The sequence below is a fragment of the Cellulomonas fengjieae genome (genome assembly GCF_018388465.1).
In the GTDB taxonomy this organism is placed as follows: domain Bacteria; phylum Actinomycetota; class Actinomycetes; order Actinomycetales; family Cellulomonadaceae; genus Cellulomonas; species Cellulomonas fengjieae.
The window spans coordinates 1,603,559-1,659,955 of sequence record NZ_CP074404.1; the positions used below are offsets into that span (position 1 = coordinate 1,603,559).

Here is a 56,397-nt window from a genome sequence, read left to right on the forward strand (position 1 = left end):
CCTCGGGCGACCGTCCCTCCTACGGTGACCGTCCCGGTCGTCCCTCGGGCGACCGTCCCTCCTACGGTGACCGTTCCGGTCGTCCCTCCGGTGACCGCCCCTCCTACGGTGACCGTCCCGGTCGCCCGTCGGGTGACCGTCCCTCGTACGGTGAGCGTTCCGGTGGTCGTCCCTCGGGTGACCGTCCCTCGTACGGTGACCGTTCCGGTCGTCCCTCCGGTGACCGCCCCTCCTACGGTGACCGTCCCGGTCGCCCGTCGGGTGACCGCCCCTCGTACGGTGACCGTTCCGGTGGTGGTCGTCCCTCCGGTGACCGTCCCTCCTACGGGGATCGCTCCGGTGGTCGTCCTTCGGGTGACCGTCCCTCGTACGGTGAGCGTTCCGGTGGTCGTCCCTCGGGTGACCGCCCCTCCTACGGTGACCGTTCCGGTGGTCGTCCCTCTGGAGACCGCCCCTCCTACGGTGACCGTCCCGGTCGCCCGTCGGGTGACCGCCCGTCCTTCGGTGACCGGTCCGGTGGTGGTCGTCCCTCGGGTGACCGTCCGTCGTACGGTGACCGGTCCGGTGGTGGTCGTCCCTCCGGTGACCGGCCCGCCTACGGTGACCGTTCCGGTGGTCGCCCGACCGGTGACCGTCCGTCTTATGGCGACCGCTCCGGCCGCCCTTCGGGCGAGCGCCCGACCGGTGACCGTCCGTCCCATGGCGACCGCCCGGAGCGCAGCGCGTCCCGCCCGCCCGCCGGCGGCCACCGCGGTGACCGACCGGCCACGGGTGACCGTCGGCCCCCGGCCGGCCGCCCGACAAGCGACGATCGTTCCGCTCCGCGTGGCGGGTACGGCACCGGTGCGGACCGCCGCGACGATGATGACCGCCGCCTGACGCGCCCGCCGCAGGACGAGCGCGTGGTCGCACCGGACGTCCCCGACGACGTCGTGTTCAGCGAGCTGGACAAGTCGGTCCGCGGGCGGCTGCGCACGCTGAGCAAGGACAACGCCGACGGCGTCGGACGGCACCTCGTCATGGTGGGTCGACTCCTCGACACCGAGCCCGAGCTCGCGTACGAGCACGCCCAGGCAGCGGTCCGCCGTGCGGGTCGCGTCGACGTGGTCCGGGAGGCCGCCGGTCTGGCGGCGTACCGCACGGGTCGGTACGCCGAGGCGCTGCGCGAGCTGCGCACCGTGCGACGGCTCAACGGTTCCTCCGAGCACCTGGCGATCATGGCGGACTGCGAGCGAGGACTCGGCAGGCCTGAGCGGGCACTGTCCCTCGCGCAGGAGCCCGAGGCGCAGACCCTCGACGCCGACGCGGTGGTCGAGCTGGCGATGGTCGTCAGCGGGGCGCGGCTGGACCTCGGTCAGGCAGACGCGGCTGTGGCGGCTCTGGCCACTCCGGCGGTGCGTGCCGCCAAGGGCCTGCTCGCCGTCCGCGTGGCCCAGGCCCGTGCGACCGCGCTCGAGGCGGCCGGGCGGTCGGCGGACGCCGCCGCCGAGCTCGCGCCGTATACGCAGGACCAGCTCGACGAGGCCGCCGGCGACGTCGAGGTCGAGGACGAGGTGGTCTCGTTCGACCTGAGCGAGTTCGACGAGGACGGTGAGTACGACGAGGAGGCACCGGAGACGCCCTCCGATACCGTCATCGCCGCCGACGAGAACCGTGAGACCGATGACGATGCAGACGACGACGAGCAGGCCCAGCCTGCCGACGTCGCCGACACGTCGGAGGTCGACGGCGAGGAGCCGGCCGACGTCATCGACGGGCCCGCGTCGAGCGAGCCCGGTTCGGACCAGGCGGAGGGCGGTCGGTGACGGGCGGTCTCGTCGGGTCGGTGACGCCGCTCGCTGACCGGTTCGACCTCGCCCTCGTCGACCTGGATGGTGTCGCCTACCGCGGGCACGAGCCGATCGACGGTGCCGCCGAAGGGCTGACGGCGGCTCGCTCCCGCGGGATGCGGCTGGTGTTCGTGACCAACAACGCGTCGCGCGAGCCGGAGTCCGTCGCGGAGCAGCTCACCGAGCTGGGCATCGCCGCGCAGGCGTCGGAGGTCATGACGGCGGCGCAGGCGGCCGCGCAGCTGCTGCTGACCCGGTTGCCGCGCGGCTCGAAGGTGCTCGTCGTGGGCGGCGCGGGGCTGGTGACGGCCGTGCGGTCGGCCGGGTTCGAGGTCGTGCACTCGGCGGACGACGAACCCGCGGCGGTCGCGCAGGGATTCGCTCCCGAGGTGGGCTGGCCGCAGCTGGCCGAGGCGGCATATGCCGTCGGCCGTGGGGCGTGGCACGTGGCGTCGAACCTCGACCTCAGCCTGCCGACGGCGCGTGGGTTCGCACCCGGCAACGGTTCGCTCGTCGGCGCCGTGCGGGCGGCGACCGGTGTCGTGCCGGACAGCGCGGGCAAGCCCTCGCCGACCATGTACGACATGGCCGTGGAGCGGGCGGGCGCGCGCGAGACGCTCGTCGTCGGAGACCGGCTGGACACGGACCTGGCCGGCGCGCGCGCCGGTGGGTACGTCGGACTGCACGTGCTCACGGGCGTCAGCTCGGCGCGTGACGACGTCCTGGCCACGCCGGGGGAGCGTCCGCACCTCATCGGCGCCGACCTGCGCTCCCTGCTCGTCGCGCACCCGGAGCCCCTGCGGGGTCCGGAGGGCTGGTGGACGGTGCGGGACGCGTCGGCGCGGGTGCTCGACGGCCGGCTCGAGCTCGGACGCACCGCGACGAGCTCCGTCGAGGACGAGGTGGACGTCGTCCGCGCGGCGTGCGCTGCCGCGTGGGCCGCGGTCGACGACGGGATCGAGCTGGACCCGACCTCGGTGCCCGAGCTGGCGACAGGGCTCCAGCACGACTGAGCACGTCGGGACTGTGTGTGCCGACAGGATGCCGTGGGAAGCGCCGGGTACCGTGGGCGCGTCCCGCGGCACGTACGGACCGCGACCACGTCAGGAGGCGCAGTGACCGAGATCGCAACGCCCGGATCGACGTCGGACGACGCCGTCGACGAGGCGCTGTCCGCGTTGGCGGGCCTCGAGGAGCAACCGCTGCGCAACCACGTCGCGGTGTTCGAGGCCGTGCACGGATCCCTGCAGGACCGGCTCGCGGATGCGGAGGGCTGACCCGCGGTGACCACACGCCTGGACACGGAGCTCGTGCGTCGCGGTCTGGCCCGCTCCCGCCGGCACGCCGGGGAGCTGATCGCGGCCGGTCGCGTCAGCGTCGACGGCTCGGCCGTCTCGCGCAGCGCCGTGCAGGTGACGGAGGATCGCAGGGTCCAGGTCGACGCGGACGACGCAGACCCGGGGTACGCCTCGCGGGCCGGCCACAAGCTGGCAGGGGCGCTCGACGCGCTCGGCGCGGACGGGCCCGCGGTCGCGGGACGACACTGCCTCGACGCGGGCGCGAGCACGGGTGGCTTCACCGACGTGCTCCTGCGCCGGGGTGCGGCCGGGGTCGTGGCCGTCGACGTCGGTCACGACCAGCTGGTGGACGTGCTGCGAGCGGACCCGCGCGTCGAGGTCCGCGAGGGCGTCAATGTCCGGACGCTCGCCGCGGGCGACGTCGTGCCCGCGCCCGAGCTCGTGGTGGCCGACCTCTCGTTCATCTCCCTCACGCTCGTGCTGCCCGCGCTCGTCGACGTGGCGCGGCCTGACGCCGACCTCCTGGTGATGGTCAAGCCGCAGTTCGAGGTGGGGCGTGAGCGCCTCGGTTCGGGCGGTGTCGTCCGGCAGCCCGACCTGTGGGTCGACGCCGTGGCCGGTGTCGCCCGTACAGCGGCCGAGCTTGGGCTCGCCGTGCGCGGGGTCGTGCGCAGCCCGCTGCCCGGCCCGAGCGGGAACGTCGAGTTCTTCCTGTGGCTCCGTCGGTCCGACGGTGCCGGCCCGGTCGAGGTGCCCGTGGACCTCATCGGCGCCGTCGTCCGTGCCCGCGCGGAGGGGGACCGATGACCCGAAGAGCGCTCGTCGTCACGCACGGTGGACGCGAGGAGGCCGTCGCCGCGACCCATGAGGCCGTGCGCGAGCTCGAACGCGCCGGCGTCGAGGCGGTGCTGGCGGCCGAGGACGCCGTCGCGACGGACCTGCCCACCTTCGACCTCGCCGTGGTGCTGGGCGGCGATGGGACGATCCTGCGGGCCGCCGAGCTCACGCGGGGGACCTCGGTGCCCATGCTGGGGGTCAACCTGGGGCACGTCGGCTTCCTGGCGGAGAGCGAGCGCGAGGACGTCGCCGAGGCGGTACGGCGGTTGACGGCGGGGGAGTTCGACGTCGAGGAGCGCGGCACGCTCGACGTGCACGTCATGCGCCCGGACGGCAGCACCGGGGTCGGGTGGGCGCTCAACGAGGCGGCGCTCGAGAAGGTCGACCGGTCCCGCATGCTCGAGGTGCTCCTCGAGGTCGACGGGCACCCGCTGTCGTCGTTCGGCTGCGACGGGATCGTGGCCGCCACGGCCACGGGTTCCACCGCGCACGCGTTCTCGGCCGGCGGGCCGGTGGTGTGGCCCGACGTCGACGGCATGATCCTCGTGCCCCTGTCCGCGCACGCCCTGTTCGCACGACCCCTGGTGGTCGGACCGCGCAGCAGGCTCGCGGTCGAGGTGCTCGACCGGTCTCCTGCCCCGGGCCTGGTGACGCTCGACGGGCGGCGGCGCCTCGAGGTCCCCAAGGGCTCGCGGGTCGAGGTCACCCGCAGCGACATCCCCGTGCGACTCGCGCGGCTCACCCCCGCGCCGTTCACGACGAGGCTCGTGAACAAGTTCGGGCTGCCGGTGGACGGCTGGCGCGGGCGGCCGAGCGCGCCCCGGCCGGGCCGACCCACCGATGCGGAGGCGACCCCGTGATCGAGGAGATCCGCATCGAGAACCTCGGCGTCATCGGTCGCGCGCACGTCGATCTCGGGCCGGGGCTCACCGTGATCACGGGTGAGACCGGCGCGGGCAAGACGATGGTGCTGACCGCGCTGAACCTCCTGCTCGGCGGCAAGGCCGACCCGGCGACCGTCCGCGTCGGCGCGACATCGGCGGCGGTCGAGGGACGGGTCGTGCTCGACCCGGGCGCCCCGGCCCTCGCGCGGGCCGCGGAGGCGGGAGCCGACCTGGACGACGACGGCAGCCTGGTGCTCGTGCGCACCGTCGGTGCCGGGACGGACAGCACCACCGGGCGATCGCGCGCCTTCGTCGGCGGCCGCTCGGTGCCGCAGGCGCTGCTCGCCGAGCTCGCGGACGAGCTGGTCACCGTGCACGGCCAGGCGGACCAGGCGCGGCTGCGCTCGCCCGCCGTGCAGCGCGAGGCGCTCGACGAGTTCGTCGGCGCCGCCCACCACGAGGTGCTCGCGCGCTACCGCGCCGCGTGGGCGGAGCGCGCGCGGGTGGACGGTGAGCTCACGGAGCTCGTCGACCGCGCGCTGGACCGCACGCGCGAGGCGGAGCTGCTGCGTCTCGGGCTGGCCGAGGTGGAGCGGGTGGACCCGCAGCCGGACGAGGACGTCACGCTGGCAGAGGAGGTCGACCGGCTCTCGCACGCCGAGGACCTGCGCACCGCCGCGTCGGGAGCGCACGCGGCGCTGGTCGGTGACGACGTCGCCGACGAGGGTGCGGCGGCCGTCGGCACGATCGAGCTCGCCCGCCGGCTGCTCGAGCACGAGGGTGCCCACGACCCGGCGCTCGCCGCCCTGGCCACGCGCGTGGCCGAGGCGGGCTACCTGCTGGCCGACGTGTCCACGGACCTCGCGGCCTACCTCGAGGACCTGCAGGCCGACCCGTTGCGGCTCGAGGCCGCCCAGCGCCGCCGAGCGGAGCTGGGCAGCCTGACCCGCAGCTACGGGTCGACCGTCGGTGAGGTGCTCGTCTGGGCCGACACGGCGGCTCGACGGCTCATGGACCTCGACGGTGGGGACGAGCGGATCGAGGAGCTGCGGGAGGCCCGGGCGCGGCTCGACGGTGAGCTGTCCACCCTGGCGAGCGAGCTGACCGCCGGACGCCTCGGCGGGGCCGAACGACTGTCTGCCGTCGTCTCCGACGAGCTGTCCGGGTTGGCCATGGGGGGCGCGGAGCTGCTCGTGCGCGTCGAGCCCGCGGCGGAGCTCACGGCGCACGGCGCGGACCGGGTCGAGATGCTCCTGGTGCCGCACGCCGGAGCGCCCGCGCGACCGCTCGGCAAGGGCGCGTCGGGTGGTGAGCTGTCCCGCGTGATGCTGGCGATCGAGGTCGCGCTCGCGACCGCTCCCGGCGCGACGCGGCCGGGCACGTTCGTCTTCGACGAGGTTGACGCGGGCGTGGGTGGCCGGGCGGCGATCGAGGTCGGCCGGCGCCTGTCGGCGCTCGCGCAGGGCAGCCAGGTGCTCGTGGTGACGCACCTCGCGCAGGTCGCGGCGTTCGCCGACCGGCACCTGGTGGTCACCAAGTCGACCGCCGACGGCGTGGACGTGGTCACCGAGTCGGACGTGCGATTGGTCACGCGGGACGAGCGGGTACGCGAGCTCGCCCGCATGCTCTCTGGTCAGGAGGACTCGGACGCCGCGCGGACGCATGCCGCAGAGCTGCTCGAGCTCTCGTCCGTGGGACGATGAGCGGCGATGAGAGCCTCACTGCGCAAGCGCACCGCCCTGCCCGAAGCCGGCGACCTCGCCGGCCCGGCACGCGTCGACCCCCGGACCAAGGCGTTGACCAAGCGCCTGCGACCGGGTGACATCGCGGTCATCGACCACCTGGACCTGGACCGGGTCTCCGCCGAGGCCCTCGTCGCCTGCCGGCCGGCCGCCGTGCTCAACGCGGCACGGTCGACGTCGGGCCGGTACCCGAACCTCGGCCCGGAGATCCTCATCGAGGCCGGCATCCCGCTGGTCGACGACCTGGGTGCCGACGTCATGGCGGTGACGGAGGGCCACCGGCTCCGGATCGTGGACGGCGCCGTGTACGAGGGGGGCACGCTCGTCGCCGAGGGTGTGCTGCAGACCGCCGACTCCGTGGCCGCCGCGATGGAGGAGGCGCGCGCGGGCCTCTCCGTGCAGCTGGAGTCGTTCGCGGCGAACACCATGGACTACCTGCGCCGGGAGCGCGACCTGCTCCTCGACGGGATCGGTGTGCCCGACATCTCGACCGAGATCGACGGCCGGCACGTGCTCATCGTGGTCCGCGGCTACCACTACAAGGAAGACCTGGTCACTCTCCGCCCGTACATCCGCGAGTACCGGCCGGTGCTCATCGGCGTGGACGGGGGAGCGGACGCGATCCTCGACGCCGGCTGGAAGCCGGACCTCATCGTCGGCGACATGGACTCGGTGTCCGACCGCGCGCTGAAGTGCGGCGCGGAGGTGGTGGTGCACGCCTACCGCGACGGACGCGCGCCCGGGCTCGCCCGCGTGGAGCAGCTGGACGTCGACCACGTCGTCTTCCCCGCGACCGGCACCAGCGAGGACGTCGCGATGCTGCTCGCGGACGACAAGGGCGCGGAGCTCATCGTCGCCGTCGGGACGCACGCCACCCTCGTCGAGTTCCTCGACAAGGGCCGATCCGGTATGGCGAGCACGTTCCTGACGCGCCTGCGGGTCGGCAGCAAGCTGGTCGACGCCAAGGGCGTCTCGCGCCTCTACCGGAACCGCATCTCGAACCTCCAGCTCGCCTTCCTGGTCCTCGCCGGCCTGCTCGCCCTGGGCGTGGCGCTCGCGTCGACCGCCGCGGGGCAGACCTTGTTCGGCCTGTCGGGCGCCCGTCTCGACGACATCACGTCGTGGATCAGCGGTCTGTTCGGATGACCGCGGCCCGCACCCTGCACCTGGTCCCGGCTCTCGCCGGTGACGTACCTGACGGAGACCTCGCACTGTGATCGACTTCCGCTACCACATCGTCTCGCTCATCTCGGTCTTCCTGGCCCTCGCCGTCGGGATCGCGCTGGGCGCAGGTCCGCTCAAGGAGACGATCGGCGACACCCTGACCGGTCAGGTCGAGCAGCTGCGCACCGAGAAGGACACCCTGCGTGCCGAGCTCGACACGACGTCGGGCGACCTGCAGGACACCGAGACCTACATCGACGCCGCCGGCCCGCAGCTGCTGGACGGCACGCTCACGGACCGTCGGGTCGCCGTCGTCGCGCTCGGTGAGGTCGACGAGTCGATCCGCACGGCGATCGACGACCGGCTGGCGCAGGCCGGTGCGAGCGTGACCGCCCGCGTGACCCTGACCGAGACGTGGGTGGACCCGGATGCGCGCACGTTCCGCCAGGCCCTCGTGGGCCAGCTCCTGACCTACCTGGACCCGGTCCCGTCGGACGACGCCGGCGTCGAGGAGGAGCTGGCGTCCGCGCTGGTGCAGGCGCTCGTCACGTCGGACCCGGCCAACCCGGACGTGCTGTCCGACGACGCGTCTGTGCTCCTCGAGCTGCTGTCGTCGAGCGAGAGCGACAGCCCGCTCGTGGCCGTCGCCGAGGAGGTCACGATGCCCGCGGACGCGGTCGTCGTGATCGCCGTGCCGTTCGAGGAGCAGGTCGACGGCGCGACACCGAGCCCGGATCCCTCCGAGTCCGTCCAGGCGGCGCAGCTCGCGGTGCTGAGCGCAGCCCAGACCCTCTCGTCCGGCGCGGTGCTCGCCGACGGCGCGCGTGGCGACGGCAGCCTGACCGACGCGGTGCTCGCGGACCCGGAGCTGGCGGCGACGCTCGCGACGGTCTCCGGCGTCGACCTCGTCACCGGCCAGATCAACGTGCCGCTGGCCCTCGCGGACCGGATCGCCGGCACCACCGGCCACTACGGCTTCGGGGAGGGCGAGACGCCGCTGCCCGCGCCCGTCGAGCTGGCGCCGGTCGACCGCACGCCCCGCGTGCCCGAGAACGCGGACGCGGACGCCGTCACGGGGACCGAGGGATGACGATCGGGCTGCCCCGCCGGGCGGCGGCCGTGGCCGTGGCGGGCGCCATCACCGGGGCGGTGCGCGGGGTCCTGGACGCCCGGGCGCCCGGGGGGCACGCCCGCTGGACCAGGACCAACCACCGGGGCGAGCCCATCAGCCTGCTCGGGGGGCCGGCAGCCGCCGCGGGCCTGCTGGTCGGCGGCCTCGTCGGGGCCGGTTCGGCGTCGAGCCGGGTGGCGCTGACGGTCGCGACCGCGTCCGGTGCCGCGTTCGGCCTCGTGGACGACCTGGGAGAGGACGCCACGGCACGGCGCAAGGGGCTGCGCGGGCACCTGGGAGCCCTCGCGCGCGGCGAGCTCACGACGGGTGGGTTGAAGGTGCTCGGGATCGGAGCGGGTGCGCTGGTCGCGGCGGCCGCCGCCACGCCCGTGCACCGACCCGACGGCTCCCGTCGGGCGACGGCCGGTTGGCTGGCGGACGTCGTGGCCTCGGGCGCGCTCATCGCCTCCAGCGCGAACCTGCTGAACCTGCTGGACCTGCGGCCCGGCCGCGCGCTCAAGGCGGCGACGGCGGTCGCGGCACCCCTCGCGGTCGGGTGCGGCGCCGGCTCCGGTGCGGCGTCGGCCGTTCTCGGCGTCGTCGGTGCAGCAATCGAGCAGGACCTCGCCGAGGCCGACATGCTCGGCGACGGCGGCGCCAACGCGCTCGGCGCGACCCTCGGCACCGCGGTGGTGCTCGGCGCACCACGCCCGGTCCGGCTCGCGTCCCTCGCCGTCGTCCTGGCCCTGACGTTCGCCAGCGAGAAGGTGAGCTTCACGCGGGTCATCGAGCGCACCCCCGTGCTCCGCACGGTCGACTCCTGGGGCCGCCGGCCCGTCGACCCACCGGTGGACCGGTCCGCGTGAGTCCGGCGGCGCGGCGCACGCTTGCCGGTCTCGGCGGCGCCGCCGCGATGATCGCGGCGGTCACCGTCCTGAGCCGGGTGCTCGGGTTCGGGCGGTACCTGGTCCAGGCGTTCGCGTTCGGGGACGGGACCATCGGCGGCGTCTACAACGCCGGGAACACCCTGCCGAACGTGCTGTTCGAGGTGGCCGCCGGCGGCGCGCTCGCCGGGGCCCTCGTCCCGCTGCTCGCCCTGCCCGTGTCCCGCGCCCTCCGCAAGGACGTCGACGCGATCTCCTCTGCGGCGCTCGGCTGGACGCTGCTGGTGCTGATCCCGCTCGGCGGCGCGCTCGCCGCCTGCAGCGGCCCGATCGCCGCGGTGTGGCCGCGGATCGACCACTCGCAGCGCGACCTGCTGCAGTACTTCATCGCGGTGTTCGCGGTCCAGGTGCCGATGTACGGCGTCGCGGTGCTGCTCTACGCGGTCCTGCAGGCGCACAAGAAGTTCTTCTGGCCCGCGTTCGCCCCCGTGCTGTCGTCGGTGGTGGTCATCGCCACCTACCTGGTCTACGCCGCCCTCGCCGACGGTGAGCGCAACGACGCGACGGCGCTGCCCGAGGGCGCGCTGGCGGTGCTCGCGTGGGGGACGACCGTCGGCGTGGCCGCGATGTGCTTCCCGATGTTCGTCCCCGTGCGCCGGCTCGGCGTCCGGCTCCGGCCGACGCTGCGGTTCCCGGCCGGGGTGGGGCGCCGGCTCGCCGCGCTCGCATTCGCCGGCGTCGGCTCGCTCGTCGCCCAGCAGGTGGCGGTCCTCGTCGCCCTGGTGGTCTCGAGCGCGCGCGGCAACCCCGCCACCTTCTCCGTCTACCTGTGGTCCCAGCAGGTCTACCTCCTGCCGTACGCGGTGCTCGTGGTCCCGCTGGCCACCTCGACGTTCCCCCGTCTCGCCGCCCGAGCCGCCGCCGGTGAGCGCGACGCCTACGCCCGCATGGCATCCGGGACCACCCGGGTGGTCCTCGTGGCCGCCGCGGTCGGCGCAGCCGCGGTCGTCGCGGTGGCGCCTGCGGTGGCGGACATCTTCGTGGCCGTCGCGAACGGGGCACCGGGGGTCGGTGCGATGGCGTCGACGATCACCTGGCTGATGCCCGGGCTGGCCGGGTTCGCGCTGATGTTCCACGCCTCCCGCGCGCTCTACGCGATGGAGCGCGGCCGGTCGGCCATCGCCGCCAACGTGGCCGGGTGGGGGACCGCAGCGGTCGCGACTCCCGTGCTCGCAGCCCTGTACGCCCCCGCGGGCGACGACCCTTCGGCCACGCTTGTCGCTCTCGCGCAGGCCAGCTCGCTCGGCATGCTGATCGGCGGCGTCGTGGCCGTGCTGCTGCTGCGCCGCGCGGCGGGACGGGGCGCGACGACCGGGCTCGCCCGCACGGCGCTCGTCCTGGCCGCCGGTGCCGGCGTGGGTGCCGCCGCGGGACGGTGGGTGGTGGACGCGGTGGCGGACATGGCGGGGCACGGTGTCCTCACGGCGGTCGGCGCGGCAGCGGGCGGTGGCCTCGTCGCCGTCCTGCTCGTCGGCGGCGCCGTGCTCGCCGGCGACCGAGGCACCCTGCGGGACTTCCGGACGATCGAAGCCGCGCCCGCGCCTGCCGACGCCCCGCCCGTGCCCGACCCGGCGCACCAGAACGGAGGGTCGTGAGCCCGACGTGTCCTGACTCACCCGTCTCACTTCAGCGCCATCCGGCGTCTATCCGGTAGGTTGGAATCCCGTGACAGAGCGCGCGCATCGACTCTCCGGGCGGTCGGAATCCACGACCCGGCACATCTTCGTCACCGGGGGTGTCGCGTCCTCCCTCGGTAAGGGTCTGACGGCGAGCAGCCTCGGCCGACTCCTTCGCTCCCGTGGCCTTCGCGTCACGATGCAGAAGCTCGACCCGTACCTCAACGTGGACCCGGGCACCATGAACCCGTTCCAGCACGGCGAGGTCTTCGTCACCGAGGACGGGGCCGAGACCGACCTGGACGTCGGGCACTACGAGCGGTTCCTGGACGTGAACCTCGTCGGCTCGGCCAACGTGACCACCGGCCAGGTGTACTCGCAGGTCATCGCGAAGGAGCGACGCGGCGAGTACCTCGGGGACACGGTCCAGGTCATCCCGCACATCACCGACGAGATCAAGACGCGCATGCGTCAGCAGGCGGCCGCGGACATCGACGTGATCATCACGGAGATCGGCGGCACGGTCGGCGACATCGAGTCGCAGCCGTTCCTCGAGGCGGCCCGCCAGGTGCGCCACGACCTCGGGCGGGACAACTGCTTCTTCCTGCACGTCTCGCTCGTGCCGTACATCGGCCCGTCGGGCGAGCTGAAGACCAAGCCGACGCAGCACTCCGTCGCCGCCCTGCGCAGCATCGGCATCCAGCCCGACGCGATCGTCCTGCGCGCGGACCGCGACGTCCCCGAGTCCACCAAGCGCAAGATCGCGCTCTTCTGCGACGTGGACGTCGAGGGTGTCGTCACCGCCAAGGACGCGCCGAGCATCTACGACATCCCGCGCGTGCTGCACTCCGAGGGGCTCGACGCCTACGTGGTGCAGCGGCTCGGGCTCCCGTTCCGGGACGTGGACTGGAAGGGCTGGGACGAGCTGCTGCACCGCGTGCACCAGCCCACCCACCGGGTCGAGGTCGCGCTCGTCGGCAAGTACATCGACCTGCCCGACGCGTACCTGTCCGTCACGGAGGCGCTGCGTGCCGGCGGCTTCCACCACGACACCAAGGTCGTCATCCGCTGGGTCACGTCGGACGACTGCCAGACCCCCGAAGGTGCCCGGCTCGCGCTCGAAGGGGTGGACGCCGTGCTGGTGCCCGGCGGCTTCGGCGTGCGCGGCATCGAGGGCAAGCTCGGCGCCCTGCGCTGGGCGCGCGAGAACCTCGTGCCGACGCTCGGCATCTGCCTGGGCCTGCAGTGCATGGTCATCGAGTACTCGCGCACCATCCTCGGCCTCGAGGGGGCGTCGTCGTCGGAGTTCGACGACGACCCCGCGCACCCGGTCATCGCGACGATGGCCGAGCAGCTGGCGTTCGTCGACGGCAAGGGTGACCTGGGCGGCACCATGCGCCTGGGCGCCTACGAGGCGGTGCTCACACCGGGATCGGTGGTCGCGGAGGCCTACGGCGCGACGCGCGTCGTGGAGCGGCACCGCCACCGCTACGAGGTGAACAACGCCTACCGCGACAAGCTCGAGGCCGCCGGCCTGGTGATCTCCGGGGTCTCACCCGACACCTCGCTGGTCGAGTTCGTGGAGCTGCCGCGGGACGTGCACCCGTACTTCGTGGCCACGCAGGCCCACCCCGAGTTCAAGTCACGCCCGACCCGGGCGCACCCGCTGTTCGCCGGGCTCATCGAGGCTGCCCTGGCGCAGCGCGGCGACGAGTCCTGATGGGGGAGCCGCTGGCCGACCTCGTGGCGCCGCGACCCGTCGTGTCGCACGAGGTCCTCCACGGGGGCAAGATCTTCGACCTGGTCGGCGACGTGGTGGACCTCGGGGACACCCAGGTGCTCCGCGAGTACGTGGCGCACCCGGGTGCCGTCGCGGTCATCGCGCTCGACGACGACGACCGCGTGCTGCTGCTCTCGCAGTACCGGCACCCCGTGCGCTCGGTCCTGTGGGAGCCGCCGGCCGGCCTGCGGGACGTGCCGGACGAGGAGCTGGTCCGGGCGGCGGCCCGCGAGCTGGCGGAGGAGGCCGACCTCGTGGCGGCCTCGTGGTGGCGGCTCGTCGACTTCTACACGAGCCCCGGCGGATCGGACGAGCGGATCCAGGTGTTCCTCGCGCGTGGCCTGCGGCCCGTCGAAGGGGCGGACCTCTACACGCGGACGGACGAGGAAGCGACGATGGTGCCGGTGTGGGTGCCGCTCGACGAGGCCGTGGACGCGGCACTGTCCGGGCGCCTGCGCAGCCCGACCGCCGTCACCGGCGTGCTCGCCGCCGCAGCTGCCCGCGCCCGCGGGTGGTCGACTCTCGAGCCCGTCACCGTCTGACGACCGCGCCGCGCTCTGCCTGACCGTGCCGCCCTCCTCTACGGGAGGGCGGCACGGTCGTCAGCGGCTGGTCGAGCGGCGGTACTGGAAGTTGGCCAGCGGGACGAACACGATGATGAAGATCGCCGACCAGATCAACGTGTAGAGCACCGAGTGCTGCAGCGGCCACGAGTCGGGCGTCGGCACGCCCTCCGGGATGTTGCCGAACAGCTCGCGCGACGCCTGGGTGACGGCCGAGACCGGGTTCCACTCGGCGAACGTCTGCAGCGGTGCCGGGAGCGTCTCCAGCGGGACGAACGTGTTGGCCACGAACGTGAGCGGGAAGATCACGATGAACGTGGCGTTGTTGAACACCTCGACGCTGGGCACGAGCATCCCGAGCCACGCCATGATCCACGAGACGGCGTAGGCGAAGACCAGCAGCAGGATGAAGCCGAGCGCCGCCTCCGCGGGTGAGCTGTGGATCCCCCAGCCGACGAGCAGACCGGTCAGGGACATGACGACCAGGACGAGGACGTTGTTGGCGACGTCGGAGATGGTGCGGCCAGTGAGCACCGCGGAGGGGGCCATCGGCAGTGACCGGAACCGGTCGATGATCCCCTTCTTGACGTCCTCCGCCAGCCCGGCGCCGGTGATCGTGGCGCCGAAGATGACGGTCTGCGCGAAGATCCCCGCCATGAGGAACTCCCGGTACGCCGCGGGGTCCGCCCCGCCCGGCACGGCGATCGCCCCGCCGAACACGTAGGCGAACAGCAGGACGAACATGATCGGCGACAGCGTGGTGAAGACCAGGAGGTCGGGCACGCGCTTGATCTTGATGATGTTGCGCTTGGCGACCACGTAGGCGTCGGCGAGCACGGCGGGGGCGGCCATCAGGCACCGGTGGTGGACTCGTCGGGGGCCGCGTGCCGGCCCGGGCCGGTGGGGGTCGCGGCGGGGGTGTCGGGCGGCGCAGGGTTCCCCGGTCCTCGTCGGCTGTCGTCCTGCCGCTCCTCCTCGGCGGGCCGGCCCGTCAGGGAGAGGAACACGTCGTCCAGGGTGGGGCGGCGCAAGCCGACGTCGTCGATGAGGATCAGCGCGTCGTCGAGCACACGGAGCGCCTCGGTGAGCACCTGAGCGCCCCCGCTGATCGGCATGAGCATCGTGCGGCGGCCCTCGTCGAGGGTGGCCTTGCCGACGCCGAGTGGCTCGAGCAGGTCCCGCCCCCGCGTCAGCGTGCCGGGGTCGCGCACCGTGAGCTCGAGGCGTTCGCCGCCGACCTGGAGCTTGAGCTGGTCGGCGGTGCCCTGCGCGATGATGCGGCCGTGGTCGATGACCACGATGTCGTCGGCCAGCAGGTCCGCCTCCTCCAGGTACTGCGTGGTGAGCAGCAGCGTCGTCCCCCGGGCGACGAGGTTCTGGATCACCTCCCACATCTCGGTGCGACCGCGCGGGTCGAGGCCCGTCGTCGGCTCGTCGAGGAAGATGATCGGCGGGTCCGCGACCAGCGCTCCTGCGAGGTCCAGCCGGCGGCGCATGCCGCCGGAGTAGGTCCTCGAGGGACGGTCTGCGGCGTCCTCGAGCCGGAAGGACGCGAGGAGCTCACGCGCCCGGGCGCGGGAGCGTTTGGCGCCGAGGTGGTACAGCCGGCCGATCATGTCGAGGTTCTCGAACCCCGTGAGGTACTCGTCGACCGCGGCGTACTGCCCGGACAGGCCGATCCGGCGACGGACGTCGCGCGGCCTGGCCAGGACGTCCACGCCGGCGACCGTCGCCGAGCCGTGGTCGGGCCTCAGGAGGGTGGTGAGGATGCGGACGATGGTCGTCTTGCCCGCACCGTTGGGGCCGAGCAGGCCGAGCACCGAGCCGGTCGGCACGGTGAGATCGACCCCGTCGAGGGCCGTGACGGTCTTGTAGCGCTTGACGAGTCCCTGGGCGGTGATCGCGTCTGCCATGGTCCGAGGCTAGGAGCCCCCTCCGACACCCAACAGCCCATATCCGGACGAACTGCTCAGGAGTCGCGCGTGCGCAGGCTCCCGACGAAGAACGTCACGGCCGCCGCGAGCAGCGCCGCACCGAGCATGTGCAGGTTGACCAGCGCGATCGGCAGACCGGTGTTCAGCTGGACGTAGCCGACCGCGCCCTGGGCGAGCGTGACGGCCAGCAGCATCAGGCCGGTGGTCCAGGGGCGGCCGGTCACGCCGCGGCGACGCAGCAGGACCAGCACGACGACGAGCACCGCGACGAACGCCCACACCGACGCGGCGTGCAGCTTCGACATGGTCCACGGATCCACCTGGAACCGGTAGCCCACCTCCTCGTCGCCCGAGTGCGGGCCCGCACCGGTGACGACGACGCCGAGCACCAGGACGAGGGCCGTCAGGGCACAGAGCACGCGGACCAGGACGCGCGTCGTGCGGTCCACCAGCGGGACGGCCGGGCCGTCCCCCTCCCGCGTCCGCACCACGAGCCAGGCGGAGAACGCGACGAGCGCCATCGAGATGAGCAGGTGGCTGCCGACGATCGCGGGGTGCAGGTCGACCAGCACCGTGATGCCGCCGATGACGGCCTGGATCACGACGCCCACCACGGGGACGAGCCCGAGCCGGCGGTAGGACCACGGGCGGCGCCGGTCGAGGACGACGAGCACGGCGACGGCGGCGGCGATGGCCACCAGGACGATGCTCACCGTCCGGTTGCCGAACTCGATGAACGGGTGGATCGACGTCGCCTCGTGGAACTCCGGCGTGAACCGCCCCGGCTCGCACTGCGGCCACGTCGAGCAGCCGAGGCCGGAGCCGGTGAGCCGCACGGCGCCACCGGTCACGATGATGAGGATCTGCCCGACGAGGTTGGCCACGACGGCCGTCCAGGTCCAGCGGTCACGGACCGGGTCGAGGGTCGACGGGGTGGCGAGGGCGGGGGACGAGCTCACGACAACCAGCCTACGGTCCGCCCGGCGCGACTCGGACCGCCCGTCAGTGCCAGCGGAACAGCCGGCTCGCGCCCCAGCCGAGCGCGGCCGTCCAGCCGACGAGGACCACCACCGACCAGGGTGGCAGCGGGCCGTGCAGCAGCGTCTGGCGCATCGCCTCGCCGAGCGCGCCGGAGGGGAGCAGCAGGGCGACGTGAGCCATCGGCCCGGGCAGCTGCTCCGCCGGGATGACGATCCCCCCGGCGACGGCCAGCACGAGCAGCAGCAGGTTGGCGAGGGCGAGCACGGCCTCCGCGCGCAGCGTCCCGGCGACCAGCAGGGCGAGCGACGTGAACGCCGCGGTGCCCAGGACGACCGCGGCCAGGGCCAGGGGGATCCCCGCAGGGTCGGGACGCCAGCCGAGCAGCACGGCGGTCAGCCCGATCACGACGACCTGCACCAGCTCGACGACGAGGACCCCCAGCACCTTGCCCGCGAGGAGCCCACCGCGCCCCAGCGGGGTCGTGGACAGCAGGCGCAGGACGCCGTTGCGCCGGTCGAACGAGGACGCGATGGCCTGCGACGTGAACGACGTCGTCATGACGGCCAGGGCCAGCACCCCCGGGGTGAGGAAGTCGATCCGGCTGGCGCCCCCGGTGTCCAGGTCGATCGCGGTGGCCTTGGTCAGCCCGACGAGCACGAGCACCGGGACGATGATCGTGACCAGCAGCTGCTCGCCGTTGCGCAGGATCGCGCGTGCCTCGAACGAGGTCTGCGCGAGGACGCGGGTCATGGTGGGGGCGGCGGCGCTCATCGCAGGTTCCGTCCGGTCAGGTCGAGGAAGACGTCCTCGAGGGTGCGCCGTCCGACGGTCAGCCGGGTGGCCAGCGCGCCTCGCGCGGCGAGCCAGGACGTGACCGCGGCGACCGCTGCGGGATCAACGGCCCCGGTGATGGTGTAGCAGCCGTCGCGCGGCTCCGTGACGACGAACTCCGTCCCCAGCGCGGCACCGAGGGCGAGCCCCGGCACGGTCTCGAGCCGCAGCGTGCGGTCCTGGGCCGACGAGACGAGCGACGGCACCGACCCCTGCGCGATCACGCGGCCGTGGTCGACGATCGCGACGTGGTCGGCGAGGTCCTCCGCCTCGTCCATGAGGTGCGTCGTGAGCAGGACGGCGACGCCCTCGTCGCGCAGCTCGCGCACGAGGTCCCACACGGCGTGCCGGGTCTGCGGGTCCATGCCCGCGCTGGGCTCGTCGAGGAACACGACCTCGGGCCGGCCGACGATCGCCGCCGCGAGCGCCAGCCGCTGACGCTGTCCTCCGGACAGGCGCCGGACGGTGGTCCGCGCGAACGACGCGAGCCCGAGGCGCTCGGTGAGCTCGCCGAGGTCGCGCGGGTCGGCGTACATCCGGGCGACGTGCGCGAGCATCTCGTGTGCTCGTACGCCGGTCGGCAGACCGCCGTCCTGGAGCATGACGCCGACGCGCGGACGGAGCTCGCCGGCCTGGGTCAGGGGGTCGAGGCCCAGCACGCGGACCGTGCCGGCATCCGGCTCACGCAGCCCCTCGCAGCACTCGACCGTCGTGGTCTTGCCTGCACCGTTGGGACCGAGGACCGCGGTGACCTGCCCGTGGTGGGCCACGAGGTCCAGACCGTCGACCACGGCGCGACCGCTGTAGCGCTTGACGAGCCGTGAGATCTCGAGCGCGGGGGAGTCGGGCACGAGAGGGAAGTCTAGGGCGCAGCCGTAGCGGGGCCGGTGTGAGGCAGCCGACGCCAGCAAAGGCTCTCCTTGCTTGCAGGGATGGATATTGGCAACAAGGATGTTGTCAATATCGCGGCACCTGCCCTCGCACGGTCGGGCGCGCCGCCCGGACCCGTCGGAGGTGAGCATGGACGTCACGCTGCCCGCGGCCGACGACCGCACCGCCACCGACGCGACGCACGTCGACCCCGATGCGGGCACCCGTCAGCGGGTGCTGCAGATCGTCGCCTCCGCCGGCCCCGTGTCCGCCGCCGAGCTCGCCGCCCAGCTGGACCTGGCGCCCGCGGGCATCCGGCGTCACCTCGGCGTCCTCGAGGCCACCGACCAGATCGCCGTGCACGACGGCGCTGCCGGTCTGCGCCGACCGCAGGGTCGGGGGCGTCCCGCGCGCCGGTACGTCGTCACCAGCCGCGGCCAGGCCGCGCTGACCCACAACTACTCCGAGCTCGCCACGCAGGCGCTGCGCTTCCTCGCCGAGACCGCCGGCCAGCAGGCCGTGCAGGGCTTCGCGGAGCAGCGGGTGCGCGCGCTGGAGGAGCGGCACGTCGCGGCCGTCGCGGCCGCGGGCGACGACGTCGCCGAGCGCGTTCGTGTGCTGGCCGACGGGCTGACCGCCGACGGGTACGCCGCCTCCGCCCGGCCCGTGCCCGGTGGGCTGGCGCTGCAGCTCTGCCAGGGGCACTGCCCCGTGCAGGAAGTCGCCCACGAGTTCCCGCAGCTCTGCGAGGCCGAGGCCCGTGCGTTCTCGCGCCTCCTCGGTGTGCACGTGCAGCGCCTGGCGACGCTGGCCGGCGGAGGCCACGTCTGCACCACCAGCATCCCTTTGACCATCGCACCCACCCCGTCGACCAGCGCCACCCCTCGTACCCCTGCCCACCCCGTGCTCTCCGTGGAAGGACATTCAGCATGAGTGCACAGACCGACAGCACTGCGGCCGCTGCGCCGCAGATGACCCAGGACGAGGCCATCGCCTCGATCGGGAACTACAACTACGGCTGGCACGACGCCGACACCGCCGGGGCCGTCGCGACCCGCGGGCTGTCGGAGGCCAAGGTCCGGGAGATCTCCGCGCTCAAGAACGAGCCCGAGTGGATGCTCAAGACGCGCCTGAAGTCGCTGCGCCTGTTCGACAAGAAGCCCATGCCCTGGTGGGGCTCCGACCTGTCGGGCATCGACTTCGACAACATCAAGTACTTCGTGCGGTCCACGGAGAAGCAGGCCACCAGCTGGGAGGACCTGCCCGAGGACATCAAGAGCACGTACGACCGCCTGGGCATCCCGGAGGCGGAGAAGCAGCGCCTCGTCGCCGGCGTCGCCGCGCAGTACGAGTCCGAGGTCGTCTACCACCAGATCCAGGAGTCGCTCGAGGAGCAGGGCGTGATCTTCCTCGACACCGACACCGCGCTGCGTGAGCACCCGGAGATCTTCGAGCAGTACTTCGGCTCGGTCATCCCTCCCGGCGACAACAAGTTCGCCGCGCTGAACACGGCGGTCTGGTCGGGCGGCTCGTTCGTCTACGTCCCGCCGGGCGTGCACGTCGAGATCCCGCTGCAGGCCTACTTCCGGATCAACACCGAGAACATGGGCCAGTTCGAGCGGACGCTGATCATCGCCGACGAGGGCTCGTACGTGCACTACGTCGAGGGCTGCACCGCCCCGGTGTACTCGAGCGACTCGCTGCACTCCGCGGTCGTCGAGATCATCGTCAAGAAGAACGCCCGCGTGCGGTACACGACCATCCAGAACTGGTCGAACAACGTCTACAACCTCGTGACCAAGCGGGCGACCGCGGCCGAGGGCGCCACCATGGAGTGGGTCGACGGCAACATCGGCTCCAAGGTGACCATGAAGTACCCGGCCATCTACCTGCTGGGCGAGCACGCGCGCGGCGAGACGCTGTCCATCGCGTTCGCCGGTGCGGGCCAGCACCAGGACGCCGGCGCCAAGATGGTGCACGCCGCGCCGCACACCTCCAGCTCGATCGTCTCCAAGTCGGTCGCGCGCGGCGGTGGTCGCACGTCCTACCGCGGGCTGGTGCAGGTGCTCGAGGGCGCCCACCACTCCGCGTCGAACGTGCTCTGCGACGCCCTCCTGGTCGACCAGATCTCGCGCTCCGACACGTACCCCTACGTGGACGTGCGCGAGGACGACGTGTCGATGGGCCACGAGGCGACCGTGTCGCGCGTGAGCGAGGACCAGCTGTTCTACCTGATGTCCCGAGGCATGGCCGAGACCGAGGCCATGGCGATGATCGTGCGCGGGTTCGTCGAGCCCATCGCGCGTGAGCTGCCCATGGAGTACGCCCTCGAGCTGAACCGCCTCATCGAGCTGCAGATGGAAGGGGCCGTCGGCTGATGACGACCACTACGACGCCTACGTCCGGTCCGTTGTCGACGGACCACTCGCGGGCCACCGCCGACGGCCACAGCCACGGGGTCGGCCCGCTCCCCGAGGCGTCCCGCGCCTCCCGCCCGACGTCCTTCGACGTCACCGACTTCCCCGTGCCGAACGGGCGCGAGGAGGAGTGGCGCTTCGCCCCCGTCGCCCGGCTCGCGCCGTTGTTCGCCGCGGACACCGACGGTGTGCTCAACGGGCACGGGGTGCTCACGACCGTCGTCGAGTCGCCCGAGGTGCAGGTCGAGATCGTCGAGCGTGACGACGAGCGGCTCGGGACGGCGGGCCGGCCGGGTGACCGGACGGCAGCGGTTGCCTGGGCCTCGTTCCCGCGCGCCACGATCGTCACCATCCCGCAGGAGGTCGTCGCCACCGAGGTGACGTCCATCCGCATCGAGGGCGTCGAGGGTGCGGGCATGCACGAGGCGCCGCTCGAGCCCACCGCGACGCACCTGCTCGTGCACGCCAAGCCGCTCTCGCAGTCGGTCGTGATCATCGACCACATCGGCCACGCGTCGCTCACCGAGACGGTCGAGATCGTCGCCGACGAGGGCGCGCACCTGACCGTGGTCACCGTGCACGACTGGGCCGAGGGCTCGGTCCACGCGTCGTCGCACCGCGTGCGGATCGGCCGTGACGCCACGGTCAAGCACATCGCGGTGACGCTCGGCGGCGACGTCGTGCGCATCACGCCGGACGCCGAGTTCGTGGGCGAGGGCGGCACGGTCAAGATGCTCGGCCTCTACTTCGCCGACGCCGGCCAGCACCAGGAGCAGCGCCTCTTCGTCGACCACGCCGTGCCCAACTGCGTCTCGCGCGTCACGTACAAGGGCGCCCTGCAGGGCGAGGGCGCGCACACGGTGTGGGTCGGCGACGTGCTCATCCGTGCCGCTGCCGAGGGCACCGACACGTACGAGCTCAACCGCAACCTCGTGCTGTCCGACGGCGCGCGCGCGGACTCCGTGCCCAACCTCGAGATCGAGACGGGCCTCATCGAGGGTGCCGGCCACGCCAGCGCGACCGGCCGGTTCGACGACGAGCAGCTCTTCTACCTGCGCGCTCGCGGCATCCCCGAGACCGACGCCCGCCGCCTGGTGGTGCGCGGCTTCTTCGCGGAGCTCATCCACGAGATCGGCGTGCCCGCGATCGAGGAGCGCCTCATCGGCGCCATCGAGCGCGAGCTGGAGAAGTCGATGAGCGTGCTCGACGCCATGTCCGACGGGCACGTCGAGGGCTCCGAGGTGTCCCTCACGACGGAGCGTGCATGAGCGCGCAGCTGGCCTGCTACGAGGAGGACGTGCCCGTCGAGGGCACGCTCCGGGTCGAGCTGGAGGCCGAGCACGGCACGGTCGAGGTCGCGCTGGTCCGCGACTCCGACGGTGAGCTGCACGCCATCAGCGACATCTGCTCGCACGGCGCCGTCTCGCTGTCCGAAGGGGAGGTGGAGGGCTGCACGATCGAGTGCTGGCTCCACGGCTCCCGCTTCGACCTGCGCACCGGCAAGCCCACGGGCCCGCCCGCGGTCCGGCCCGTCCCCGTCTACCCCGTGACCGTCGACGGCCAGCGCGTGCTGGTCGACGTCGACGCCCCGCTCTAGAAGTCTGGAAGGAACAGCATGTCCACCCTGGAGATCCACGACCTGCACGTCAGCGTCGAGACGAAGGAGGGCCCCAAGCCCATCCTCCGCGGCGTCGACCTGACCGTCGCCAGCGGCGAGACGCACGCCATCATGGGCCCGAACGGCTCCGGCAAGTCGACCCTGGCGTACTCCCTCGCCGGCCACCCGAAGTACCAGGTGACCTCCGGCACCGTCACGCTCGACGGTGTCGACGTGCTGGCCATGTCGGTCGACGAGCGCGCCCGCGCCGGCCTCTTCCTCGCCATGCAGTACCCGGTCGAGGTCCCGGGTGTCAGCGTGTCGAACTTCCTGCGCACCGCCAAGACCGCGATCGACGGCACCGCCCCGCCGCTGCGCAGCTGGGTCAAGGACGTCCGCACCGCCATGGACAACCTGCGGATGGACCCGACCTTCGCGGAGCGCTCGGTCAACGAGGGCTTCTCCGGCGGCGAGAAGAAGCGCCACGAGATCCTCCAGATGGAGCTGCTCAAGCCCGCGTTCGCGATCCTCGACGAGACCGACTCCGGCCTGGACGTCGACGCGCTGCGCGTCGTGTCGGAGGGCGTCAACCGGGTCAAGGCCAGCGGCGACGTCGGTGTCCTGCTCATCACGCACTACACGCGGATCCTGCGCTACATCACGCCGGACTTCGTGCACGTGTTCGTGGACGGCAAGGTCGCCGAGGAGGGCGGGCCCGAGCTGGCCGAGCGCCTCGAGAACGAGGGCTACGACCGCTTCCTGACGAGCGCCACGGTCCTCTGAGGGCCCCTGAAGACCCCGGAGGCACCGTGACCAGCACCCTCGACGAGGCGGCCCGGACGCTCGACGCGTCCGAGCTCGCCGCCGTGCGCGCCGACTTCCCGCTGCTCGCGCGCACGATGCGCGGCGGGCGTCCGCTGGTGTACCTCGACTCGGGGGCCACCTCCCAGAAGCCCGAGGTCGTCCTCGACGCCGAGCAGGACTTCTACGGGCAGCGCAACGCCGCCGTGCACCGCGGCGCGCACCAGCTCGCCGAGGAGGCCACCGAGGCGTTCGAGGACGCGCGGGACCGCGTCGCCTCGTTCGTCGGGGTGTCGCCGGGGTCGCTGGTCTGGACGTCGAACGCGACCGCGGGGATCAACCTGGTCGCGTACGCGATGTCCAACGCGTCCCTGGGGCGCGGGGGAGCGGCGGCACGGCAGCTCGCGCTCGGCCCGGGGGACGAGATCGTGGTCACCGAGGCCGAGCACCACGCGAACCTCGTGCCGTGGCAGGAGCTCGCGCTGCGCACGGGCGCAACGCTGCGCTGGATCGGCGTCGACGACGACGGGCGCCTGCGGCTCGACGAGCTCGACACCGTGGTCACCGACCGGACGAAGGTGCTGGCGTTCACGCACGCGTCGAACGTGACGGGAGCGATCACCCCGGTCGCACCGTTCGTCGAGCGTGCCCGTGCGGTCGGTGCGCTGACGGTGCTCGACGCCTGCCAGTCGGTCCCGCACCTGCCCGTGAACCTCACCGCGCTGGGTGTCGACTTCGCGGTCTTCTCGGGCCACAAGATGCTCGGACCGACCGGTGTCGGCGCGCTGTACGGGCGGCGGGAGCTGCTCGAGGCCATGCCTCCGGTGGCCACCGGAGGGTCCATGGTCGAGGTCGTGACCATGGAGTCGACGACGTACGCGCCGCCGCCGCAGCGGTTCGAGGCCGGCACGCAGATGGTCGCGCAGACCATCGGCCTGGGCGCGGCCGCCTCCTACCTGCAGGAGCTCGGCATGGACGCGGTCGCCGCGCACGAGGCGCACCTCGCCGGGCTGCTGCTCGACGCGGTGGCCACCGTCCCGGGCGTGCGGGTCATCGGTCCGACCGACACGCGCGACCGCCTGGCGACGGTCTCGTTCGTCGTCGACGGCGTGCACGCGCACGATGTCGGCCAGGTGCTGGACGACGCGGGCGTGGCGGTGCGGGTGGGCCACCACTGCGCGCAGCCGCTGCACCGACGGTTCGGCGTGGCGTCGACCTCGCGGGCCAGCGCCGCGGTCTACACGACCGACGAGGAGATCGAGGTGTTCCGGGAAGCACTGACGGGGGTCCGGGCGTTCTTCGGTCTGGAGGCGTCATGAGCACGGGATCGATGGAACAGCTGTACCAGCAGGTCATCCTCGACCACGCGAAGTTCCCGCACGGCAAGGGACTCGGCGTGGCCGGTGACGCGGACCTGCACACCGGCGAGTCGCACCAGGTGAACCCGACCTGCGGCGACGAGGTGACCCTGCAGGTGGACGTCTCGGACGACGGGATCGTCCGGGCGGTGCGCTGGGACGGGCAGGGCTGCAGCATCTCGCAGGCCTCGGTCTCGGTGCTGCACGACCTGGTGGTCGGCAACCCCCTGGCCACGGTGGACCAGATCGGCGGCACGTTCCGCGCGCTCATGCAGACGCGCGGGGCCGGGCTCGACGACGACGCCGAGGACACCCTCGGCGATGCGACCGCCTTCACGGGCGTCGCCAAGTACCCCGCGCGGATCAAGTGCGCCCTGCTCGGCTGGGCGGCGCTGACCGACGCACTCATCAAGACCGGCGCACGGGAGAACTCATGAGCACGGAGACACCCTCGACCAGCCCTTCTCCGACCACGGTGGCCGACGTCGAGGAGGCCCTGCGCGATGTCATCGACCCCGAGCTCGGCATCAACGTCGTCGACCTCGGCCTGATCTACGGCGTGGTCATCGACCAGACGAACACCGCGGTGATCGACATGACGCTCACGTCCGCGGCCTGCCCGCTGACCGACGTCATCGAGGACCAGTCGGCGCAGGCCCTCGACGGGATCGTCGACGGCTTCCGGATCAACTGGGTCTGGATGCCGCCGTGGGGCCCGGAGAAGATCACGCCCGACGGCCGCGAGCAGATGCGGGCCCTCGGCTTCAACATCTGAGCACGCTCGCTCGAACGGCCCCGGTCAGCACGCTGACCGGGGCCGTTGGCGTCGCCGCGCCCGGAAGGCGCCCTGCACGGACGTCGTCGGTCCGCGCAGCGGTGCTCAGAGCGACGGGTCGTGGATCACGGCGGTGAACAGCGGCAAGCCGGTGGCGGTGTCGGTCAGGAGAAGGACGAAGGGCCGGTCCAGGACGACCTCGTCCAGCGCGGACAGCGACGACGACTCCGTGACGACGACGGCGGTGGCCGCAGCCGCTTCGGTGCCCCGCTCGTCGACCACCAGGTACGTCTTCTGCACGACGCGGGTGATCTCCAGGCCGGCACTGCCCAACCCCGCGAAGTCGCCGTGCGCGGGCAGGCCGAGGTCCAGCAGCGTGTCACGCAGGTCGTGGCTCTGCTCGACGTGCAGCGCGGGCAGCGCGACGGCGGTGGGTGCGGCGGGGGCGTCCGAGAGCGCGTCGAGCACGGCGCTGGTGACCCCGCACGGGTCCGTCCCGGCGGGCGGCAGCACCGCGACGGCCGCGAGGGTCCCGTCCCGGTACGGCAGCTCGACGGACACCCACCCGTCCGCGGTACGAGCCGTCCCCGTGGCGCCCCGCATCATGTCGACGTCCCGTGCGCCGTCCGGGGTCGCGAAGGCTTCGCGGTCCGTGGACGCGAACGGGCTCAGCCATGAGGCATCCAGGTGCAGGGCGTTGGTCAGCACCGCGGATGTCGTCGGCGACAACGGCCGGTCGATGACCTCCGGGATGCGCCCGGCCGTGTCGCGCCCCACCTGGGCGTTGATCCGTTCGGTCGCGCCGTCCGGGTCACCGGCGACGTCCAGCCGCTCGACCCCTGCGTCGAAGGCGGTCGCCAGGTCGTCCAGGTACGCGGGCGTCGGTCGGGTGTGCGTGGCGGTCCACAGCCGGTTGCTCAGCCGCAGGGAGTCCGGTGCCTCGTCGGCGGTCGGGTCCGTGCCCGCCGGCGCGGCGAGCGACGCCAGCGCCCGCGTGTGCTGCTGGACGGCGGCGATGAGGTCCGGGGACCATGACGGCAGGTGGAGCAGGTCGGCCATCCGGTCGGCAGTCTCACCACCGGCGGCGGGGTACAGCAGCCCGAGCGCCTCAGCGGCCGAGGTCGGCGAGAGCGCGAGATTCTCCTGGGGGCGGTCCGTGCAGACCGCGTGCAGCAGGTCCATCCCGAACGCCGTCTGGGCCGCGGCGACGTCCGTTGCGGTGAGCGCACCCGGCCGAACGACCTGCACCTCGCCTCGGTGGCCGGTCGCCGCGTCCGGACCACCCGGGCTGCCCGCGCACCCCGCCGTGACCAGGAGCGCACCGGCGATCACGGCGATGGCGGTACGTCGCGCCACGGGAGCTCCTGGGGCCGGTGGTGGCCCACCGCGGCCGCGGTGCACCCTCACCCCGGTATGTGTCGGCGCACCCGTCGCCCTTGCACCGTCACGGGTGCGCGCGCGTCAGAGCTGGTCGGTGGCGAACGTGTCGCAGGCAGCGAGGCTGCCCTGCTCGTAGCCAGTGGTGAACCAACGCTGGCGCTGCTCGCTCGACCCGTGCGTCCACGAGTCGGGGTTCACGCCGCCCGCCGACTGCTCCTGGATGTTGTCGTCGCCGACCGCAGCCGCCGCACCGAGCGCGTTCTGGAGCTGCTGCTGGGTGATCGGCTCGAGGTAGGCGACGCCGGTCTCCGGGTCGACGGTGGTGGCGGCGTTGCCGGCCCACATCCCGGCGTAGCAGTCGGCCTGGAGCTCGACGCGCACGGAGTCCGAGTCGGCACCGGAGCCCTGCCGGTCCGCGCTGTCCATCACGCCGGTGATCTGCTGGAGGTGGTGGCCGTACTCGTGGGCGATCACGTACTGCTGTGCGAGCGGGCCGTCCTGCGCGCCGAGCTGCTCGAGCTGGTCGAAGAAGGAGACGTCCACGTAGATGGCCGCGTCCGGCGGGCAGTAGAAGGGACCGGTGGAGCTCGACGCGTTCCCGCAGCCGGTGGAGATGGCGTCGGTGAACGAGTACGCGACCGGCTGGCTGAACTGACCGCCGGCGGCGGGGATCGTCGCTCCCCAGAACGTGTCGAGGGAGTCGAGGGTCGCGCTGTAGCGGCACTCGCGGTCGGTGTTGGCCTGTTCGACGGTGCACGCGCCGACGGTCTCCGACGGCTGCGCCCCCGGATCCTGCGCGGCGCCGCCGGTCATCCCCGAGAGGTCCACCCCCGTGAACATGTAGATGACGAGCGCGAGGAGGCCGACGGCACCACCACCGACCGCCACCTTGCCGCCCCCGCCGCCCTTGCGGACGCGGCCGCCGCCGAAGTTGCCACCCTCCTGAAATGTCACCGGGGAACCGTAGCGGCGACCGCGGGTCCGCGCGCGGCGAGTGTCAGTCCTCGCCGAGCCCGCGCGCGGCCAGTGCGTCACCGGTCGTCCGCGCGTGGCCCACCATCCGCACCGCGGCAGGCACCAGCAGGGCGCGCGGCTCGCGGTCGAGCCCGCGTGCACGTGCGGCGTCCCGCGTCTCCAGCGACATCCGGGCCAGGACGGGGATCGTGCGCAGGACCAGCCCGGCGGCGAGCGCGAACGTCTCGGGGGACAGGCCGACGTGGCGCAGCGGCCGGGCCAGGCGGGACAGGACGTCGAGCAGCGTGTCGGAGCGGGTCGTCGCGGTCACGACGGCACCGAGCAGCACCAGGGCGACGAGGTCCGTCGCCACCTCGACCGCGGTGGCCCAGCCGCGCGCCCACCACTGGTAGGCGCCGATGAGCGCCGCCGTGAGCAGCGCCGGGACCAGGCCGCGGGTGGTGCGGTGCCACGGCAGGCGCGCCACCAGCTGCGCCAGGAGCGCGGCGCCGAGGAACACGAGCGCGCTGACGGGGCCACGCACGGCGACGACGGCGATCGCGAAGGCGGCGAGCGCGGCCAGCTTGAGGCCGGCGGGTGCGCGGTGGACCGCGCTGGACCCAGGGTGGTACAGGCCCAGGGGACCGGCCCACGGAGCGCGGATCGGCCCGCTCACGCGCCGACCTGCATCAGCGACCGGTAGTGCGCGACGGCGGGGACGGGATCTCCGTCGAACACGACGCTCCCGTCGTCGACGACGAGCACCCGGTCGGCGTCCAGCGCGGCGTCGAGATCGTGCGTGACGACGACCACCTGCTGGTCCAGCTCCGCGAGCAGGCGGTCCACGACGGCCCGCCACCGCAGGTCGAGCAGCGTCGTCGGCTCGTCGCAGACCAGCACGGCCGGCTCGGTGGCCAGCACGGACGCGAGCGCCAGGAGCTGGCGCTGGCCGCCGGAGAGGGCGTGCACGGGGACCTCGGCGCGGTCGGCCAGGCCGAACCGGTCGAGAGCCGCCCGCGCGGCCTGGTCGCGCTGGGCCGGTGTCAGGCCCAGACGCCGCAGGGACAGGGCGACGTCCTCGACCGGGGTCGGCATGACGAGCTGGGCGTCGGGGTCGGTGAACACGAACCCCACCCTGCGACGCACCGCGGCCCCGTCCCGGGCAGTGTCCAGACCGTCCACCCGCACCGTGCCGGACGACGGCAGCACGAGGCCGTTGAGCAGCCGGGCGAGCGTGGACTTGCCCGACCCGTTGGCGCCGACGATCGCGATGCGGCGCTCGGTGAGCTCGAGGCTCACCGGGCCGAGCAGGCGCACGACCCGGTCCGCGCCGCCGGCCGGATCGGGGCTGTAGGCGGTGACGAGGACCTCGTCGAGCGTGATCACCGGTCAGCGGCGCGAGCGCAGCATGTCGGGGAAGGCCTTGAACACCGCGACGGCGACGGCGGCGGCGGCGAGGTTCTTCACCACGTCGCCCGGCCAGTACACGACGTCGATCGCGAGGGCCTCGCCGGCCGAGAGGCCGAGGCGGGCCATGAGCCCCGCGATCCCGGCGGGGTGGATCGTCAGGAAGCTGGCGCCGAGGCCTGCGGCGACCAGCAACGGGTAGCGCCAGGACGTGCGGCGCAGCGCGGCCCCCGCGAACGCGCCGGCCAGGGCGGCGGCGAACGGGAACGCCAGCAGGTAGCCCACGGACGGCTTGCTGAGCACGACCAGCCCTCCGGTGCCCTCCGCGAAGATCGGCAGGCCGGCCAGGCCGAGTGTGACGTACAACAACGCGGTCAGGCCGCCCCGCCGCCAGCCGAGCACCAGCCCCGCCAGGATCACCCCGAACGTCTGCAGGGTGATGGGCACACCGGACGGGGTCGGGATGCCCGGCAGCACCGCGCACACCGCGATGAAGGCGGCGAAGGTCGAGATCAGGGCGATATCGGTGCTCACCGAGGAGCGCGCGACGGGTGCCGGGAGCGCGACGTCGGTCTCCTGGTCAGGTGCGCTGGTCATGGCTGCCCCTCGATCGGGTCGTGGCGAGCGCGGGTCGAGTCCCGCCGGTCCGGGGTGCGGCGCAATCAGGTGGCCGACCCCCACGGCCGGACGCCACGCTAGCCGGTCGTAGACTTGGTGGCGTTTGTGCCCGCGGCCAACGCCAGCGCGGCGAACTCGGAGGAAACCGTCAAGTGATCACTGCCCAGGCTGTCGAGCTGCGCATCGGCGCACGAGTGCTGCTCGAGGAGTCGTCGTTCCGCATCGCGGCCGGCGACCGGATCGGTCTGGTCGGTCGCAACGGCGCCGGCAAGACCACTCTCACCAAGACCCTGGCGGGGGAGACCCAGCCCACCGCCGGCCAGATCATCCGCTCCGGGGAGGTCGGGTACCTCCCGCAGGATCCCCGCACCGGTGACCTCGACATGCTCGCGATGGACCGGGTGCTGTCCGCGCGCGGCCTGGATGAGATCGTGCGCGCGCTGCGCGCGACCGAGAAGGCCATGGCGAGCGACGACGACGACGTGCGGGACAAGGCGATGGAGCGCTACACGCGGCTCGACGCCCGGTTCAACGCGGCCGGCGGGTACGCGGCCGAGAGCGAGGCGCAGCGCATCGCGGCGAACCTCGGGCTGGACGAGCGCGTGCTCGGCCAGACGATCGGGACGCTGTCCGGTGGCCAGCGCCGTCGCGTCGAGCTCGCCCGCATCCTGTTCTCGGGCGTGGAGACGCTGCTGCTCGACGAGCCGACCAACCACCTCGACGCCGACTCGATCATGTGGCTGCGCGACTACCTGCGGTCGTACTCCGGCGGCCTCGTCGTCATCTCGCACGACGCCGACCTGCTGCGTGCCACGGTGAACAAGGTGTTCCACCTGGACGCCAACCGCTCGCAGCTGGACCAGTACGCCCTCGGCTGGGACGCGTACCTGCAGCAGCGCGAGACGGACGAGAAGCGCCGCCGCCGCGAGCGGGCCAACGCCGAGAAGAAGGCCTCCGCGCTGATGGCGCAGGCCGACAAGATGCGCGCCAAGGCCACCAAGACGGTCGCCGCGCAGAACATGGCGCGCCGCGCCGAGCGGCTCCTGTCGGGTCTCGAGGCCGTTCGGGCGTCGGACAAGGTGGCGCACCTGCGCTTCCCGGACCCCGCCCCCTGCGGCAAGACCCCGCTGACGGCGACGGGCCTGTCCAAGACGTACGGGTCGCAGGAGGTCTTCACCGATGTCGACCTGGCGATCGACCGCGGCAGCAAGGTCGTCGTCCTGGGCCTCAACGGCGCGGGCAAGACCACGCTGCTGCGGATCCTGGGCGGCATCGAGAAGTCGGACACCGGCGAGGTCCACGCCGGGCACGGGCTCAAGCTCGGCTACTACGCGCAGGAGCACGAGACGCTCGACCTCGAGCGCACGGTCGTCGAGAACCTCAAGTCCGCGGCGCCGAACCTGACGGAGACCCAGGTGCGCTCCGTGCTGGGGTCGTTCCTGTTCTCGGGAGACGACGCCGAGAAGCCCGCCCGCGTGCTCTCCGGCGGCGAGAAGACCCGGCTCGCGCTCGCGGCCCTGGTCGTCTCCAGCGCCAACGTGCTGCTCCTGGACGAGCCCACGAACAACCTCGACCCTGCGTCGCGCGAGGAGATCCTCGCGGCCCTGCGGGGCTACACCGGCGCGGTCGTGCTGGTCTCGCACGACGAGGGCGCCGTCGCGGCCCTCGACCCCGAGCGGGTGCTGCTGCTGCCCGACGGCGACGAGGACCTGTGGAACCCGGCCTACCTGGACCTCATCGCGCTGGCTTAGCGTCCGTCGCTCGGCGCCGAGTCGCCCAGCTGCGCGTCGATGAGCGCGTCCTCGAGGTCCTCGTCGCGTCCCCCGCGGCGGCGGGGGACGTCGGGCGCGGCGGGCCGGCGCGGGGCCGCGGTGCGCGGCGTGTCCCGGGTCGGCCAGAGCTCGACGCCGTCGACCGTGACGGGCGCCGGCTCGACCGCGGCGGGGCCCTCGACGTCCCGCTCCGCGCGCTCGTCCTGCAGCTCACGCCGCGCGGCGATGCCGAACGCGACGAGGCCACCGAGGGCGAACGTCCACCACTGGAACGCGTACGACAGGTGGGACCCGGGGTCGGTGCTCGGTGGGGGGAGCTGGCCCGGGAGCTGTGCGACGGGCGGCTCCTCGCTCGTCAGGGCGAGGTAGGCGTCGAGCGTCTCACCCGGCACACCCCCGGCCGCGAGGACGTCGCTGGTCGAGATCGCCTGCACCTGCCCCGCGGGAGCGCTGCGGGTCGATGCGGGCTCGTCGTGCCGCAGGCGGGCCGTGAGCGTGACCGTGCCCGTGGGCGGCGCCGGCGGGGTGACGTCCGCGCTCCCGTCCGCGCCGAGCGGGACCCAGCCCCGGTCGACGACGAGCACCGTGCCGGCCAGGGTGTCCGCCGGGCCGCCGGCGGAGGCGTCGCTGACGACGAACGGGACCAGCACGTGGTACGCCGGGGTGCCGCCCACCGGGCGGTTGCGCAGCAGCACGGTGCCCGCCGGCTCGTACTGCCCGACGACGGTCACCCGCCGCCACACGTCGGCGTCCGTCAGGGTGTCCGCCGGGTCGTCGAGCACCCGGTCGAGCGGAACCGGGTCCGCCGACCAGTTGGTCTCGACCACGGCGATGGCGCCCTCCCGCCACACGTGCCGGTTCCACTGCCAGCGGCCCAGCAGGGTGCACGTGACCGCCAGGACGAGGCCGATCAGGAGCAGCCCGGTGGCGCGTCGTGCCGCAGGGCTCATGACGGCGGGACCGGGTCGAGCTCGGCGGCCGGGACGACGTCCTGCAGGAACCCGCGCGTGCCGAGGAACTGGCTGAGGTGTTCCCGGTGCTCGTCGCACGCGAGCCAGACCTTGCGCCGCTGCGGCGTGTGGAGCTTCGGGTTGTTCCAGAGCAGACCCCACATGGCGTCCGACCGGCAGCCGCGGCTGCTGCAGATGAGCTCGTCGACGGCGTCGGGAACGGGGTTGAACAGGCTCACGCGGGGCCCTCCGGGCGGTCGGACGGGCCGAGCCCGTGCGGGCCGCCGTCGCCGCCGACCTCACGAGGGCTCATGAACGAGCCGTCGGAGTCGCGGCGCTCGCGGCCGGCGTTGGCGAACAGCACGGCGGAGTAGGGCAGCACGACGGCGGCGACGATGAGCAGCAGGGACGCCCACATCGGGATGCGTCCCCAGGAGACCACCGCGACGGCGAAGCAGACGACCCGGATGCCCATCTGCACGAGGTACCGCTTCTGCCGGCGTGCCATGTCGTCGGCCAGCGGCTCCCTCGCAGCGGTGATGCTCGGGATCTGCTCCGGGGAACCCGGTCGCCGACGGATGCTGCTCACCGGGTGATTCTAGTCCGCGCGCTCCGTGGCGGCGCCGCCGGGACGTTGTGCAGGTCCCACAAGGCGGCGCCGCGAACGTGGGGGCGGTCGGTGCCGTGACGCACGGCACTCGTCGGCTAGCGTCGTGTCCCGTGCCTGAGACTTCCGACAACACAGCCGCCCAGCCGACCGCCCGCAGCGTGCTGGTGACCGGTGCCAACCGGGGCATCGGGCGGGCCATCGCCGAGCGCTTCGTGGCCAACGGCGACCGGGTCGCCACGATCTACCGCACGGGGGACCTGCCCGCCGGCGTCCTCGGGGTGGTGGGCGACGTGCGGGACAGCGCCTCCGTGGATGCGGCGTTCGCGCAGATCGAGGCCGCGCACGGCCCGGTCGAGGTGCTCGTCGCGAACGCGGGCGTCACGCGCGACCAGCTGCTCATGCGGATGACCGACGAGGAGTTCGCCGAGGTCCTGGACGTCAACCTCACCGGGGCGTTCCGCTGCGCACGTCGCGCCAGCAAGGGGATGATCCGGCTGCGCCGCGGACGCATCATCTTCATCTCGTCGGTGGTCGGCCTGTACGGGTCGGCCGGGCAGGTCAACTACGCCGCCTCGAAGTCGGGGCTCGTCGGCATGGCCCGCTCGATCACGCGCGAGCTCGGCGGTCGCGCGATCACCGCGAACGTCGTCGCTCCCGGGTTCATCGACACCGACATGACCCGGGCGCTGCCCGACGACACGCAGAAGTCGTACCGCGACGCCATCCCGCTCGGCCGGTTCGCGACCCCCGACGAGGTGGCCGGCGTCGTGGAGTTCGTCGCCTCCGACGCGGCAGGCTACATCTCCGGGGCGGTCATCCCCGTCGACGGTGGCCTCGGCATGGGCCACTGACACTCCTGTCCCGCACGGCGACGAACGAGAACGGAACGCACATGGGTCTGCTCGACGGCAAGAAGCTCCTGGTCACCGGCGTCCTGACGGACGGCTCGATCGCCTTCCACGTGGCGCGGCTCGCGCAGCAGGAGGGGGCGCAGGTGCTGCTCACCTCCTTCGGTCGGCAGTTCCGCCTGACGCAGGCGATCGCGCGACGACTGCCGCAGGAGGCGCAGGTCCTCCAGCTCGACGTCACGGACACCGACGACCTCGCGGCCCTCGCCGACCGCGTGCGGGAGGCCGGCTTCGACTCGCTCGACGGCGTCGTGCACTCCATCGGGTTCGCGCCGCAGTCGGTGATGGGCGGCAACTTCCTGGCCGGCGAGTGGGACGACGTGGCGACGGCGCTCCAGGTGAGCGCGTACTCGCTCAAGTCGCTCGCGGTCGCCACCCAGCCGCTGCTGGGCTCCGGGAGCTCGATCGTCGGCCTCACCTTCGACGCCCGCTACGCGTGGCCGGTCTACGACTGGATGGGCGTGGCCAAGGCGGCCTTCGAGTCGACATCGCGGTACCTGGCCCGTGACCTCGGGCCGCACGGCATCCGCGTGAACCTGGTCTCCGCCGGACCGGTGCGCACCACGGCCGCCAAGTCGATCCCCGGCTTCGAGGCGATGGAGGGTGGCTGGCCGGAGCGGGCGCCGCTCGGCTGGGACGCCCTCGACCCCGAGCCGACGGCCCGCGCCGTCGCAGCGCTGCTGTCGGACTGGTTCCCCGCGACCACGGGTGAGATCGTGCACGTCGACGGCGGGTACCACGCGATGGGACTGTGACCGGGCCGCGTGGCACGCTGGGCCGGTGACGTCCGAGACCCACCCCCGACAGCTCCTGCTCCTGCGCCATGCCAAGGCGGAGCACCCCGACCAGATCCCCGACGTCCAGCGGCCCCTGTCGCTCGTCGGTCGCCGGCAGGCCACGCAGGTGGGGGCAGGGCTGGCGGCGGACGGCCTCGTCCCGGACCTGGTCCTGTGCTCGGCGAGCGTCCGGACGCGCCAGACGTGGGAGCTGCTGCGGGCGTCGCTCGGCGCCGAGCCGGACGTGCGCTACCTCGACGAGCTGTACTCCGCCGGCTCGCGTGGGTTGGTCGACCTGGTCCGGGCGGTCCCGGCGAAGGTCCGCACGCTGCTGGTGATCGGTCACGAGCCGACGATGTCCCAGACGGCCACGCTGCTGGCGGGGCCGCGGTCGGACCCCGGCACGTTGGCGCGCGTCCGGGTCGGGGTGCCCACGGCCAGCTGGTCGCTGCTGGAGGTCGCCGACTGGGCAGCGCTGGACGACGGGGCGGCGACGCTGCGCAGGCTCACGATCCCCACGTGAGCGCGGGTGCGGGAGCGCCGTACGAGCGGTGAGCTCAGTACAACCGGCGTAGCGCGTCGGTGCGTCCGCGGTCGGCCGCCAGGTCGGTGCTGGGGCTGAGCACGTCGATGCCGCCCACGAGCGGCCGAGCGGCCAGCGCGCGCACCTCAGGATCCGTCACGGCCCCCGCCAGCAGCCGGGCCACCTGCGCCCCGTCCACCACGGCGAACGGCCTACCGTGGAACTGCACGGTCCGCTCCTGCACGTGCGCGGTGACGCCGAGCGCGTTGTGCCGGCGGACGAGCTCGACGAGCGCGTCACCCAGCCGCTCCTGCCGGGCCCGCCACTCACCGGCCGCGAGGGCCGCGGACACGGCCTCCCGCAGGGCACCGGTCGATCCGGTCCGCGCGAGCGCCGTGCCCAGCCACTTGTCGTACGGCGCGTACCGCCGCTCCTGCAGCAGCGCGAGCTGCGCGGCCGTCCGGCACACGCGGGCGGTGACGATCCGGGACCCCAGGTCGTCGCCCGCCATGCCCGCGCGGGGTGCCAGGTGCTCGTCCTGACCGATCGCGGACCACGCCGCCGCCTGCTGGTACAGCCAGACGTCAGGCGGGTAGAAGGCAAGCCGCGTGCGCACCGCCGTCAGGCCGAGGTCGTCGTGGAACACGGCGCCGGCCGTGAGCTCCAGGAGGCGCTGCTGCGGGACGACGAGCCAGTCGGTGGCGGACATCGCCCGGCGCGGGTCGACAGGCCCGAGCAGCTCGCGCAGGAGCGTCTCCAGCGTCAGGATGCGGACGCGGTGCTCCACGGGGCCGGTCGCGGCAGCATCCTGGCCTCGCGTCCCGTCGTCGCCGGCCGCCGCGGCCCGCGTGGTCCAGCCGCCGACGGCCGGGGGCAGCCGGTGTCGGAGCTCCTCGTGCAGGTCGGCGGCGTGTGCCGCGTGGTCCGCCGGCGACAGGAGGACCTGCAGCCGCGGTCCCCAGTCGTGGTCGGTCGAGGTGACGTCGTCGAGGCCGAGCACGTCCGAGCCGGGGCCGATTAGCGCGGCCGTGTGGGCCAGTCCGCGCTCCTCCAGCACCGGCCGGACGTCGTCGTAGAGCATCCGCGCCAGGTCCAGACCGGGCACGAACGCGGTCATGGGGCGAAGACGGGCAGCTCGAGGACGGCGTCCAGGCGGTCCCGCACGACCGCGTCGGCCGCCGCGCAGAGCATCGGCTTGGCGTTGTAGGCGATCCCGAAGCCCGCCGCCGTCACCATGTCGACGTCGTTGGCGCCGTCGCCGATCGCGATGGTGCGCTCCATCGGGATCCCGAGGGAGGCGGCGTACTCGCGCAGGACCACTTCCTTGGCCGCCCGGTCGATGACCGGTCCGCTGACCCGGCCGGTGAGGCGGCCGTCGACGATCTCCAACGCGTTGGCCCTGGTCAGCGTGATGCCGAGCGGCGCGGCCAGCGGGGTGACGATCTCGATGAAACCGCCCGAGACCAGCCCGACGGGCCATTCCCGCGCGTGCATCTCCGCGACGAGCTCACGTGCGCCGGGGGAGAGCTCGACCTCGGCCAGCACGTCGGTCAGCACCGACTGCGGCAGACCGGCGAGCGTCGCCACCCGCTCGTGCAGCGACGCGGCGAAGTCGATCTCGCCGCGCATGGCCCGCTGGGTGATCTGCGTGACGAGCGCCTCGGAGCCCGCGTGCGCCGCGAGCATCTCGACGACCTCGCCGGTGATGAGCGTCGAGTCGACGTCCATGACGAGGAGGTGGGGCTGCGGCTGGCTCACGGAACGGCAGGGTAGCGCCGCGTGCGCGCGGGCGTGACCCCCGCTCAGTCCGTGACGATCGTCCCCTTGGGCACCACGGTGATGCCCGACTCGGTGACGGTGAAGCCGCGGGCGCGGTCGTGGTCGTGGTCCAGCCCGATGCGGACGCGCTCGGGGACGACGACGTTCTTGTCGATGATCGCCCGGTGCACCTGGGCGTACCGGCTCACGTGGACGTCGTCCATGAGCACCGAGTCGGTGACCTGGGCCCACGAGTGCAGCCGGACGCCCGGCGAGAGCACCGACCCCGACACGGTGGCGCCGGAGACGAGGACGCCCGGAGACACGATCGAGTCGGCGGCGTGCCCGAGCCGACCGGCGCCGGCGTGCACGAACTTGGCCGGCGCCAGCCCGGTGTAGCCGGTGAGCAGCGGCCACTCGTCGTTGTACAGGTTGAACACCGGCTCGATCGAGATCAGGTCGATGTTCGCCTCGTAGAACGCGTCGATGGTCCCGACGTCACGCCAGTAGTCGCGGTCCCGTGGCGTCGAGCCCGGCACGTCGTTGCGCAGGAAGTCGTAGACACCGGCGGTGCCGCGCTCGACGAAGTAGGGGGCGATGTCGCCGCCCATGTCGTGGCGCGAGTTGACGTTCTCGGCGTCGGCCGTCACCGCCGCGACGAGGGCGTCCGCATTGGCGACGTAGTTGCCCATGGACGCGAGGATCTCGCCGGGGGAGTCGGCCAGCCCGACCGGGTCGGTCGGCTTCTCGAGGAACGCCTTGATGCGCGTGGGGTCCGTCGGGTCGACCTCGATGACGCCGAACTGGTCGGCCTCCTCGATCGGCTGCCGGATGGCGGCGACCGTGAACTCCGCGCCCGAGGCGATGTGTGCGTCGACCATCTGGGAGAAGTCCATGCGGTACACGTGGTCGGCGCCGACCACGACCACGATGTCCGGGCGCTCGTCCTCGATGATGTTCAGGCACTGGTAGATCGCGTCGGCGCTGCCCAGGTACCAGTGCTTGCCCACGCGCTGCTGCGCCGGGACGGCTGCCACGTAGTTGCCCAGCAGTGACGACATGCGCCACGTCTTGGACACGTGCCGGTCCAGGCTGTGCGACTTGTACTGCGTGAGCACGATGACGTGCAGGTAGTGGGAGTTGATGACGTTCGACAGGGCGAAGTCGATGAGCCGGTACAACCCCCCGAACGGCACCGCCGGCTTGGCGCGGTGAGCGGTGAGGGGCATGAGTCTCTTGCCCTCCCCACCTGCGAGGACGATAGCGAGGACGCGCGGCGCTGCCATGGCACGACCCTAGGCCCCCGGTGTGGTCCGGGCGAGGCGGGGCGCCCCTCACGCGCTAGCGTGTCGGCGGGAGAACCGGCCGTCGGCGCCGGCGAGAAGGGGATGGTTGAAGTGCGTGTCGACCTGCTGACCCGGGAGTACCCGCCGCACGTCTACGGCGGCGCCGGAGTCCACGTCGCTGGGCTCACCCGGGTCCTGGAGCGGACGATCGACGTACGCGTCCACTGCTTCGACGGACCGCGGCAGGACCCGGGCGTCACGGGGTACACCGTCCCCACCGAGCTCGCCGGTGCGAACGCCGCGCTGCAGACGTTCGGCATCGACCTGGAGATGGCCGACGCGGTCGGCCAGGTCGGTCCCGACGGCGTCGCCTCGGACCTGGTCCACTCGCACACCTGGTACGCCAACCTGGGCGGGCACCTGGCGGGCCTGCTGCACGGGATCCCGCACGTGGTCAGCGCGCACAGCCTGGAGCCGCTGCGTCCGTGGAAGGCCGAGCAGCTCGGCGGGGGCTACGCGCTGTCCAGCTGGGCGGAGAAGACTGCGTACGAGGGCGCTGCCGCCGTCATCGCGGTGAGCGGCGGCATGCGCGAGGACATCCTGCGCGCCTACCCGAGCATCGACCCGGGGCTGGTCAAGGTCGTGCACAACGGGATCGACCTCGAGCGCTGGCAGCGCCCCACCAGCCCGGAGGCGGTGGCGGCGGCGGAGGCCACCGTGCGCAGGCTCGGCATCGACCCGTCGCGACCCGCCGTGGTCTTCGTCGGCCGCATCACGCGGCAGAAGGGCCTGCCGTACTTCCTGCGTGCCGCGGAGCTCCTGCCGCCCGACGTCCAGGTGGTCCTCTGCGCCGGGGCGCCCGACACGCCGCAGATCATGACGGAGGTGACCGGGCTCGTCGATCTCCTGCGGGCCAGGCGGTCCGGGGTGGTCTGGATCGAGCAGATGCTGCCGCGCGACGAGCTGATCGCCGTCCTCATGCACGGCACGGTCTTCGCCTGCCCGTCGATCTACGAGCCGCTCGGCATCGTGAACCTCGAGGCGATGGCCGTGGGTCTGCCGGTAGTCGGTACGGCCACCGGCGGGATCCCGGAGGTCATCGACGACGGTGTCACGGGGCGGCTGGTGCCGATCGAGCAGCTGCAGGACGGCACCGGCACCCCGGTCGACCCCGACCGGTTCGTGCACGACCTGGCGGACGCATTGACCGACGTGGTCGAGCACCCCGAGCGGACGGCGCAGTGGGGCGTGGCGTCGCGTCGACGGGTCGAGGACCACTTCGCCTGGGAGGCGATTGCCGAGCGGACCATCGAGGTGTACCGGGCGGCTCTGGCCTGACGCTCGACCGGTCAGCCGGTCAGCCGGTCAGCCGGTCAGCCGCGAGGCGGCCGCCGCCATGGCGCGGCGGGCGATCCGGTCGACCTCCCGCAGCGCGGTGGAGCGCTGGTCGGCCTGCCACAGGTTGACCGCGGCGCCGTCGTCCTGCGTGGCCAGGGCGACGATCGCCCGGAGCCGAGCGGCGCTCGTCAGCACGCGCGCCCGGCGGCCGTCGAGCCCGGCCGGCAGCCGCCAGGCCGGCACCTCGACGTCACGCAGCGCGGCGACCGTGCCGGCCAGGTCCGGGCGCCACCGGGCCACGTCGAGCCGGACCAGCGCCTCCGTCGCCTGCAGCAGCCCCTGGCGCAGCTCGCGCTCGGCGTCCTGCAGCGAGCCGGTCTGAGCGTGCACCGCGGGGCGCCAGTCGGGCACGTCGCCGACCTCCCACGTGACGAGGTGGCCCGGCTCGAGCGCCGACCCGAAGCGCTCCACCACGGGGACCGCGACCAGGCACCGGTGCGGGGTCCGCACGAGCAGCGCCTCGCCGGCGTCCGTGGCGGCCGAGCTGACGGACGCGGGCGTCGCACCCGGGTCGCCCGGCACGGGCAGGACCGCGGCGACGTCTCGCGGGGTGGCGTCGCACGCGTCGAGCAGCGCGCTCAGCGGCTCGTCCGTCTCGTCGGGCGGCCCGTCGCTCGACGACCGTTGCCGCACGGTGTGGGGCTCGTCGTCGGACTGCACGGCGTCGACCACCAGCGCACGGTCGACGGGGTCCTCGGCGAGCCACAGGGCGAGCAGGACGGAGCGAGGCAGCTCCAGGGTCAGGTCCACCGGACCACGGTAGGGCGTGGCCCTGTGCACCGGCGACCGGCTCGGCGTGGGCGTCCGGGTGCGGCCCGGCGGTTAGGGTCATGCCCATGACCGACGTGCTCGACCTCCAGAACGTGACGATCCGCCGGGGAACGACGACGATCCTCGACAACGTGAGCTGGACGGTCCGCGACGGTGAGCGCTGGGTGGTGCTCGGTCGCAACGGCGCCGGGAAGACCACGCTCCTGCAGGTCGCGGCCGGCCGGATGCACCCGACCACCGGCACCGCGGACCTGCTGGGTTCCCGGCTGGGCACGGTCGACGTCTTCGAGCTCCGCCCGCGCATCGGGTTGTCCAGCGCGTCGCTGGCCGATCGGATCCCCGCGGGCGAGACCGTGCGTGACGTGGTCCTCACCGCGGCGTACGGCATGACGGGCCGGTGGCGGGAGTCGTACGAGTCGCTCGACGAGTCGCGGGCCGGTGACCTGCTGGCCGCGTTCGGCGTCGCGCACCTGGCCGACCGCCACTTCGGCACCCTCAGCGAGGGCGAGCGCAAGCGGGTGCAGATCGCCCGTTCACTCATGACCGACCCGGAGCTGCTGCTGCTCGACGAGCCCGCCGCGGGCCTCGACCTGGGCGGTCGCGAGGAGCTGGTGGCGGCGCTGTCCGAGCTGGCCGGGGACCGCAAGTCACCGGTGCTCGTGCTGGTCACGCACCACGTGGAGGAGATCCCGCCGGGCTTCACCCACATCCTGCTGCTGCGCCAGGGGACGACGTTCGCGGCCGGCCCGATCGACGAGGTGCTGACCGCCGAGACGCTGTCGGGCGCGTTCGACCTCCCGCTCGCCGTCGACACCGTCGACGGCCGCTGGTCCGCGCGGGCGACTTCCCCTCAGGGCTGATCGGGTCTGCCACAGGTTCGCAAAGAGATCGCCTAGGATCGGTACCAGAGCAGGGTCCGCCGTCGGAACCTGCCCGACCGAGGGAGTAGCCCGATGGGGTGGCTGTGGTGGATCGGCGGGGCGCTCGCCCTGGGGATCCTGGAGATGCTGTCGCTCGATCTCGTGCTCGCGATGTTCGCCGGCGGAGCCATCGCCGGCGGGATCTCCTACCTGTTCGGCGCGTCCGTCCCGGTCCAGTTCGTGGTCGCCGCGCTGACGTCCGTGCTCCTGCTGTTCACGCTGCGGCCCTGGCTGCTGCGCCACCTCAAGGCGCGGATGCCGCTGGTGGAGACCAACGCCGCGGCCCTCGTCGGACGCGACGCGGTGGTCGTCTCGACGGTCACCGGTGAGGGCGGTCGCGTCAAGCTCGCCGGTGAGGTGTGGAGCGCCCGCGTGGAGGCCGCCCAGACGATCCCGCCGGGGACCGAGGTCCGCGTGTCTCGGATCGACGGCGCCACGGCCGTGGTCGTCCCGGTCACCGGCCCCTGAGCCCCACCCCCGGGCTGCACCGCCCGAGATCTCACTCACGTACGCCGCACGGGCACCTGGTCCGCGCGTGACCCCTGGAGGATCCATGGACGACCCGAACGGCGGGCAGATCGCCCTCTTCATCGTGCTGGGCCTGGTGCTGTTGTTCGTCGTCATCGCGCTGGTGCGGGCGGTCAAGATCGTCCCGCAGGCCGTCGCGATCATCGTCGAACGGCTCGGCCGCTACTCCCGCACGCTGGACGCCGGTCTGCACCTGCTCATCCCGTTCGTCGACCGCGTGCGCGCCGGCGTCGACCTGCGCGAGCAGGTGGTGTCGTTCCCGCCGCAGCCCGTGATCACCTCGGACAACCTCGTGGTGAGCATCGACACCGTCATCTACTTCCAGGTCACCGAGCCCAAGTCGGCGGTCTACGAGATCGCCAACTACATCCAGGGCATCGAGCAGCTCACCGTCACCACGCTGCGCAACGTCGTCGGGTCCATGGACCTCGAGCAGACGCTGACCAGCCGCGACCAGATCAACGGTCAGCTGCGTGGCGTGCTCGACGAGGCGACCGGACGCTGGGGCGTGCGCGTGAACCGCGTCGAGCTCAAGTCGATCGACCCGCCGGACAGCATCAAGGGCTCGATGGAGCAGCAGATGCGTGCCGAGCGGGACCGCCGCGCGGCGATCCTCACGGCCGAGGGGTTCAAGCAGTCCCAGATCCTCACCGCCGAGGGCGAGAAGCAGGCCGCGATCCTGCGGGCCGAGGGTGGCGCGCAGGCGGCGATCCTCACCGCTGAGGGCGAGGCCCGGGCGATCCTGCAGGTGTTCGACGCGGTGCACCGCGGCGACGCCGACCCCAAGCTGCTGGCGTACCAGTACCTGCAGACGCTGCCGAAGATCGCGGCCAGCCCCGCGAACAAGATGTGGTTCCTGCCGTCCGAGCTCACGAGCGCGCTCGGCGTGTTCGCCAAGGGGTTCGGCGGACCGTTCTCGGGCGACGGCGGCGCGGTCGCGGACTCCGACCGTGCCGCGGGAACGTCCCCGCTGGGGGACGACGACCTGCCGCCCACCACGCTGACCGACCCGGCCGAGGCGCTGGCGGAGGCGCGGCGGGAGTCCGCCGCGGCGACCGCCGACGCGACGAGCTCGGGAACGCTCAGCGGGCTGCCGTTCGACCCGGCCGCGGAGCTGGGCCAGCGGCCCGGCGGGGGAGCGGTGCCCCCGCGGGCGCCGGAGCCGCCCGTGCAGGACGAGCCGACCACCTGACCGACTGATCGACTCACGAGGGGCCGGGTCCGAGAGGGCCCGGCCCTTCGTCGTGTTCGCTCGCGGTGAACGGTTAATCGCTGCCGGAGTGAGCACTCACTCAGTTAGTGTCGCGCGCATGGACATCCTCTCGGCGGCCCGGACGGGCAGAGCGACGCCGCTTCCTCCCGACGAGCGGCGGGCGGCCATCCTCGTCGCGGTCCGTCCCGTGCTCCTCGAGCGGGGCGTGGCCGTCACGTCGCGCGAGCTCGCAGAGGCCGCCGGGGTGGCGGAGGGCACGCTGTTCCGGGTGTTCGCCGACAAGGCGACACTGGTCCGCGAGGCGATCCTGACGGCGATCGACCCGGCGGGATCGGTCCCGGAGCTCGCCGCCATCGACCGGTCGTTGCCCCTGCGTGACCGTCTCGTCGCCGTGCTCGCCCAGGGTCTCGCGCGGGTGGACGACTCGATGCGCTGGATGTCCCTCCTGCACGAGATCGGCCGGCTCGATCCCGCCCGCCCGCCCGCGGAGCACCACGAGTCCGCGGTGCGCCTGTGGAGCAGGCGGCAGAAGGCGGGCAACGAGGCCGTCACCGCGACGATCGCCTGGCTGCTCGAACCCGACCAGGACCGCTTCCGGCTGCCGCTGGAGGAAGTGATCGAGCTGCTGACCACCGTCCTGCTCGGCACCTCCGTCCGGACGATCGACGCCGCCCGCGGGGGGATCGAGATCGCACCCCCCGACCCCGCCAGGCTCGTCGACCTCGTCCTGCACGGTGTCCTCGCCGACGGGAGCCCGCGATGCTGACCACCCTGCTCAGGGACCACCTGCGGCCGTACCGGTCGGCGGTCGTCGCGGTCGTCGTGCTGCAGCTCGTGCAGACGATCGCGACGCTGTACCTGCCGAGCCTGAACGCCGCGATCATCGACGACGGTGTGGCCCAGGGCGACACGGCCGAGATCATGCGGATCGGCGCCGTCATGCTCGCGGTGACCCTCGTGCAGGTGGTCGCCGCGGTCGTCGCGGTCTACTTCGGCGCGCGCACCGCGATGGCGTTCGGCCGGGACGTGCGCAAGCGGCTGTTCGGGCACGTGCAGACGTTCTCCGCGCGGGAGGTTGCCACGTTCGGCGCGCCGACGCTCATCACGCGCACCACCAACGACGTGCAGCAGGTGCAGATGGTGGTGCTGCTGACGTTCACCATGATGATCATGGCGCCGATCATGCTGGTGGGCGGCGTCATCATGGCGATGCGCGAGGACGTCGGCCTCTCGTCGGTGCTGCTCGTCGCCGTGCCCGCGCTGGCCGTCATCATCGGCCTGATCGTCACGCGGATGATCCCCTACTTCCGGACCATGCAGAAGCGGATCGACGCCATCAACCGGGTGCTGCGCGAGCAGATCGCCGGCGTGCGCGTGGTGCGGGCGTTCGTGCGAGAGCGCCGCGAGTCCGCGCGGTTCGCCTCCACCAACGCCGACCTGTACGACACGTCGCTGCGCGTGGGCAAGCTCATGGCGCTGATGTTCCCGGCGGTCTTCCTGGTGCTCAACGCGACGACCGTGGCCGTGCTCTGGTTCGGGGCCCAGCGCATCGACGCCGGGGCGCTGATGATCGGCCAGCTGACGGCGTTCCTGTCCTACATCGCCTACATCCTCATGGCCGTGATGATGTCGACGATGATGTTCGTGATGGTCCCCAGGGCCGTCGTGTCGGCCGAGCGCATCGGCGAGGTGCTGAGCACCCGGACGTCGGTCGTCCCGCCGGAGCGGCCCGCGCAGCTGCGGACGGGTGCCCGGTCGCGGCCCGGCCTGGTCGAGCTGCAGGGCGTCGAGTTCCGCTACCCGGGAGCCGAGCGCGCGGTGCTGCACGGCGTGGACCTCGTGGCCGAGCCGGGCAGGACCACCGCGATCATCGGGTCGACCGGGTCGGGCAAGTCGACGCTGCTCAACCTGATCCCGCGCCTGTTCGACGTGACCGGCGGCCGGGTGCTCCTCGACGGCGTGGACGTCCGTGACCTCGACCCCGAGCAGCTCTGGGGTCAGATCGGGCTGGTCCCGCAGAAGCCCTACCTGTTCGCCGGGACCGTGCGCTCCAACCTGGAGTACGGGCGACCGGACGCCTCCGACGAGGAGCTCTGGCACGCCCTGGAGGTCGCCCAGGCGCGGGACTTCGTCGAGGCGCTGGAGGGCGGCCTGGACGCGCCGATCGCCCAGGGCGGGACGAACGTGTCCGGTGGCCAACGGCAGCGGCTCGCCATCGCGCGCGCGCTGGTGCGCCGCCCCAGCATCTACCTCTTCGACGACTCCTTCTCGGCCCTCGACTACGCGACCGACGCGCGGCTGCGCGCGGCGCTGTTCCCGGAGACCCGGGAGGCCACCGTGCTGGTGGTCGCGCAGCGCGTGGCCACGATCCGGCACGCCGACAGCATCGTCGTCCTGGAGGACGGGCTGGTGGTGGGGGTCGGGACGCACACGGAGCTGCTCGAGTCGTCCGAGACCTACCGGGAGATCGTGTACTCGCAGGTGAGCGTGGAGGAGGCAGCATGAGCGCCGACGAGGCCGAGGCGCCCCCGGCGCGGGTCCCGGTCCGGCGGGGCCCGGGTGGCGGCGGGCCGATGGCCAGCCTGGGCATGCCGGGTGAGAAGTCGATGGACTTCCGCGGGTCCGCCACGCGGTTCCTGCGCGAGATGCGCTCCGAGCGAGCCCCCATGGCGCTCATCGTGGTGCTCGCCGTCGTCTCGGTCGTCCTCGCCGTGATCGGCCCCAAGCTGCTCGGCACCGCGACGAACATCATCTTCGACGGCGTCATCGGCGCGCAGTTGGCGTCGGCCTTCCCGGCGGGCACCACGACGACGGAGGCGGTCTCGGCGCTGCGGGCGAGCGGCCAGGACACGTTCGCGGACGTCGTGGAGGGCAGCGGGGCGGTGCCCGGCGTCGGGATCGACTTCGAGCGCCTGTGGCAGCTGCTGGCCGTGGTGCTGGCGATCTACGTGGGCTCGTTCCTGTTCAGCTGGCTGCAGGGCCGGCTGACGGCCGTCGTCGTGCAGCGGACCGTGTACGCGATGCGCCAGGACGTGGAGTCCAAGCTGTCGCGCCTGCCGCTGCGGTACATCGACTCCCAACCGCGCGGGGAGCTGCTCAGCCGCGTCACCAACGACATCGACAACGTCGCGCAGACCCTGCAGCAGACGCTGTCGCAGCTGATCACCGCCGTGCTCACCGTGGTAGGCGTGCTGGTGATGATGTTCATCATCTCGCCGCTGCTGGCGATCATCGCGCTCGTCACCGTGCCGCTGTCCGTCGCGATCGCCGGGGCCATCGCCAAGCGGTCGCGACCCCAGTTCACCGAGCAGTGGGCCTGGACGGGACGGCTGAACGCCCACATCGAGGAGATGTACACGGGTCACTCGCTGGTGACCGTCTTCGGCCGGCAGGCCGAGGCCGCCGAGGTGTTCGCCGAGCGGAACGACAAGCTCTACGACTCGAGCTTCCGGGCCCAGTTCATCTCGGGGATCATCCAGCCCGCGCTCGGCTTCGTCGCCAACCTCAACTATGTCATCGTGGCCGTCGTCGGCGGCCTGCGGGTCGCGTCCGGCACCATCACGCTCGGCGACGTGCAGGCGTTCATCCAGTACAGCCGGCAGTTCACGCAGCCGATCACGCAGATCGCGTCGATGGCCAACCTGCTGCAGTCCGGGGTGGCGTCCGTGGAGCGGGTGTTCGAGTTCCTGGACGCTCCCGAGCAGTCGCCCGACCCGGCGGACCCCGTCGCGCCGGTCGAACCCGTGCGCGGCCGGGTCGCCTTCGAGCACGTCACGTTCAGCTACTCGCCGGACAAGCCCCTCATCGAGGACCTCTCGCTGATCGCCGAGCCGGGGGAGACCATCGCGATCGTCGGCCCCACCGGCGCAGGCAAGACGACCCTCGTGAACCTGCTCATGCGGTTCTACGAGGTCGACGGCGGCCGGATCACGCTGGACGGGGTCGACACGCGGGACCTGACCCGGGACGCGCTGCGCTCGCAGATGGGCATGGTCCTGCAGGACACCTGGCTGTTCGGCGGCACGCTGGCGGAGAACATCGCGTACGGCGCCGACGGAGCCACCCGGGAGGAGATCGTCGCGGCCGCGGAGGCGACCCACGTCGACAAGTTCGTGCGGACGCTGCCCGACGGCTACGACACGGTGGTCGACGACGAGGGCGCGAACGTGTCCGCGGGCGAGAAGCAGCTGCTCACCATCGCGCGGGCGTTCCTGGCGGACCCCCCGATCCTCATCCTGGACGAGGCGACGTCGTCGGTGGACACCCGCACCGAGGTGCTGGTGCAGCAGGCGATGAACGCCCTGCGGCACGGGCGGACGTCGTTCGTGATCGCGCACCGGCTGTCCACCATCCGTGACGCGGACACGATCCTGGTCATGGAGGACGGAGCCATCGTCGAGCAGGGGTCCCACGACGAGCTGCTCGCCGCCGGCGGTGCGTACGCGCGGCTGTACCAGAGCCAGTTCGCCGCCGCGGTCGCGCCGGTGGACTGAGGTCCCCGGGTGGGGGCCTGGCCAGCACGTACGCTCGGCGCATGCCCTCTGCGCCCGGCCCCGAGACCACGGGGTTCCACCGCGATCCCATGACGATCGCCTTCTACGGCTCCTTCATCATCTGGGGCTGGCTGCTCTACAGCTTCAACCCGAGCGTCCCCCTGCTCGCGGACGAGCTGGGCATCTCCGCCGCGCAGGCGGGGCTGCACGGCACCGCGATGGCCGCGGGCGCGATCATCGCCTCGCTGCTCACGCCCTGGCTCGTGCGGACGCGCGGGCGGCGGGACGCGATCGTCGCGGCGTGCGGCTTCGTGACGGTCGGTGCCCTCGGGCTCGCCCTCGCGCCGGCGCTCGCCTGGAGCCTCGCGGCGATGGTGGCGGCGTCGGTGGGCGGCAACGTCGCGATCAGCTCCGCACAGGCGGGACTCGCGGTCCGGCACGGGAGCAAGGCGTCGGCCGCCGTGACCGAGGGCAACGGCGTCGGCTCGTCGGTCGGCCTGCTCGGTCCGCTGGCCGTCGGCGCCTTCGTGGCCCTCGGCTGGGGCTGGCGGCCGGGCGTCGCCGTGACGGCCGTCCTCGCGATCGCCACCGCGGTGGTCGTGGCGCGCATCCCGGTGGGTGGCGCGATGACGCCGCCACAGGTCGCTGTCGCGGGCACCCGCGAGCGCGCCGCCCGGACCGGGACCTCGCTGCCCGCGCGCATCTTCGTGGTGACGCTGGTCGCCGCCGTCTCGCTGGAGTTCGCCACCACGTACTGGGCGACGGGTCTCGTGATCGAGCAGACCGGTGCCGGACCCGGGATCGCCGCCGCGACCACGGCCGGGCTGGTGGCGGGCATGTCCGCGATCCGGTTCGTCGTCGGCCCGCTGTCGCTGCGGGTGGCGCCGTTCGCGCTGCTCGCCGTCGCGTTCCTCGTGGCGATCGGCGGGTGGGCGATCCTGTGGACCGCCACCTCGCCGACGGTCGCGATCGTCGGGCTGGTCGTGGCCGGCATCGGGTACGGCGCGCAGTACCCGCTCGCCATCTCGCTCCTGCTGGCCACCGCACCCGGCCGGGCGGACGCGATGCAGGCGCGCGCGACGCTGGTGGGTGGACTGGCCATCGGCGTCGCGCCCTTCGCGCTCGGTGCGCTCTCGGACGCCGTCGGCACGCACCGGGCGTTCCTGGTGGTGCCCGTGGTGGCCCTCGTGGGTGCCGTCGCGGCGGTTCTCGGCGGACGGGCGTCCGGTCGCGGGCCCGCGCCGGTGGCGCCGGAGCTCAGCGTGGCGGCGGGGCGGTAGCCCACAGCCCCGTGGCAGGCTTGCGCGCATGCCCACGCCGCAGCACCGGCTCGCCGACGCCGTCGTCACCGTCCTCGACCGGGACGGGCACCCGCTCGCACACACCGACGTCGTCGTCGCCCAGCAGCGGCACGAGTTCCTGTTCGGCAACATCGGGTTCGACCTCGTCGGGCTCGCCAACGAGGACGAGCCGGCCCGGGCAGAGGTCAGCGCCCTCGCCGACCTCTGGCTCGACGTGTTCAACGCCGCCACGCTGCCGTTCTACTGGGGCACCTTCGAGCCCGTGCGGGGCGCCCCGGCCACCGACCGGCTCCTGCGGGCCGCGCGCTGGTTCGCCGACCGGGGCGTCGCCGTCAAGGGGCACCCGCTGGCGTGGCACACGGTCGGCGCACCCTGGCTGCTCGACCTCACGACGGACGAGATCGCCGACGTGCAGGACGCGAGGATCCGGCGCGAGGTCGCCGACTTCGCAGGGGTGATCGACACCTGGGACGTGATCAACGAGGTGGTGATCATGCCGGTGTTCGACAAGGAGCCGAACGGGCTGACGCGCCTGGCCTGGGACCGTGGGCGCATCCCCACCATCCGGCTGGCCTTCGACGCGGCCCGCCAGACGAACCCGTCGGCCACCCTGCTGCTCAACGACTTCGACATGTCCACCGCCTACGAGTGCCTCATCGAGGGAGTGCTCGAGGCCGGCATCCGGGTGGACGCGCTCGGCCTGCAGAGCCACATGCACCAGGGGTATTGGGGCGAGGAGAAGACGCTGGCGATCCTCGACCGCTTCGCGCGCTTCGGTCTGCCGTTGCACCTGACCGAGACGACGCTGCTGTCGGGTGAGCTCATGCCCCCGCACATCGAGGACCTGAACGACCACCAGGTGGCGTCGTGGCCGTCGACCCCCGAGGGCGAGGCGCGGCAGGCCGACGAGGTGGAGCGGCACTACCGGACCCTCGTCGGGCACCCCGCGGTGCAGGCCGCGACGTACTGGGGGATCACCGACGACGGCGCCTGGCTCGGCGCCCCGGGAGGCCTCGTGCGCGCCGACGGCACCCCGAAACCCGCGTACGACGCGCTGCGCGCCCTGGTCAAGGACGAGTGGTGGCTGGCGCCGACGACCGTGCGGACCTCCGCCGCCGGGTGCCTGCCGGTGCGCGGGTTCCGCGGCACGTACTCGGTGGACGGCGTGCCGTTCGAGCTGGCCGGTGACAGGGAGGTCGTCGTCCGGCTGGGAGGATGAGCGCGTGCCCGTCGCCTCCGTCCAGCCCGTCACCGACCCCGCCGACGAGCGGCTCGCCGACTACGTCTCCCTGACCGACGTCGCGCTGCGCTCGCGGCAGGAGCCCGCCAAGGGCCTGTACATCGCCGAGAGCTCGACCGTGCTCGGCCGCGCGCTGGCCGCCGGGCACCGCCCGCGCTCGGTTCTGCTCTCGCCGCGCTGGCTGCCGGACCTGGAGCGCCTGCTGGCCGGGCTGCCCGCCGACGACACGGTCGTACCCGTGTACGTCGCCGAGGAGCCCGTGCTCGAGGCCATCACCGGCTTCCACGTGCACCGCGGTGCGCTGGCGGCCATGCACCGGCCCGTCCTGGCCCCTGTGGCGTCGCTGCTCGCGGGCGCCCGACGCGTCGCCGTGCTGGAGGACATCGTCGACCACACCAACGTCGGCGCGGCCTTCCGGTCCGCCGCCGCGCTCGGCGTGGACGCCGTCCTGGTCACCCCACGGTGCGCCGACCCGCTCTACCGCCGCTCGGTCCGGGTGTCCATGGGGACCGTGTTCCAGGTGCCGTGGACGCGCATCGACCCCTGGCCCGAGGGCATCTCGGCGCTGCGCGAGGCGGGGTTCGTGACGGCCGCGCTGGCCCTGTCCGAGGACGCGATCACGCTCGACGAGCTGGTCGCGGACCCGCCCGAGCGGCTGGCGCTCGTGCTCGGTGCCGAGGGGCACGGGCTCAAGCCGATGACGGTCGCCGAGTCCGACCTGGTGGTGCGGATCCCCATGGCGGGCGGCGTGGACTCGCTGAACGTGGCGGCTGCCGCAGCGGTCGCGTTCTGGGCGACGCGCGTCCTCTGACCTGTCAGGCCGGCTCGTCGCGCGGCAGGGTGTAGCGCAGGAAGCCCGTCGTCCTCGACCACGTCTCCTTGCGCGCGTACGTGGTCAGGACCGGCTCCCCGCCGTGGCGGAAGGTGACGCCCGGACCCGGTCCGAGGCTCGTGGTGAACGCGCCACCCGGTGGCCCCGCGATCATGTGGCCGACACCCGGCAGGATCACGTGCGCCCACGGGTACGGGTGCTGCGCGCGGCGCAGCCGCTCGGCGGCGACCGCGCTGTACCCGGGTGAGTCCCACATCTGGTCGTCGGCGGCCGACACGAGCAGCACACCGCCCCGGATGCGCTCGACCGGGATGCTCACGCGATCCAGCTCGGCGGGGTCGGCCGGCAGCGGCGCGAACGCGTCACGCAGCGCGACCGGCTCATGCCGCTCGATGAGGTCGACGAGCTCGGGGGAGACGGCGTACGGCAGGAACGGCACGGGCTCACCGCCGACCGTCCACGCCGGTCCCGGCGTCCGCAGGATCCGGTCCAGCCGACCCGCCCGGTAGTCGATGCCCTGTGTCACCACGCCGCTGCCGACGACGCTGACCACGGACCCCACCCGCTCGTCGCGGCTCCCGACCAGCAACGCCGCCTCGCCGCCGCGCGATCCACCGAGCAGCCCGATCGAGCCCGGCCCGAACCCCCGTGACTCGAGCAGGTCCAGTGCGCGGGTGAAGTACTCCAGGGGCACGTCGACCAGCACGGGCGGCACGTCGTGGGCGCCGAAGTACGCCAGAGCGAGGGCGGTGAAGCCCTCCTCGGCGAGCGCGACGGCGTCCCGCTCGTGCATCCCGCCCTCGGAGCCTCCCAGCACCACGACCGCCCGCTCGGAGCCGCCCCGGGGCTCGACCAGCACGCCGGTCACCCCGTGCGACCGGCACACCTGCCGGTTCCGCGTGACACCACGATTCGTTCGGCTCATGGCAGCACGCTAGTGACGGCCACCGACATGGTTCAGCGGTGCTGGCCGCGGTGGTCGCGGGGGAGTCGGCAGGTGCGTCCGGCGCGGGGGAGCCAGGCGCCGCACGCGGCCTCGGCCTCCGGGTCGACGGCGACGACGGGGACGTCGACGGCCGGCTCGGGGTCGGCGCCGGCGGCCGTGCCCGGTTCCGCGACGAGGTCCAGCAGCTCCGTGGCGACGTAGACGGTCCGGGTCCGGTCCGCCTTCTTGTCCGGGCGCAGCACGCCCGCGCCGGTCAGCGACTCCAGCGCGTTGCGGGCGGCGACGGGGGTGACGTCGTACCGCGCTGCCGCCGACGCGGCGTCGACCACGGGGTGCGCGGGCAGGTCGTCGAGCAGCCGGTACGCGACCCCGCGCCGGACGCGGCCCGTGGGCGACCGGTCGCGCAGGTAGACGTCGAGGGCGGATCGCTGCCGGCGCTGCCAGTGGGTGACCTGGGCGGACAGTCGCAGCGCGTCGACGGCAGCGGCGCTTACGGCCTCGGCGACCACCGTGACGATGGCGACGCCCTGGTCGCCCCGGCGGAACGTGTCCAGGGCGGCGTAGTAGCGCTCGCGGTCGCGGAACAGCGCGGTGCTGACGGGCAGGGTGATCCGGGGTGCGAGGCCGTAGCGGGCCAGCACGGTCCCGATCAGCACCCGTCCCGCGCGGCCGTTGCCGTCGGCGAACGGGTGGATCGTCTCCAGCTGGGCGTGGGCCAGCGCCGCCGCGAGGACGGGCCGGTGGCGCTGCGAGGACAGGTAGGCGTCGAGGTCGTCGAGGAGCCCGGGCACCAGCTCGTGCGGTGGGGCGTTGTAGTGCGCCTCCAGCGGCGTGCGACCGCCGATCCACACCGGCTCGGTGCGGATGCCCGCGTGCCGCGGGGTGATGAGCCGCTGGAGCTCGACGACGTCGCGGACCAGGGACACGTCCGGGTCCAGGGCGCGCTGCGCCGACCCTCGTACCGCGTGCAGGTTGCGGGCGACGGTGACGGCGGACTGCCGGCCGCGCGCCACGAAGTCGGCGACCGCGACGGCGCGCGGCGTCGGCTCGTACCCCTCGATCAGGGAGGACGCGGTCGCCTCGGATCGCACCAGCAGGTCACCGACCTGTCCGAGGTTCGGGTGGGCGGCCAGGTCGGCCGCCTCGCGGGCACGGCGCTCGGCCTCGTCCAGGAGCTCCGTGACGTGCGGGCTGGCGGGCAGGTCGTGGTCGAGCAGCGAGTCGGGGACGAACGCCCGGTAGGTGCCGGAGCGGGTGTAGCGACGGGGGACGCCGTCGGTCACGCGCGGCGTCCACTGCTGCGTGACGTAGCGGCCCATGCCGGCCTCCCGGTCGTAAAGTTGCCTCCGATGCTACTCGAAGAAACTTTAAGCGAGGGCTAACCCGTCGACGACCTCGATCCCCGGCGCCCGCGCGAGCAGGGCGCCCGGCAGTGCGATCTTTGACCTACGCAGCCCGCTGCCGATGATCACGGCCGGACCGGCGTCGGCGTCGTCCACCGCGACGCGGGCGTCCACCAGCACGCGGTACCGGGCCGGGAGGCCGAGCGGGGTGATGCCGCCGTACTCCATGCCCGACTCCTCGACCGCGCGATCCATCGGCAGGAACGAGGCCTTGCGGACGTCGAGCAGGCGCTTGACGCATGCGTTGACGTCGGCCCGCGTCGTGGCGCGGACGACGGCTGCGGCGACGCGTTCCTCGCCCCCGCGGCGTCCGGCGACGAGCACGCAGTTGGCGGACGCCGACGGCGGCAGCTCATAGGCCGCCGTGAGCGCGGCGGTGTCGGCGAGGTCGGGGTCGATCTCCGTCACCAGGACGGCGTCGGCCACGGCCGGGTCGACCGCCACCCACGCCTCGATCGCGGCCCGCGTCGAGGGTGCCAGCAGGTCGGGATGGTCGAGCGCGCGCACCCAGGTCAGCGTGCCGAGCGTCACCGCTGGTAGGTCCCGACGAGGATCGCCCGGGCGAGCGTGTGGAAGATGACGGCGGTGTTCGCGGCGCCCGGCATCATGTCCGGGCCGAAACCGAGTGTCGGGACGTCGAGCGCGTGCACGACGAAGAAGTAGCGGTGCACCTGGTCGCCGGGCGGGGGAGCGGCGCCGCGGTAGGCGGCGTCGCCGTCGTCGCCACGCAGGGCGAACGCCCCGGCGGGCAGCTCGGCGCCCGTGGCCAGCGAGGTGGTGGTCACCGGGACGTCGGCGACGGTCCAGTGCCACCAGCCGGCCGGGCCGGGGGCGTCCGGGTCGAAGCAGCTGACCAGGAACGACTGCGTGGCGTCGGGGAAGCCCTCCCACGACAGCTGCGGAGAGACGTTGCGGCCCGCGTCGGTGTTCGTGTGGACGTCGGGGATCCGCTCGCCGTGCCGGAAGTCGTCGCTGGTCAGCGTGAAGTCCGGCACCGGCGGGAGCAGCGAGTAGGGGTCGGGGGCGACGGGGCGGGTGAGGTTCACGGCCATGGCGACATCATGGCGCGGGGACCAGCGACGCGCGCGGGGTCGGCTCGGGGTCGCGCCGGCCGACGAGCGCGTGTGCGGGCAGCAGCCGGTCGATGCCGACCAGCACGAGGCCGAGCACGAAGAACCCGACGCCGTAGATGAGCACGTTGAGCAGCAGGCCGCCGTAGCCGAGCTCCGCGACGTCGACGAAGCCGTACGGGTAGTCGCTGCCCGGGCTCAGCAGCCCGCGGACCGTGGTGAACGCGCAGTACGCCACGGGGTACAGCAGCCACCAGGCGGCGTTGCGGATGCGCAGGCGGCGGTGGGGGACCATCAGCACGAAGTGCACGAACGCGGCGATGGGCGTGAGCCGGTGCACGATCTGGTCCCGGGTCAGGCCGAGCGCGACGATCTCCTCACCCGGGGGCGCCGGGTCGAGGATCAGGTAGGAGACCAGCCCGGTGATGAGGATGAAGAGCGTCACCGCGCCGAACAGCCAGGGCGCCGGCCCCGCGCGTCGGGTGAGCACTGCGACGCCACCCCAGAGCATGACCGCCGCGAGCAGCAGGTTCGACTGGTTGGTGAAGTAGACGTAGTCCTCGAGGTCGAACGTCAGCCCCGTGCTGGGTGCCCAGAACAGGGCAAGCAGGCCGATCCCCGCCAGCGCGAGGCGGTAGATCCCGGCGACGACTCCCATGGTGTTCCTCCTGGTCCGACCCGACGGCTCGCCGGGCGTCGAGAACCTAGCCGAGACCTGCGACGTCGCGCGTCGGCGCGCCGCAGGTGGACGCCCAGGCCGTCGCCGCGCGCGTGTCCGACCCAGCCGCTCCTGGTGCCCGTGGGGCTGCTGTGGCGTCTGCATCGCCCCATGCGGCCCAGGGGGAACTCCAGCACCAGGAGCGGCTGCCTCGGACACGGGAGGGGGTCGACGAGGGGCCACAGCCGGCGGAGGGCGGCCGGACGACGGCGGATTGACAGCGCCGGGCGGGTCAGCGTGTACTGAGACTCTTCGAACAGATGTTCGATGAGGTCTCGAGAGCACCCTCTCATCGGCCGGTCGAGAGGAGGTCCGCATGTCCGTCGGCGCCATGTCCCGGGAGGACCGGGTCGCGCTCGCCCGGGCTGCCCTCGCACGCGCCGAGCAGCGCACCGGCGCGCGCAGCGTGCTTCCGCTCGGCGGCCTCGCCGCGACAGCTCCCCGGACCTCCGGCATCACCGCCGAACCGGTTGTGCGCGAGATGGCCGCCGCAGCCGAGCCGATCGTGCACGAGCCTGCCGCCGCCCGCCCCGGGTTGTCGTCAGCAGGGCCGGCTCCGTCGCTCGTCGCGCTGGTCCCGGACCTGCCGACCGGTCCACCGGAGCAGCCGACCGCCGGGATCATCACCACCGAGCGCCCCCCGATGGCGGTCCCGCCGCCGCTGGCCCCGATCCTGCCCGAGGGCCTGCGCCGCGGCGGGACCACGGTGGTCACCGGGTCGACGTCACTGGTCCTGGCGATGCTCGCGCACGCGTGCGCCGGCGGGGCGTGGGCGGCTGTCGTCGGTCAGCCCACCATGGGTCTGCTCGCGGCCGCCCAGGCGGGGGTGTCGCTCGAGCGGCTGGCGGTGGTGCCGCGGCCGGGCCTGGACGCACCGACCGTGGTGGCCGCGCTGCTCGACGGGGTGGACGTCGTGGTCGTCGGGCCGGTGGCCCTGACCGACGCGGACCGCAGGAAGCTGTCCGCGCGCGCCCGGGACCGGGGGTCGGTCCTGCTGTCGACCGTGGACTGGCCCGGGGCGGGTGTGGTGCTCACGGTCGAGTCGGGCCGGTGGACCGGGGTCGACGCGGGCGAGGGGCGGCTGCGCACGCACGAGCTCCGCCTGGTCCGCACCGGCCGAGGCAGCGCCGCCGTGCCGCGCTCGCTCGACCTGACCCTGCCGCTCGGTTCCGCCGCACCGGTCCACGAGGTCGCCACCCCGGTCGCTGGACTGAGGCTCGTCGGATGAGCACCCGCACGACCGTCCTGTGGGTGCCTGACTGGCCGGTGGTCGCCGCGGCGACCGCCGAG

58 protein-coding genes (1 of these 58 running past the window's edge) are annotated in these 56,397 nt (G+C 73.1%); 36 read left to right on the forward strand and 22 right to left on the reverse strand.

The genetic code is table 11. The annotated features are described in order from the left end of the window. The first annotated feature begins 902 nt into the window (after positions 1-902). The 12 genes from KG102_RS07380 (at position 903) to KG102_RS07435 (ending at position 13,747) form a co-directional block, all read left to right on the forward strand. Positions 903-1,805 carry a hypothetical protein gene (locus KG102_RS07380; protein ID WP_249667512.1) on the forward strand — a complete coding sequence of 301 codons (903 nt, stop codon included), beginning with the start codon at positions 903-905 and terminating at the stop codon, positions 1,803-1,805. Beyond that, positions 1,802-2,842: an HAD-IIA family hydrolase gene (locus KG102_RS07385; protein ID WP_208290109.1), complete on the forward strand. Its 1,041-nt coding sequence runs from the start codon at positions 1,802-1,804 to the stop codon at positions 2,840-2,842. Before KG102_RS07380 ends, KG102_RS07385 begins: the two co-directional genes overlap by 4 nt. Before the next feature lie 102 nt (positions 2,843-2,944). Further along, entirely contained in the window at positions 2,945-3,106 is a 162-nt protein-coding gene (locus KG102_RS07390; protein WP_208213722.1) for a hypothetical protein, read from the forward strand. 6 nt (positions 3,107-3,112) lie between these two features. Continuing rightward, positions 3,113-3,934: a TlyA family RNA methyltransferase gene (locus tag KG102_RS07395; RefSeq protein ID WP_208290108.1), complete on the forward strand. Its 822-nt coding sequence runs from the start codon at positions 3,113-3,115 to the stop codon at positions 3,932-3,934. After that, a complete protein-coding gene (locus KG102_RS07400; RefSeq protein ID WP_208290107.1) occupies positions 3,931-4,824 on the forward strand; it encodes an NAD kinase in 894 nt (297 codons plus the stop codon). The genes KG102_RS07395 and KG102_RS07400 overlap by 4 nt, the downstream gene beginning before the upstream one ends. Next, positions 4,821-6,551 (forward strand): DNA repair protein RecN, encoded by a 1,731-nt coding sequence (gene recN / locus KG102_RS07405; protein ID WP_208290106.1) that lies wholly within the window; start codon positions 4,821-4,823, stop codon positions 6,549-6,551. The genes KG102_RS07400 and recN overlap by 4 nt, the downstream gene beginning before the upstream one ends. A 6-nt stretch (positions 6,552-6,557) precedes the next feature. Next, positions 6,558-7,736, forward strand: coding sequence for a putative cytokinetic ring protein SteA (gene steA / locus KG102_RS07410; RefSeq protein ID WP_208290105.1), 1,179 nt, complete (start codon positions 6,558-6,560; stop codon positions 7,734-7,736). Positions 7,737-7,803: 67 nt separating this feature from the next. Then, on the forward strand, positions 7,804-8,844 hold the full coding sequence (locus tag KG102_RS07415) for a copper transporter (protein WP_208213717.1): 1,041 nt from the start codon (positions 7,804-7,806) through the stop codon (positions 8,842-8,844). Further along, positions 8,841-9,731, forward strand: coding sequence for a hypothetical protein (locus tag KG102_RS07420; protein ID WP_208213716.1), 891 nt, complete (start codon positions 8,841-8,843; stop codon positions 9,729-9,731). Before KG102_RS07415 ends, KG102_RS07420 begins: the two co-directional genes overlap by 4 nt. Then, positions 9,728-11,404 (forward strand): murein biosynthesis integral membrane protein MurJ, encoded by a 1,677-nt coding sequence (murJ, locus tag KG102_RS07425; RefSeq protein ID WP_208290104.1) that lies wholly within the window; start codon positions 9,728-9,730, stop codon positions 11,402-11,404. Before KG102_RS07420 ends, murJ begins: the two co-directional genes overlap by 4 nt. A 70-nt stretch (positions 11,405-11,474) precedes the next feature. Next, a complete protein-coding gene (locus KG102_RS07430) occupies positions 11,475-13,145 on the forward strand; it encodes a CTP synthase (protein WP_208213714.1) in 1,671 nt (556 codons plus the stop codon). After that, positions 13,145-13,747 (forward strand): NUDIX domain-containing protein, encoded by a 603-nt coding sequence (locus KG102_RS07435; RefSeq protein ID WP_208290103.1) that lies wholly within the window; start codon positions 13,145-13,147, stop codon positions 13,745-13,747. Before KG102_RS07430 ends, KG102_RS07435 begins: the two co-directional genes overlap by 1 nt. 60 nt (positions 13,748-13,807) lie before the next feature. Here KG102_RS07435 and KG102_RS07440 read toward each other — a convergent pair whose 3' ends face one another. Genes KG102_RS07440 through KG102_RS07460 form a run of 5 tightly spaced genes read right to left on the reverse strand, consistent with a single transcriptional unit; the run spans position 13,808 to position 18,365 of the window. Next, complete coding sequence (locus tag KG102_RS07440; protein WP_208213712.1) at positions 13,808-14,620, reverse strand: ABC transporter permease; 813 nt, start codon at positions 14,618-14,620, stop codon at positions 13,808-13,810. Next, positions 14,620-15,681 (reverse strand): ATP-binding cassette domain-containing protein, encoded by a 1,062-nt coding sequence (locus tag KG102_RS07445; protein WP_208213711.1) that lies wholly within the window; start codon positions 15,679-15,681, stop codon positions 14,620-14,622. Before KG102_RS07445 ends, KG102_RS07440 begins: the two co-directional genes overlap by 1 nt. Before the next feature lie 56 nt (positions 15,682-15,737). After that, positions 15,738-16,661 carry a COX15/CtaA family protein gene (locus KG102_RS07450; RefSeq protein ID WP_208290102.1) on the reverse strand — a complete coding sequence of 308 codons (924 nt, stop codon included), beginning with the start codon at positions 16,659-16,661 and terminating at the stop codon, positions 15,738-15,740. Positions 16,662-16,704: 43 nt separating this feature from the next. After that, positions 16,705-17,454: an ABC transporter permease gene (locus KG102_RS07455; protein ID WP_208290101.1), complete on the reverse strand. Its 750-nt coding sequence runs from the start codon at positions 17,452-17,454 to the stop codon at positions 16,705-16,707. Continuing rightward, a complete protein-coding gene (locus KG102_RS07460; RefSeq protein WP_249667513.1) occupies positions 17,451-18,365 on the reverse strand; it encodes an ABC transporter ATP-binding protein in 915 nt (304 codons plus the stop codon). The genes KG102_RS07455 and KG102_RS07460 overlap by 4 nt, the downstream gene beginning before the upstream one ends. Positions 18,366-18,534: 169 nt before the next feature. On the opposite strand from KG102_RS07460, the gene KG102_RS07465 reads away from it, so the two are divergent. The 8 genes from KG102_RS07465 to KG102_RS07500 are packed head-to-tail and all read left to right on the forward strand — an operon-like array spanning position 18,535 to position 25,332. Beyond that, a complete protein-coding gene (locus tag KG102_RS07465; protein ID WP_208213707.1) occupies positions 18,535-19,317 on the forward strand; it encodes a helix-turn-helix transcriptional regulator in 783 nt (260 codons plus the stop codon). Then, positions 19,314-20,762: a Fe-S cluster assembly protein SufB gene (gene sufB, locus KG102_RS07470; RefSeq protein WP_208213706.1), complete on the forward strand. Its 1,449-nt coding sequence runs from the start codon at positions 19,314-19,316 to the stop codon at positions 20,760-20,762. The genes KG102_RS07465 and sufB overlap by 4 nt, the downstream gene beginning before the upstream one ends. Continuing rightward, positions 20,762-22,069 (forward strand): Fe-S cluster assembly protein SufD, encoded by a 1,308-nt coding sequence (gene sufD, locus KG102_RS07475; protein ID WP_208213705.1) that lies wholly within the window; start codon positions 20,762-20,764, stop codon positions 22,067-22,069. Before sufB ends, sufD begins: the two co-directional genes overlap by 1 nt. Beyond that, on the forward strand, positions 22,066-22,398 hold the full coding sequence (locus KG102_RS07480; protein WP_208213704.1) for a non-heme iron oxygenase ferredoxin subunit: 333 nt from the start codon (positions 22,066-22,068) through the stop codon (positions 22,396-22,398). The genes sufD and KG102_RS07480 overlap by 4 nt, the downstream gene beginning before the upstream one ends. An 18-nt stretch (positions 22,399-22,416) precedes the next feature. Then, positions 22,417-23,181, forward strand: a complete 765-nt coding sequence (gene sufC / locus KG102_RS07485; RefSeq protein WP_208213703.1) for a Fe-S cluster assembly ATPase SufC — start codon at positions 22,417-22,419, stop codon at positions 23,179-23,181. Positions 23,182-23,207: 26 nt separating this feature from the next. Beyond that, positions 23,208-24,518 carry a cysteine desulfurase gene (locus tag KG102_RS07490; RefSeq protein ID WP_208290099.1) on the forward strand — a complete coding sequence of 437 codons (1,311 nt, stop codon included), beginning with the start codon at positions 23,208-23,210 and terminating at the stop codon, positions 24,516-24,518. Further along, positions 24,515-24,994 (forward strand): Fe-S cluster assembly sulfur transfer protein SufU, encoded by a 480-nt coding sequence (gene sufU / locus KG102_RS07495; RefSeq protein ID WP_208213701.1) that lies wholly within the window; start codon positions 24,515-24,517, stop codon positions 24,992-24,994. Before KG102_RS07490 ends, sufU begins: the two co-directional genes overlap by 4 nt. After that, positions 24,991-25,332, forward strand: a complete 342-nt coding sequence (locus KG102_RS07500) for a metal-sulfur cluster assembly factor (protein ID WP_208213700.1) — start codon at positions 24,991-24,993, stop codon at positions 25,330-25,332. Before sufU ends, KG102_RS07500 begins: the two co-directional genes overlap by 4 nt. Positions 25,333-25,437: 105 nt before the next feature. Here the strand turns inward: KG102_RS07500 and KG102_RS07505 are convergent, their stop codons facing one another. The 5 genes from KG102_RS07505 to KG102_RS07525 form a co-directional block, all read right to left on the reverse strand. Further along, positions 25,438-26,688 carry a serpin family protein gene (locus KG102_RS07505; protein ID WP_208290098.1) on the reverse strand — a complete coding sequence of 417 codons (1,251 nt, stop codon included), beginning with the start codon at positions 26,686-26,688 and terminating at the stop codon, positions 25,438-25,440. 105 nt (positions 26,689-26,793) lie between these two features. Then, positions 26,794-27,666, reverse strand: a complete 873-nt coding sequence (gene ypfJ, locus KG102_RS07510; RefSeq protein WP_208290097.1) for a KPN_02809 family neutral zinc metallopeptidase — start codon at positions 27,664-27,666, stop codon at positions 26,794-26,796. A gap of 43 nt (positions 27,667-27,709) precedes the next feature. Further along, entirely contained in the window at positions 27,710-28,342 is a 633-nt protein-coding gene (locus tag KG102_RS07515; RefSeq protein WP_208290096.1) for an energy-coupling factor transporter transmembrane component T family protein, read from the reverse strand. After that, entirely contained in the window at positions 28,339-29,052 is a 714-nt protein-coding gene (locus KG102_RS07520; RefSeq protein ID WP_208290095.1) for an energy-coupling factor ABC transporter ATP-binding protein, read from the reverse strand. Before KG102_RS07520 ends, KG102_RS07515 begins: the two co-directional genes overlap by 4 nt. Before the next feature lie 3 nt (positions 29,053-29,055). After that, positions 29,056-29,670 carry a biotin transporter BioY gene (locus KG102_RS07525; protein WP_208213695.1) on the reverse strand — a complete coding sequence of 205 codons (615 nt, stop codon included), beginning with the start codon at positions 29,668-29,670 and terminating at the stop codon, positions 29,056-29,058. 173 nt (positions 29,671-29,843) lie between these two features. Between KG102_RS07525 and KG102_RS07530 the strand changes: the two genes are divergently transcribed. Next, a complete protein-coding gene (locus tag KG102_RS07530) occupies positions 29,844-31,442 on the forward strand; it encodes an ABC-F family ATP-binding cassette domain-containing protein (RefSeq protein ID WP_208213694.1) in 1,599 nt (532 codons plus the stop codon). Here the strand turns inward: KG102_RS07530 and KG102_RS07535 are convergent. The 3 genes from KG102_RS07535 to KG102_RS07545 are packed head-to-tail and all read right to left on the reverse strand — an operon-like array spanning position 31,439 to position 33,002. Then, complete coding sequence (locus tag KG102_RS07535) at positions 31,439-32,413, reverse strand: SURF1 family cytochrome oxidase biogenesis protein (RefSeq protein WP_208290094.1); 975 nt, start codon at positions 32,411-32,413, stop codon at positions 31,439-31,441. The two genes, KG102_RS07530 and KG102_RS07535, sit on opposite strands and share 4 nt — an antisense overlap. After that, positions 32,410-32,652 (reverse strand): hypothetical protein, encoded by a 243-nt coding sequence (locus KG102_RS07540; RefSeq protein ID WP_208213692.1) that lies wholly within the window; start codon positions 32,650-32,652, stop codon positions 32,410-32,412. The genes KG102_RS07535 and KG102_RS07540 overlap by 4 nt, the downstream gene beginning before the upstream one ends. Then, on the reverse strand, positions 32,649-33,002 hold the full coding sequence (locus KG102_RS07545) for a DUF3099 domain-containing protein (protein ID WP_249667514.1): 354 nt from the start codon (positions 33,000-33,002) through the stop codon (positions 32,649-32,651). The genes KG102_RS07540 and KG102_RS07545 overlap by 4 nt, the downstream gene beginning before the upstream one ends. Positions 33,003-33,133: 131 nt before the next feature. On the opposite strand from KG102_RS07545, the gene fabG reads away from it, so the two are divergent. The 3 genes from fabG to KG102_RS07560 are packed head-to-tail and all read left to right on the forward strand — an operon-like array spanning position 33,134 to position 35,230. Further along, a complete protein-coding gene (fabG, locus tag KG102_RS07550; protein WP_208290093.1) occupies positions 33,134-33,874 on the forward strand; it encodes a 3-oxoacyl-ACP reductase FabG in 741 nt (246 codons plus the stop codon). Between the two features lie 41 nt (positions 33,875-33,915). After that, positions 33,916-34,686, forward strand: a complete 771-nt coding sequence (gene fabI / locus KG102_RS07555) for an enoyl-ACP reductase FabI (RefSeq protein ID WP_208213690.1) — start codon at positions 33,916-33,918, stop codon at positions 34,684-34,686. A 25-nt stretch (positions 34,687-34,711) separates the two neighbouring features. Beyond that, complete coding sequence (locus tag KG102_RS07560) at positions 34,712-35,230, forward strand: SixA phosphatase family protein (RefSeq protein WP_208290092.1); 519 nt, start codon at positions 34,712-34,714, stop codon at positions 35,228-35,230. 34 nt (positions 35,231-35,264) lie between these two features. Here the strand turns inward: KG102_RS07560 and KG102_RS07565 are convergent, their stop codons facing one another. From KG102_RS07565 to glgC, 3 genes are read right to left on the reverse strand one after another with little or no spacing between them, the layout of a single operon-like run. Further along, positions 35,265-36,347 carry a DUF4037 domain-containing protein gene (locus KG102_RS07565; RefSeq protein WP_208290091.1) on the reverse strand — a complete coding sequence of 361 codons (1,083 nt, stop codon included), beginning with the start codon at positions 36,345-36,347 and terminating at the stop codon, positions 35,265-35,267. Then, complete coding sequence (gene serB, locus KG102_RS07570; RefSeq protein ID WP_208290090.1) at positions 36,344-36,988, reverse strand: phosphoserine phosphatase SerB; 645 nt, start codon at positions 36,986-36,988, stop codon at positions 36,344-36,346. The genes KG102_RS07565 and serB overlap by 4 nt, the downstream gene beginning before the upstream one ends. Positions 36,989-37,032: 44 nt before the next feature. After that, complete coding sequence (gene glgC, locus KG102_RS07575; protein WP_208213686.1) at positions 37,033-38,274, reverse strand: glucose-1-phosphate adenylyltransferase; 1,242 nt, start codon at positions 38,272-38,274, stop codon at positions 37,033-37,035. Positions 38,275-38,385: 111 nt separating this feature from the next. Here glgC and glgA point away from each other — a divergent pair, with 111 nt between their 5' ends. Beyond that, positions 38,386-39,612 carry a glycogen synthase gene (glgA, locus tag KG102_RS07580; RefSeq protein WP_208290121.1) on the forward strand — a complete coding sequence of 409 codons (1,227 nt, stop codon included), beginning with the start codon at positions 38,386-38,388 and terminating at the stop codon, positions 39,610-39,612. Positions 39,613-39,639: 27 nt separating this feature from the next. On the opposite strand, the gene KG102_RS07585 is transcribed toward glgA, so the two are convergent. Next, positions 39,640-40,422, reverse strand: coding sequence for a hypothetical protein (locus tag KG102_RS07585; RefSeq protein ID WP_208290089.1), 783 nt, complete (start codon positions 40,420-40,422; stop codon positions 39,640-39,642). Between the two features lie 86 nt (positions 40,423-40,508). On the opposite strand from KG102_RS07585, the gene KG102_RS07590 reads away from it, so the two are divergent. The 9 genes from KG102_RS07590 (at position 40,509) to KG102_RS07630 (ending at position 50,949) form a co-directional block, all read left to right on the forward strand. After that, the gene (locus tag KG102_RS07590; protein ID WP_208213684.1) at positions 40,509-41,303 is read left to right on the forward strand and encodes an ABC transporter ATP-binding protein; all 795 of its coding nucleotides are present in this window, start codon (positions 40,509-40,511) and stop codon (positions 41,301-41,303) included. A 93-nt stretch (positions 41,304-41,396) separates the two neighbouring features. Continuing rightward, complete coding sequence (locus KG102_RS07595; RefSeq protein WP_208213683.1) at positions 41,397-41,831, forward strand: NfeD family protein; 435 nt, start codon at positions 41,397-41,399, stop codon at positions 41,829-41,831. Between the two features lie 85 nt (positions 41,832-41,916). Further along, positions 41,917-43,083, forward strand: coding sequence for an SPFH domain-containing protein (locus KG102_RS07600; protein ID WP_208213682.1), 1,167 nt, complete (start codon positions 41,917-41,919; stop codon positions 43,081-43,083). A 118-nt stretch (positions 43,084-43,201) separates the two neighbouring features. Further along, entirely contained in the window at positions 43,202-43,870 is a 669-nt protein-coding gene (locus KG102_RS07605) for a TetR/AcrR family transcriptional regulator (RefSeq protein ID WP_208213681.1), read from the forward strand. Beyond that, entirely contained in the window at positions 43,864-45,609 is a 1,746-nt protein-coding gene (locus tag KG102_RS07610) for an ABC transporter ATP-binding protein (protein WP_208290088.1), read from the forward strand. Before KG102_RS07605 ends, KG102_RS07610 begins: the two co-directional genes overlap by 7 nt. Further along, entirely contained in the window at positions 45,606-47,597 is a 1,992-nt protein-coding gene (locus KG102_RS07615; RefSeq protein ID WP_208290087.1) for an ABC transporter ATP-binding protein, read from the forward strand. The genes KG102_RS07610 and KG102_RS07615 overlap by 4 nt, the downstream gene beginning before the upstream one ends. Positions 47,598-47,638: 41 nt before the next feature. Further along, a complete protein-coding gene (locus KG102_RS07620; RefSeq protein ID WP_208213678.1) occupies positions 47,639-48,877 on the forward strand; it encodes an MFS transporter in 1,239 nt (412 codons plus the stop codon). Positions 48,878-48,905: 28 nt separating this feature from the next. Further along, positions 48,906-50,117, forward strand: coding sequence for an endo-1,4-beta-xylanase (locus tag KG102_RS07625; RefSeq protein ID WP_208290086.1), 1,212 nt, complete (start codon positions 48,906-48,908; stop codon positions 50,115-50,117). 4 nt (positions 50,118-50,121) lie between these two features. Next, positions 50,122-50,949 (forward strand): TrmH family RNA methyltransferase, encoded by an 828-nt coding sequence (locus KG102_RS07630; RefSeq protein WP_208290085.1) that lies wholly within the window; start codon positions 50,122-50,124, stop codon positions 50,947-50,949. 4 nt (positions 50,950-50,953) lie between these two features. Here the strand turns inward: KG102_RS07630 and KG102_RS07635 are convergent, their stop codons facing one another. The 5 genes from KG102_RS07635 to KG102_RS07655 are packed head-to-tail and all read right to left on the reverse strand — an operon-like array spanning position 50,954 to position 55,047. Next, the gene (locus tag KG102_RS07635) at positions 50,954-51,895 is read right to left on the reverse strand and encodes an acyl-CoA thioester hydrolase/BAAT C-terminal domain-containing protein (RefSeq protein WP_208290084.1); all 942 of its coding nucleotides are present in this window, start codon (positions 51,893-51,895) and stop codon (positions 50,954-50,956) included. A 32-nt stretch (positions 51,896-51,927) separates the two neighbouring features. Continuing rightward, on the reverse strand, positions 51,928-53,235 hold the full coding sequence (locus KG102_RS07640) for a Fic family protein (protein ID WP_208290083.1): 1,308 nt from the start codon (positions 53,233-53,235) through the stop codon (positions 51,928-51,930). Positions 53,236-53,283: 48 nt separating this feature from the next. After that, complete coding sequence (locus tag KG102_RS07645) at positions 53,284-53,850, reverse strand: YbaK/EbsC family protein (protein WP_208290082.1); 567 nt, start codon at positions 53,848-53,850, stop codon at positions 53,284-53,286. Further along, positions 53,847-54,371, reverse strand: a complete 525-nt coding sequence (locus KG102_RS07650) for a YbhB/YbcL family Raf kinase inhibitor-like protein (protein WP_208213672.1) — start codon at positions 54,369-54,371, stop codon at positions 53,847-53,849. The genes KG102_RS07645 and KG102_RS07650 overlap by 4 nt, the downstream gene beginning before the upstream one ends. 7 nt (positions 54,372-54,378) lie before the next feature. Next, entirely contained in the window at positions 54,379-55,047 is a 669-nt protein-coding gene (locus KG102_RS07655; protein ID WP_208290081.1) for a Pr6Pr family membrane protein, read from the reverse strand. A 376-nt stretch (positions 55,048-55,423) separates the two neighbouring features. On the opposite strand from KG102_RS07655, the gene KG102_RS07660 reads away from it, so the two are divergent. Continuing rightward, positions 55,424-56,335: a hypothetical protein gene (locus KG102_RS07660; protein WP_208290080.1), complete on the forward strand. Its 912-nt coding sequence runs from the start codon at positions 55,424-55,426 to the stop codon at positions 56,333-56,335. Further along, on the forward strand, positions 56,332-56,397 hold the 5' end (the start) of the coding sequence (locus KG102_RS07665) for a DNA polymerase Y family protein (RefSeq protein WP_208290079.1). 1,776 nt of this gene lie beyond the right edge of the window; only the first 66 of its 1,842 coding nucleotides appear in the window; its start codon is at positions 56,332-56,334; the stop codon falls past the right edge of the window. Before KG102_RS07660 ends, KG102_RS07665 begins: the two co-directional genes overlap by 4 nt.

Excerpts from the sequence above, each read along its gene's own strand:
- KG102_RS07400 (WP_208290107.1), top strand. The coding sequence starts at position 3,931 with ATGACCCGAAGAGCGCTCGTCGTCACGCACGGTGGACGCGAGGAGGCC.
- steA (WP_208290105.1), top strand. The coding sequence starts at position 6,558 with ATGAGAGCCTCACTGCGCAAGCGCACCGCCCTGCCCGAAGCCGGCGAC.
- KG102_RS07420 (WP_208213716.1), top strand. The coding sequence starts at position 8,841 with ATGACGATCGGGCTGCCCCGCCGGGCGGCGGCCGTGGCCGTGGCGGGC.
- KG102_RS07435 (WP_208290103.1), top strand. The coding sequence starts at position 13,145 with ATGGGGGAGCCGCTGGCCGACCTCGTGGCGCCGCGACCCGTCGTGTCG.
- KG102_RS07440 (WP_208213712.1), bottom strand. The coding sequence starts at position 14,620 with ATGGCCGCCCCCGCCGTGCTCGCCGACGCCTACGTGGTCGCCAAGCGC.
- KG102_RS07445 (WP_208213711.1), bottom strand. The coding sequence starts at position 15,681 with ATGGCAGACGCGATCACCGCCCAGGGACTCGTCAAGCGCTACAAGACC.
- KG102_RS07455 (WP_208290101.1), bottom strand. The coding sequence starts at position 17,454 with ATGAGCGCCGCCGCCCCCACCATGACCCGCGTCCTCGCGCAGACCTCG.
- KG102_RS07465 (WP_208213707.1), top strand. The coding sequence starts at position 18,535 with ATGGACGTCACGCTGCCCGCGGCCGACGACCGCACCGCCACCGACGCG.
- sufB (WP_208213706.1), top strand. The coding sequence starts at position 19,314 with ATGAGTGCACAGACCGACAGCACTGCGGCCGCTGCGCCGCAGATGACC.
- sufD (WP_208213705.1), top strand. The coding sequence starts at position 20,762 with ATGACGACCACTACGACGCCTACGTCCGGTCCGTTGTCGACGGACCAC.
- KG102_RS07480 (WP_208213704.1), top strand. The coding sequence starts at position 22,066 with ATGAGCGCGCAGCTGGCCTGCTACGAGGAGGACGTGCCCGTCGAGGGC.
- sufC (WP_208213703.1), top strand. The coding sequence starts at position 22,417 with ATGTCCACCCTGGAGATCCACGACCTGCACGTCAGCGTCGAGACGAAG.
- sufU (WP_208213701.1), top strand. The coding sequence starts at position 24,515 with ATGAGCACGGGATCGATGGAACAGCTGTACCAGCAGGTCATCCTCGAC.
- KG102_RS07500 (WP_208213700.1), top strand. The coding sequence starts at position 24,991 with ATGAGCACGGAGACACCCTCGACCAGCCCTTCTCCGACCACGGTGGCC.
- KG102_RS07525 (WP_208213695.1), bottom strand. The coding sequence starts at position 29,670 with ATGACCAGCGCACCTGACCAGGAGACCGACGTCGCGCTCCCGGCACCC.
- KG102_RS07535 (WP_208290094.1), bottom strand. The coding sequence starts at position 32,413 with ATGAGCCCTGCGGCACGACGCGCCACCGGGCTGCTCCTGATCGGCCTC.
- fabI (WP_208213690.1), top strand. The coding sequence starts at position 33,916 with ATGGGTCTGCTCGACGGCAAGAAGCTCCTGGTCACCGGCGTCCTGACG.
- KG102_RS07565 (WP_208290091.1), bottom strand. The coding sequence starts at position 36,347 with ATGACCGCGTTCGTGCCCGGTCTGGACCTGGCGCGGATGCTCTACGAC.
- glgC (WP_208213686.1), bottom strand. The coding sequence starts at position 38,274 with ATGGCAGCGCCGCGCGTCCTCGCTATCGTCCTCGCAGGTGGGGAGGGC.
- KG102_RS07590 (WP_208213684.1), top strand. The coding sequence starts at position 40,509 with ATGACCGACGTGCTCGACCTCCAGAACGTGACGATCCGCCGGGGAACG.
- KG102_RS07595 (WP_208213683.1), top strand. The coding sequence starts at position 41,397 with ATGGGGTGGCTGTGGTGGATCGGCGGGGCGCTCGCCCTGGGGATCCTG.
- KG102_RS07600 (WP_208213682.1), top strand. The coding sequence starts at position 41,917 with ATGGACGACCCGAACGGCGGGCAGATCGCCCTCTTCATCGTGCTGGGC.
- KG102_RS07605 (WP_208213681.1), top strand. The coding sequence starts at position 43,202 with ATGGACATCCTCTCGGCGGCCCGGACGGGCAGAGCGACGCCGCTTCCT.
- KG102_RS07610 (WP_208290088.1), top strand. The coding sequence starts at position 43,864 with ATGCTGACCACCCTGCTCAGGGACCACCTGCGGCCGTACCGGTCGGCG.
- KG102_RS07615 (WP_208290087.1), top strand. The coding sequence starts at position 45,606 with ATGAGCGCCGACGAGGCCGAGGCGCCCCCGGCGCGGGTCCCGGTCCGG.
- KG102_RS07620 (WP_208213678.1), top strand. The coding sequence starts at position 47,639 with ATGCCCTCTGCGCCCGGCCCCGAGACCACGGGGTTCCACCGCGATCCC.
- KG102_RS07625 (WP_208290086.1), top strand. The coding sequence starts at position 48,906 with ATGCCCACGCCGCAGCACCGGCTCGCCGACGCCGTCGTCACCGTCCTC.
- KG102_RS07635 (WP_208290084.1), bottom strand. The coding sequence starts at position 51,895 with ATGAGCCGAACGAATCGTGGTGTCACGCGGAACCGGCAGGTGTGCCGG.
- KG102_RS07640 (WP_208290083.1), bottom strand. The coding sequence starts at position 53,235 with ATGGGCCGCTACGTCACGCAGCAGTGGACGCCGCGCGTGACCGACGGC.
- KG102_RS07650 (WP_208213672.1), bottom strand. The coding sequence starts at position 54,371 with ATGGCCGTGAACCTCACCCGCCCCGTCGCCCCCGACCCCTACTCGCTG.
- KG102_RS07655 (WP_208290081.1), bottom strand. The coding sequence starts at position 55,047 with ATGGGAGTCGTCGCCGGGATCTACCGCCTCGCGCTGGCGGGGATCGGC.
- KG102_RS07660 (WP_208290080.1), top strand. The coding sequence starts at position 55,424 with ATGTCCGTCGGCGCCATGTCCCGGGAGGACCGGGTCGCGCTCGCCCGG.